This is a genomic window from Corynebacterium sp. HMSC074C05 (genome assembly GCF_001838325.1).
In the GTDB taxonomy this organism is placed as follows: Bacteria; Actinomycetota; Actinomycetes; order Mycobacteriales; family Mycobacteriaceae; genus Corynebacterium; species Corynebacterium amycolatum.
On record NZ_KV836284.1, the window covers coordinates 1 to 44,374 of the forward strand.

Sequence of the window (44,374 nt, forward strand, 5' to 3'; positions counted from 1 at the left end):
CGGGCACGGTGACCGCGCCCCGTGAGGGGGCACCATCGTGGTAACGGGGGAGGGGGTAATTTCAGTGAATTTAGCCTTGCGTAAGGCGATAAGCATTGCCTAACCTAATGCTGTTTTAGGTGGTGTTCCCGATCGGGAACCGGCAACGGAAGCGAGGCGGCGACGATGAACGGAAAACGTGGATCGACCGGAGAGCCCCTCTCCGGAGAGGGAGTCGGGGACGCGGTGGCGTCGCAGACGGATGACGGGCGGTTGGTGCACGTCGCACCGGTCGCAGCGGGTGGCCGACCATCCACCCGCGACATGCTCGTCGCCGCCGCGATCGGCGTTGCGGGGTCTCTCATCATCGTGCCCCTGACCTACCTGCAGGTGTTCGCCGGCATCGCCCACGTTTATCTCGTCGCGGCGACGCTCGGGTTGTGGTTCCTGCAGTGCGTTGTTCCCCTCATCGTCGTCCGCAAGCTTGGCGCGAGCCTCATCGCGTGCCTTGCCATGGGCGTCGTGTCCGCGGCGACCACCCCGTTCGGCGTCGCCGCAATCGGGGCGCTGATTATGGAAGGATTGCTCATCGAGCTTCCGTTCATGGTCACCCTGTACCGGCGGTGGACGCGTCCCCAGTTCGTGGCCTCGGCGATGTTGTTCTCCGCGCTGATGGGAACGATGGCCCCGCGCGCAGTCGGCGTCGACTCGCCGACCACGCCCATGACCCTGATCAGCTTCGCCGTAGCCTTGGCATCGAGCTTGGTGTTTTTGGTCCTGGGCTTTGCCGTCGCAAAGGGGCTTCGCAGCCGCGGGGTCACCCGGTGACCGGCGGAGCACCCGCGTGCGCCGGTGCGACACGCGGGACGGCCCCGGCCCGGTTACGGGTTAGTGGTGCAGGTGTGCGGCACGCCGATGGGCGATGGGCACCCGACATGGTGGATCTCTCCTTCGATTTCGGCACGATCAACGCCATCACGGGACCCGTGGGATGCGGAAAGACGAGCCTGGCCCACCTCATCGCTGGACTGATCCCCTCGCACATCCCCATCGACCATGCCGGATTCGTGCACATCATCGATGCCGACGGCACCGAACGCCCCGTGGACGGGGACCGGGTCACCTTCGTCGGGCAAGACCCGGCGACGCAGGTGCTCACGCTCCGAGTCGTCGATGACGTGGCCATGGCCCTCGAGTTTTCCCTCGTGGAAGCCGGTATCGTCGCCAAGCGATCAGCCGAGGCTCTATCGGAGGTCGGGCTGTCAGAGCTCGCGGAGAAGGATCCGTGGGCTTTGTCGGGCGGGCAACGCCAGCGGATGGCCATCGCCGGTGCGGTGGCCAGGGCGCCGGAGGTCATGATCTTCGACGAGCCCGCGGCCCACGTCGACGAGGACGGTCGCCGGTCGCTGTTCGCCGCCATCCGTGATTTGCGGGCCCCGGGGCGCGTTATCCTGCTCATCGAGCACGACCTCCGCCCGTTCGACGGGTGGGTCGACACGGTGACGGTCCTCGATGCGGACGGGAGCGTCGCCGCCCACGGAGCGCCGGATGGCATCGCGGTGAAGGGCATTGCGACGACGGCCGCGACCGCCGGAACGCCGGACGCCAGTACGCCGGGCGCGGGGGCGCCGGACCGTCCCGATCCGGAATCGGAGGCGGATGCCGTTCCACTGCTGGCCTTGACCGGAACCCACGTGGCCCGAGGCGGGGAGAGGATCCTGAACGGGGCCGATCTGACACTGGAACGGGGCGAGATTCATGCCCTAGTCGGTGCCAACGGAGCCGGTAAGTCCACCTTGCTGGCGGTGCTGTCGGGCCAGATGAAGGCGGGAGCGGACCTCCGGATTGACGGCGCGTCCGCCCGGCGCGTGCCCGACGCCTTCGCGTCGTTGGCGTTCCAGAACCCCGAGCACCAGTTCACCCGCGCGACCGTCGCCGCGGAAATCGACTCCGCGCTGGCCGGCACGGACCCGCACGGACCACTCGGCGCCGATGAGCTGCGGAAACTGCGGGACGCCCTGTGCCCCCGGGCACTTGACCCCGTCTCGCCGTTCGTCCTGTCGGGCGGACAGAAAAGACGGTTGGGCATCTTCCTGGCGGTGGCAGCCAATCGCCGTTTGCTGCTTCTCGACGAGCCGTTGGCGCACCTGGATTCGCCGAGCTCGCGCATCGTACTGGATGCCCTAGCGGAATACGCCGGGGCCGGCGGAACCGTTGTGTTCACGTGCCACGACCGCCGTGCCGCGCGAACGTGGGCGGATCGGGCGAGCATCGTCGCCGAAGGGAAGGTCGCCTGGTCCGGTCCCGCAGCCGACGTGCCGGCTTTCCCGGGGTCGTCCCGGCGGGATCGCGCACTGCCCGCGGCCGGCGCACGGACGTCCTTGGACGAAAGCCCCTGGACCAGTGGATCCGCCGCTCGAAGGCGCGCGGGGTTGAACGCCATCACGATTGTCGCGGCGGTGATGCTCGTCCTCGTCGCCGGGCTGCTCTCCGGCGGAGACGCCGTTCTCGCCCTGACGGTGGTCGCGTTCCTCGCACTCGCTACGATCGCGGAACGCGACGTTCGGGCGACGGCGGGGAAGGTCCTTCTCGTCCTGTTAATCGGGGTGTTCTTCGGCCTGCTCGGGTGGCGCTCCGAGTTCTACGGCGGTGGGGATGCGGCGCAGGCCGTCCGCCACGGCATCCATCACGGACTGCTGCTGACGGCCGTGTTTGCGGGGACGGTCCTGGTCTCCGCGTGCATGCGCGTCGAGGAGCTTTTCGACGCCATGGTGCAACGCCTCCGGGTGCCCTACACATGGTGCACCATAGCGATTTCCGGGGTGAGCATCGCGGCGTTCCTGCGCAGCGAAATCCCCCATCTGACATGGGCGATTAGATTGCGCTCAATGCGACCGGGGCAGTCTTTCCGCTCCGGCTTCATCCGCGCGACGACGCCCGCGCGCATCGCCTTTCCCCTGTTCGTCAGCGCCGTGCGCTGCGCCGAAAAGCTGTCCCTGACCCTGGCGATGCGCAACTTCGGCCGCCATCCGCGGCGCACCTTCCGCACCGATTACCCCTGGCGAGTGCGTGACGGGTTCGTGGCCGCAGCGTCCGCCGCGGCCTTCGTCGCCGCCCTGGTGTCCGCAGTGACTTGACGGGCACCCGGAACCGGCGGGTCCCGGGCCCGCGAGCGTTTCCGAGCTTGTGCGGAGACGCGCCCCACCCAGTTTCGTCACCCTTTCAACCCTTCAGACACATCCGCCGGGTCACGCCATGCGGCCCGGTCCGCCCGGCACCGGCATGGCGCCGACAACCGAAAGAGGTACCAATGAACACGATCCGGACCATCAGCGACGTGCTTCGGGACAAGGCCGATGAGACGAAAAAGGGGATCACCTTCGTCGAGAATCGGCGGGACGTCTTCGTCCCGTATGGCCGGGTCCATGCGGAGGCGGTGGCGGCTGCGACTCGGTTGGCCGAAGCCGGCATCGGCCCCGGCGATCGCGTGATCTTCCAGGTTTCGGAGAACCGCGGGCTCATCCGGGCGTTCTGGGGCTGCGTCTACGCCGGCGCGGTTCCGGCGCTTGCGCCGCCGGTGTCGGGCCCGGTTGACGTCGACAGGGTGCGGACGCTCTCGGACATGATGCCCGGGGCCCCGATCCTGGTCGACGAACGCAGTCACACGCTGCTCACCGGCGCAAACGGTACCGTGGTCGTGGGCGAGGACCGGCTGCTCGACGTGTCCATCGTCAATGACGCTGCCGCGGAACCGGGTGCGGCGATGCCGGGTGATGCTGAATCGGACTTCTCTCAGGCGGGGGACGTGGATTCCGGGGATGGCGCCGGGGCGGTCCCCGCGTTCCCGGTGCGAGGTGGGACGGCCGGCGAAGCCCTTATCCAGTTTTCGTCCGGCTCCACGGGATCGCCAAAGGGCGTCATCGTAACCAACGAGTCCGTGCTGAACGGTCTGCGCGCGACGATCCCACGCCACGCGCACCGGTACGAGAACAAGATGCTCACGTGGCTACCTTTGACCCACAACCTTTCGCTGATTGGCTTCCACGTCTACGCCCTTTTTCGTGGGTACGACCAGGTGTTGCTGCCGGTTTCCGAGGTGGTCGCCGATCCCCCGAGGTGGTTCGAGGCCGTGACCAGGCACCGGCCGACGGTGACAGTGTGCCCGAACTTCGCATTCAAGCATTTCCTGCGCCATCTCGAGCGCCGGCCCCTCGGGGATGACCACGGTTACGACTTCTCCAACGTCCAGAAGCTGATGAGCGGTTCTGAACCCATCGACGCTCCATTGGCCCGGAAGTTCCTCGCGGCGATGTCCGCCATGGGCCTCCGGGAGGATGCCCTGACCTCCGCCTACGGAATGTCCGAAGCTTGCCTGCTGGTCACGACCCGGGACATTTACTCGGGTCTGTCCACGGTGCGACTTGATCGGACGGGCATCGCCACGGGGCAGCGTTTCGAGGACATCGAGAGCGAGTCCGGAGCTGAGTTCGTCGCCTTGGGCAAGGCCGTCCCGGGGATCTCGTTGACCATCCGCGATGACGGGGGCAGGGTCCTCGGCGACGGCACCGTCGGTGAAATCCACATCGCCGGCGCTCCGATGACCCGCGCCGCGATCACAGCAGAGGGGATCGTGGAGCACGAGCTCACCGATGACGGGGCGTTCGCAACGGGAGACATGGGCATTCTCCGCGACGGCGAGTTGTTCGTCCTCGGCCGGAAGAAGGACATCATCTTCGTCAACGGCCGGAATTACTATTCGGCTGATTTGGAAGCCGTGCTGGAGAATGCGCTTGACCGCGATGTTGCCGTTCTCGGCCGGAGCAACCCAGCCACGGGCGAAGAGGAGATCGCCGTGTTCTTGGCCAGGCGGACCCCGACCGATCGTAAGGCCGACGATGCGACCGGTGCCGGGCAATCGGACGGGGATGAACCTCCAATCGATGAACAGGCGGTGACCCGGTCCGCGACGACCGAGCTGATGCGCGTCGCCGGGGTGCCCGTCTCCCGGGTTCTGTGGGTCGACGAACTGCCCGTCGCGTCGAACGGCAAGAAGCTCCGCCGCAAGCTCGAGGCTCTGCTCTGAGGCGATGACGATGACCAATGAAACGATCGCGCCGGCCGTCGCATCTACCGCTGTGGGAGGAGCCCGCACCGGGGCCCGAGTCGCCCCCGAAAGGCTGTCGGAGTCCATCGCCGACGCCATCGGCGTGCACCTGGATTCGGCGGACGTGAAACTCCGCGACCACATCCCGAACTCCCTGACTTTCCTCCAGATGCTGCTGGCGCTGGAGGACGAGTACGGGGTCACCATCGATTACGCGGCGATGGACCCCGGGGTCACGGTCGCTGATTTGGCGGCCGTCATCGACGCCGCCCGGGGTGGCGCTGATGCCGGATCTGCCGCAGGCGCCGCTGCCGGGGCCGACCCCGCTGTAGCGACGGGTGAGTCGGATGACGGCTGTGCCGGCAAAAATGGGGCCGGTCCCGCGGATGCAGTCCCGCTCAATCCAATCCAGACCGCCTACCTGCTCGGCGCGGACGAGGACATCGAGCTTGGCGGCCAAGCGACGTACATCTACGCGGAATCCCGGCACGACTATTCGTTGCCGCAGGTGGAGGAGGCCGTGCGGACGGTCTTCGGGCGTCACGACGTGCTGTTCCATCGGCTCGACGTCGATGCCGGGGTCTTGAGCCCGACCGGCGCGTGCCTCGCCACCGTCGAGGTAGTCGAATCCGGCGACGATGTCGACGCGGCGGTGGGGGAGATCCGTCGGGACATGCGAACCGCGGCGCGATCGTCGAACGAGGACGGTCCCATGGTCGCCGCGAGGCTGCTCGCAGATGCGGGTGGGTGCAGGATGTTCATCTACTTCAACATGATCGTCATGGATGCGGGTTCGGTGTACCTGTTCTTCGACGAGCTCGAATCCCTGCTGGCCGGGGAGCCGCCGGCTCCGGCTTCTAGATATGGGGATGCCCTGGCGGCAATCTCTGCGCGCCGGCGCGACGGGAAACGAGCCGAGGACCTCGCCTATTGGGAGAAGAAGGTCGCAGATCTGCCGCGGCGCCCGGAGTTCCCGACGGCCGTGAGGGGTGACGACGATTGGTCGACCCGGCGCTTGGGCACGGTGCTCGACGCGGAGATCACCGCCAAGCTCGGCGAACGGGCCCGCCGCATTGGAGTTACCCTGTCATCGCTGGTAATGGCCGTCAACGCCGCCGTCGTCTGCAGGTGGCTGCCCGAATCGGCGTTGACGGTCAACGTGACTGTCAGCGAACGCAGCGGCCTCGCCGCGGGTACGAGGGTGATGGGAGATTTCACTTCATCGATGCTCGTCGGCGTCGACGCCGGGAGAGCCGCGACCATCGATGGGTTGGCGGAGGCGATCGACCTGGACATCCGCGAAGGGCTGTCCCACCGCGGCGTTTCCGGTGTGGAGGTGCTACAGCGATTCCTCCGGGACGCGGCCAATCAGACCCAGGCCACTGCTCCAGTGGTGTTCACCAGCTACCTCGGCGGCGAGCGGGGCAGCGGGCGCAGCCCGGTCATCGAACGCATCTACACGCAAACCGCGCAGGTGTGCCTCGACATCCAAGTGATGCCGGCATCGGGCGGGATGACGTTGTCGTGGGACGTGGTCGACGATTACTTCCCTGCGGTAGATGCGATGTTCGGGGCCGTTGCGGAGGCCCTGGACGTGGTGGCGGAGGGGGGAGAGGCTCTGCCCATCCGTCATGCGGAGACGGAGGGGGCCGTCGCCCGCTACAACGACGCTGCAGGCCCGATCCACGATGACACCCTGGTTTCGCTTGTCGAAGCCGCATACGCGGCGGCTCCGGACGCGCCGGCCGTGCGCCTCGCCGCCCGGGGCATCTCGTACACCTACGCAGAGGTCTGGGCCCGGGCCGGACGCATCGCCCGCCATCTCTCAGATTCCGGCGTCGGGACGGGGGACGCGGTGATCGTGCGCTACACCAAGCATCCCGACGACATCGTCAACATGGTCGGCGCATTGCGTGCGGGAGCCGCATTCGTGCCCGTCGACGCGGGCATGCCGACCCAGCGACAGGAATACGTCGTGGAAGCCTCAGGTGCGTCGGGCCCGATTCTGGACACCGGCGTGATCGATGAACTGGACCAAAGCGGAGTGGCGGGCGTCGGCAAGCCCGCAGCCGCGGAAGTCTGCGACCGCGCGGGCAGCGCGGGTGCGCACCCTTCGCTTGGCACTGACCCTGACGACCTTGCCTACGTCATCTTCACCTCGGGGACGACAGGCCGGCCAAAGGGTGTGCGGATCAGTCACCGCAACTGCATCAACACCATCCTCGACGTGAACCGGCGGTATGGGGTCACCTCCGCCGATCGCATCATCGGATTGTCGTCGCTGGGATTCGACCTGTCGGTCTACGACGTGTTCGGGGCGTTTGCGGCAGGCGCGACGGTGACGATGGTCGGAGACGAGCGCGACGCCGATGAAATCCTCGACGTCTTGCGGGAAGAGCGGGTCACGCTGTGGAACTCCGCGCCCGCCCTTTTGGAGCTCGCCCTGGTCCGGGCGGCGGACGACGACGTGTTCCCGGATGTGCGCACCGTATTGCTCAGTGGCGATCGCATCGCAGCGGGGCTTCCGGCGCGCGCCATGGACATGTTCCCGAACGCGTCGATTAATAGCCTCGGCGGTGCGACCGAAGGAAGCATTTGGTCCATCCACTGCCCGCTGCAACGCGACAGCCTGGAAAACCGCATTCCCTACGGGTACCCGCTGGCGAACCAGGGCATCCACGTGCTCGCGCCCGACGGGGTGCATTGCCCCGTCGGCGTGCCGGGGGAAATCCACATCAGCGGTCTCGGCGTCGCGCAGGGGTATGCGGCCGATCCGGAGCGGACCGCTGCCGCCTTCGGGGATGTCCCAGGCATCGGGCGCTGCTACCGGACCGGAGACGTGGGCATCTTCAACGCGGAGGGTTTCGTGGAATTTCTCGGCCGCCGCGATCGTCAGGTGAAAATCGCGGGCTTCCGCGTCGAACTCGGAGAAATCGAATCGGTCCTCGAGCGGTCCGGCCTGGTGACCGCGTCGATGGCGGCGGTCGTCGAATCGGGCGGTCGGGGACTCCTGGCGTGCCTTTACGTTCCGGCGGACGACATGACCGGCTCGCGGGATGCCGTCCGGGCCGAGCTCGCCCGCTGCTTGCCAGCGTACATGGTACCGACGGTCCTGCTGCCCGTGGCGCACCTGCCCGTCACCGTCAACGGGAAACTGGATCAGGAGGAAATTCGTAGGCACGTCGGAGCCGCTGGCGGCGGGGCAACGGCCGATGGCGAGGTCGCCGGGGCGGAGGCTGGAGCCGCGGGCGCGGCTGGTTCCGCCGCCCCCGGGGCGATCGAGTTGGTGTCCGGAGTCTTCGACGAGATCCTCGGGGAAGCCCCGTCGACGAGTGCGGCGGATCCGGCGTGCGGCGCGGGAGAGTCCTTCTTCCGCCGCGGCGGCGATTCCCTGCAATTCCAGGTTATGATGCGCGCGATTCGACAGAAGACGGGCGTCCGGCTCCGTTTCCGCGACGTCATCGCCGACCCGACCATCGCTCACATCGCCGGCCTTGTCTCGGAGGCCATGCGGGAGTCCGGTGCCGAGTCTGAAGCCGTCGCCGAGGCAGTGTCTTCCCTCGATTGTGCCGGCGGTGCCGGTTCAGCCGCAGGAGGCGCCAGGGAATCCTCCGCGAGTGCCCACGGGAAGGATCCGGTGGAACAATTCGGGGACGACCCCCACGCGCCGTTCCCCCTGACCGACATGCAGAAGGCCTACTACGTCGGCCGGAACTCCGGGTTCGAGCTGGGCGGCGTCACCGAGCACTACTACATCGAATCCGTCACCGAACCCGGTACCGACATCGACCGCCTGGAGGACGCCCTCGACAACCTCATCCGCAGGCATCCGATGCTGCGCGTCGTGTTCACCGCACAAGCCACGCAGCGGATCCTGCCGGAGGTTCCGCGCTACCGCATTGCCGTCGCCGACTACCGGGCCGCCGATGAGGCGACCGTGGTCGAGGCGGTGCGGCGCAAGCGCGATGAGCTGAGCCACCAGGTATTCGATCTGGGCAGCTGGCCCTTGTTCCATCTGTCGGCGTTCGCGCTCCCGGACGGGCGGCACCGCCTGTTCTTCAGCGTGGACATGATCATCGGAGACGGGGCGAGCCAACGGATTTTCATCGACGACCTGGACAAGCTGTACCGGGGAACGGAGCTTCCGCCCGTCACCGGCGACTACCGCACGTACGTCTTGGAGATGAAGCGCCGGGAGGCTTCGGCGGTCGGGCGCGGCGATGAGACGTTGACTCGGACGGTGGTCGAGGACTTCCCGCCCGGCAACACCCTTCCATCAATCGGTGCGGCCGCGGACGTGGATGTGCCGCGGATGCGTCGCCTGTCGCACACGTTCACCGCTGAGGAAACCGCACTGTTGCGGGAACGGGCCAGCGCCGCCGACGGCAGCGTGTCCGCACTGCTTCTCGCCTGCTATGCGACGAGCCTGTCGCTGTGGTCGAGGGGGGATTCGGTCGGCATCAACATCACCACGTACAACCGTGATCCCGAAATCGCCGACTTCGCCGGCGTCTTCGGTGATTTCACCGGCGTCATTCTGATGCCGGTGAAAGCGGCCGCCGACTATGACCTCCGTTGGTGGACGGCGGAACTGCGTGACCGGCTGCTCGGGCACATGGCGGCCGGGTACTCCGGGGTGTCGTTGCTCGGCGCCATCGCGCGCCACCGGGGCCTACCCGTCGGACAGGCCATCGCGCCGTTCGTGTACACCTCGTTGCTGTTCGGCGAGGGTTCCGCGGCAGGCGATGGCTCGGGCAGGGGTGCCCACGTCCTGGGTGACGTCGATTACGCCATCTCCCAGACCCCGCAGGTGTTGTTGGACAACCAAGTGATGGAGGTCGGCGGGCGTATCAACGTCGCCTGGGATTTCGTCGAGCAGATCCTGGAACCGGAACTGGTGGAGGACATCTTCGACCACTACATCAGGTCGGTGTCGGGCTTCGCCGGGGGCTGCCCCGAAGCGGCGCCGCTGAGCGTCGGCCAGGTTCGGCGCCTGCGCCTGGCGGTCGGGGGCACTTCTTCCAGCGGTGGGGCGATCGGCGACGGCGTCGCGGGCGCGTCATCGGCGGAGCGCGACAGGTCGGGCGCGATCTCGAGGATCGCATCCGGGGACCTGATGGGCCGAGTTCGCGAATACCTGACGGTCATCACCGGGATAGTCCGGGCCGACCTAGGCGGCGCCGAAGCCGGCGCGGACGACGACCTGTTCCTCCTCGGCTACGACTCCCTGGGATTCGTGAATCTGATGCAGCGGATCCAGGACATGACTGGGGCGTCGGTGCCGCTCGCGGAAGCGCTGGCCAAGCCGACGCCACGTGGCGTGGCCGAGCTCGTCGGCCAGTCGACGGCCACGCCGACCGACCGGCGGGACGCGGATGACCCCGGCGCGTCGGCCGCGGACCGTTCGCTGGTCCTATTGCGCAGCGGCGATGAGGCGCGCCCGATCTTCCTCGTCCACGGCGGATTCGGCACCGTCGACATCTACCGAGACCTGGCCCTCGCGATCCCCGGTGGCGGGCAGGTGTGGGGCGTCGGCTTCGCGGAGTTCGAGAGACCATTCCCCCACGTCATCGGCATCGGCGACATCGCGGTCCACTACTCGGGCCGGGTCCGCGAGGTGCTCGTCGACGGTGCCGCCCCGGCGATCGTCGGATGGAGCCTCGGCGGCACCATCGCGGCCGAGATGGTGCTCCGTTTGGCCGATCTTGATCCCGCGCTGGTGTTTCTCGACAGCCTGGCTCCGGGGATCGCGGTCGACGTCGGGGATTTCGGCGCGGAATCCGAAAAGGGGCTGTTGTCCCGGGTGGCGCCCTCGATCGCCGATCTCCCGCACGGAACGCCGGTTGCCCGCCTCTGGGCGGAGTTCGGCGGGGTCGATGAGACCGACGGGGAACGGGGGGCCCGTCTGCGTGCCCTGGCCGCAGCAGTCGCACCGACGCTCCTGGAGGACCTTGGGCTTTCCGGCGACCGGGTGACGGCGACGGAGTTCAACTCGCTGCGCTCGCTCATCGATGCCCGCACCCGGTACCGGCCCGAGGGTCGGGTGAGGGAGGCGCTGTTCGTTCTCCCCGATGACGGCGAGGCTCACAACCACGACCAGTGGCGGGACCACCTCGTCGATGACCTCTGCGTCGCCGGCGTCGCGGGAAACCACTATTCGTTCGTCCTCGGAGAGGATGCCGCGCTGACCGGGGCCCTCATCGGGGAGTACATCGAACGCCGGCGCCAGGTGCCGGAAACGGACGACAGGGCAGCGGACCCGTCGTCCGAAGGAATCGACCGGTCGCGGGACCGGGGAAACGAGATGGAACATGACTGACCGACGAAACGGCGGGGAAGCACGGGACCGCGACGCGGGCGAACCCGTGAAAGTGCTGGTGGCCGGAGGTACCGGCGTCACCGGACGGCTCGTCCGGGAGATGCTCGGCGTCGTCGACGGGATTGAGCTGGCCTACACTTCCCGGCAGAAACCGGACGATGGCCCGGGGCGGCACTTCCCGCTGAGGATCGCCGCCGGCCATAACGAGATCTGCAGGGTATTCCGCAAACACGATTGGGTGGTCAACTGCACCGGCCCGTTCGAGGTGCACGCAGACTCACTCGCCCGTGCTTGCATTGACTCAGGCACCGGATACATCGACATCAACGATTCGATCGACGCCCGCCGCGCAATCATGGCCCTCGACGGGGATGCCCGGCGGGAGGGGGTTCCGGTGCTCACCGGGTTCGGCCTGTGCCCGGGCTTGTCGACGGCACTGTTGATTCTCGGGGTCCGCGCTGCGGGGGTCGAAGAGGTCCGCGATGTGCGGGTCGATCTGCGAATCGGCGCCGACCAGGAATCCGGGGCCGCGTCGGTCGAGTCGATGTTCCGGACCATCCGCGGCGGATACCGCGCGATGCTCGGCGGCGCCATTGTCGAAGTGCGGCGCAACCCGGTGTCGTCGCAAAGCGGAATCAGCTACGAATGCCCGGACATCGACATCGTACGCGAGGTGTGCCCCTCGATCCGTGGATATTCCTACCACGTCGCCTTCGATGCCCTCCCCGATGAGTCGGTGGAGAAAATCCGCACGTCGAGACTGTACTCGATGCCCGTTGTCTCCGGTCTGCTCGCCCGTCTCGGGGCGGCCGTGACATCGCGGAAGGCACGGGCGAAGGGCACTCCGCAACCCGCCGAGCTGGTCGTCGCACTGTCGTCCGCCGGCGCGGGCGATGCGGGGCCGGCGGCCGAGACGACCGTCGTCCGGGCGACTGGCCCGGGTTCCTACAAAATGACCGCGGCGATTGCTGCCGCCACCGTTGTGGCGGTCGCGGGGAAGCCGGTCGCGCCGGGGTGCCGGGATCTCGTCGGCCACCCCCGGCTCCTCGAACCGGTCCTCGCCTTCGCCCGCGATGCGGGCATTCATATCGAGGTGCCGCATGACAACCCGACCACGGGGCCGCTGCCGACAGCGGCCCACTGCGATACCAAAGAAAAGGGGAAACGATGATGGATCAAGCTGAACGAGGTGCGGCGATCGTCGTCCGCGACCTCACGAAGAGCTACCCGATTGCGGGCAAAGCGGGCACCCCGCCCGAAGGCGGGGCAGGTGCCCCGCCGGACGGCGGGCGCAAGGGAAAGCGCGGTGCCCGGATGCGCAAGCATGTGCTCGACGGCGTGAGTTTCACCGTGCCCGCCGGGGCGATTGTGTCGTTCCTCGGCCACAACGGCGCAGGCAAGACCACCCTCATCCGAATCCTGTCGACGCTCATCACCGCAGACTCCGGCGAGGTGAGCATCTTCTCGCGCGATGTGAAAGAGGATCCGGCGGGCGTGCGCGCTGACATTGCCACCACCGGCCAATTCGCGGCGATCGACGAGAACCTCACCGGCCGGGAGAACCTGGAGTTCTTCGGGCGGCTGCGCGGACTCGACCGCGCCGCCGCGGCCGCCCGCGCGACGGAACTGCTCGCGCAATTCTCGCTCGCAGACAGTGCCTCGACGTTGGCGTCGGCCTATTCGGGTGGCATGCGGCGCCGCCTCGACATCGCCGCGTCGCTGTGCGTCGTGCCCAGGCTGTTGTTCCTCGACGAACCCACGACGGGGCTGGACCCGGTCAGCCGCGAAGAGCTGTGGGGCTTCATCCGGCAGCTGCGGGACGACGGAATGACCCTGGTGCTGACCACCCAGTACCTGGAAGAGGCGGAGGCGCTGGCCGACCACGTCCATCTGCTCAAGGATCGCCGCATCGTCGCCAGCGGAACGCCGGAGGAATTGCGCCGCGACTTCGGGTCGCACGTGCTCCGCGTGTCCTTCGCCACCGCCGCCGAGGCGGAGGTGTTCGCCCGCTGCCTCGGGGGAACGTGCCTGGACGGCGCCCGCGTCGCGGGGAAGTCGGTGTCCCTCGACGTCGACCCCGGACCGCGGGTCCTCGAGGCGGTGGCGCAGGCGATGGAGGCCTCGGAAGCGTCGCCGGATTCGCTGAGCGTGTCGCCGCCCACCCTCAACGAGGTGTTCATATCGATGAACGCGGGGGGTGCGGCGCGATGAGTGCGACGTCGGTCGCGGCGTTCCTCCGCCGGGATCTGCTGCTGTTGCGGCGCAACACCGCGTCGCTGATTTCCATGTTCGTAGTTCCGCCCCTCTTCCTGCTGTGCCTGTACGCGGTGTTTGGGTACTCGGCGGGGCAATCCGGCTTCAGGTACCTGCGTTTCGTGCTCGGCGGCTGCCTGTTCCAGGCGGCGATGTTCACCGCCGCGGCGTCGGCGATGGCAGTGGGACAGGACGTCGAATCCGGGCTCGTTGACCGCGTGCGCGTGTTGCCCGGGGCCACAGGCGGCTATGTCGCCGGCAGGCTCGCCACCGATGTGCTGCGGATGTCCGCGTCGATCGCGGCGCTGCTGGTCGTCGCGTGGTCCTGCGGCCTCGACATGGCTGTCGGTGACGTCGCGTGGACTGTCCTGTGGTCGCTGCTCGCCGCGGCGTTCCTGTCCCTGGTCACGGACGGGGTGATCCTGATGGTGCCCGCCCCGGTGTCGACGGCCTCATCGATTCAGGCGCTGGAAATGCTGCTGCTCATGTTCTCCACCGCGTTCATTCCGGCGACCGCTTTGGACGGCTCCCTTCGCGACGTCGTGCGCCACATGCCTTTTTCGCCGGTGATCGAGGTGATTAGGGCGGCGTCCCCGGACGCCTTCCCGGATCGCGCCGGGGAAGAGGCCGCCCTGTGGCTCGGTGTCGCGGCGGTCGCCGGAATCGTCCTGTTCATTCGCCGGTTCACCTCGAGGAGCGAATCATGATCGGCCCCATCTTCGTGCATCTGCGGCGCATCGCCCACATTTGGCTGCGGCGCCCCGACTTCTGGTTCATGACGTTCATTGCTCCGCTCGTGTACCTGTTCATCGTCAACTGCATGTTCGGTGGCCTGGTCAGGCAGCTCACTGGAGAGTTCGAACTCCGGAACGCGGTCATCCTGGTCGTGACGGCGTGGGCGTTCATCCTGGCCATCACGGGATCGTCCACCGTGTTCGTTGAACGCAGCAATGGCTTCCACGAGCGGTTAATCACCATGCCGTCACCGTACGCGGCCGTGCCGGCCGCACGGATCATTGCCGAGTTCATCCGGATCATGGCGATGACGGCCGTCGTCGCGGCGGTGGCCGCCTTGCTTTCCGACGACCCCCCGGAGGTGTCCTGGTGGTGGAGGATCGCGGTGACCGGCGCGATGGTTGCCGTGGCGGCCGCATGCACCGGCACGTACATCGCGTTCTCCATCACCAGCCCCCAGGGTTCTGTGGCCCTCATCCCGTTAATCATCGTTGCGATGTTCGTCAACACGGTGCTCATGCCTGCCGACCACTTCCGTCCCCTCCTGCGCGGAATCGCCGGGCACACCCCCGTATCCGCGGCCGGCGAGGCCGTCAACGGCACCGGGGCTGCGGGTCTGGTGGTCTGCGCGGCCTGGTTCTTAGGCATCGCCGTGCTCGCGGCGTGGGGCATCGCCGTGAAAACGAGGCCGGGGGAGTCTGCATGACGGGCACGTCCACGGGGGCATCGCCGCCGACGACGGCCCGCGAACCCGAGCACCTAACCCGAAACGGCCGCGCGGACGCGGCCCACACACCCCGGAGACAGAACCAGATGAAGTCGATTGCCCAGATCGTCCAGAACAACCGCAGACTCCTTGCGGCCTACGAGGACAAGGTCCAGCCGAGGTTCCTCAGCCGCTATGCGCGTGAACCGATGGACGCCGCCGCCGTGTATCGGAAGCTCCGTGCGCTGGATCCCGGGCCGGATGCGCCGGCCCGGGTTCTCGACCTCGGTTGTGGAACCGGGTGGCTCGCCCGCATGCTCGCCGCCGAGCCTCGCTATCGCAGGGCGAATATCGTCGGCTACGACCTGTCGCCCAATGCGATCCGCATCGCCCGCGAACGCGCCGCCGTCGAAGGGCTCGGGGCCCGGACGGAATTCCACGTCGCCGACGTCCTCGCGCCACTCGCGGGAGAGCCCGGCAGGACCGATGAAATCTGGGTGTGCGGCGCGCTCCACCAAATGAAGGATGCGGGTGCCGCACTCGGCAGGGTTGCCGGGCTGCTCGCCGACGGCGGCATCGCTTACGTGCAGACGTTCGCCGAGGATCCCGACGTGAACGAGCGGGTCGACATGGCCGTCATGGCGAAGATGGGCCACCGGGTGTTCCGGGGCAGCGAGCTCGAGGACCTCGCCGAAGCCAACGGGCTGAAGCTGGGCGGAGCCTCACACGCCGGCATGGTGTACTTCTGCACTCTCACGAAGAAAAGCGCGATCGGGGAGGCGGGCAAGTGAGCGCTGTGGACGGGACCGTAGGCCCGTGGTCGCTGCTCGCCCCGATCCGGACTCGGATGCGTGCGGTGGTCGCGTTATCCGTCCTGTCGTCGGTGGCTACCGTCGCTTCGCTGGTCGGCATCATCGACATCGCGATGACGTACCCGGAGGCCCCGGAGCATCGGACGTGGTTGGCCGTGGCTGTCATCGTCGTCGCCGCAACGGTGCGCATGGCCGCGGACGGCGCCGCCGGCATGCTCTCGCACCGGGCGGATAACGACCTGCAGCTCCACCTCCGGCGCCGGCTGGTCGCCCAAATCCGGAAGTTGCCGCTGGGCTGGCTAGACGCCCGGCGCTCGTCGGGAATCATCGGGTCGGTTGAGAAGGACGTCGCGGCTGTCCACCAGCTCATGGGCCACACCGTCGGTGAGACCGTGGTGGCGGTGCTGGTTCCCCTGCTTTCCCTCATCGCGCTCGTCGCGGTGGATTGGCGGATCGCGGCGGTGGCGGTCGTCCCGGTGCTGGTCACCTTCGCCCTGATGGGCGTAATGATGTCGCGTGGCGCCGGCCTTCAGCGCGACTACGAGCGAGCCTCCGAAGGAGTGACGGCCGCGGTCATCGAGTTGGTGCGCGGCATCCCGGTGATGAAGTCCTTCGGACGCGCCAACCAGGGCTCGGGCCGCTACGATGCCGCGGCGTCGTCGTTCGTCCGCGCGTGGTCCGCCTGGTCCCGGCAGTCGAACATCTATCTTGGGCTCATCGACGTGGTGACGTCTCCGATCACGGTCCTCGCAGTGGTGTGCGGCGCCGGCCTCGCTCTGAGGGACGCCGCGGGAGGTCTACCGGAAGGTCTCGTCGCCGGGCTGGTTCTCGGCCTTGGACTCTCCGCGGCGATCGTGCGGGTAGCCATGAACTCCGAACCCATCATCGCGGGGATCGCGGCCCTGAAATCCATCGCGGAGGTGCTGGGCACGCCGCCGATCGCCGAGCCCGCCGATCCGGTGCCCGCGCGCGGGGGCGCGCTCGAGGTCCGGAACCTGGTCTTCTCCTACGGGGATGGGCCGCGGGTCCTCGACGGGATGTCCGCGACGTTCGAACCGGGGACCCTCACGGCGTTGGTGGGATCCTCCGGTTCCGGAAAGTCCACCGTCGCCCGGTTGTTGGCGCGTTTCCACGACCCCGTCGAAGGCTCGGTGCTGCTGGGCGGCGTCGATCTCCGCGACATCGCTGTGAGCGACGTGCACCGCTCGGTGTCGGTGGTGTTCCAGGATCCGCAGTTGCTCACGCTGCCGTTGCGGGAGAACATCCGGCTGGCCAGGAGAGACGCCACCGACGGCGAAATCATGGCGGCCGCGAAGCTCGCGAACCTCGATGCGGTCATCGCGGCGCTGCCGAAGGGCCTGGATTCGGTGGTCAACGTCGACGTGACCTTTTCCGGTGGCGAGGCGCAGCGCGTGGCCATCGCGAGGTCGATCGTCACGGACGCGCCGGTGCTCATCTTCGACGAGGCAACCGCTTACGCGGATCCGGCTTCCGAGGCCCTCATCCAGTCCACAATCGAGCGTTTGGCCCGTTCACGGACGGTGATTGTGATCGCGCACAGGTTGAGCACGATCCGAAACGCCGACCGCATCCTCGTTCTCGATGGGGGAGCGGTCGCGGAGGCTGGTACCCACGACGAGTTGCTTGCGCGCGGTGGCCGCTACCGGGATTTGTGGCGCGCGTTCGCGCTCGACGACGAACCATCCGCCCCGCGGGGCACTGAATTAGACGATGCAAAGGCGGGGAACCGATGATTCGGGACTTGTGGTCGATGACGGATCGGCGCTCGAGAATGACGCTGGCGTGGCTCATTGCGTTGGCCGCGCTTGCCGCGCTGGCTCAGGGAGCGGCGTTCGTCGCGCTGCTGCCGCTGCTGTCGGCTCTGGCCGAGGGAGATGATGCGACGGCGTGGCGTTTCACCGGCGTCATCGCCGGCCTCGCGGCCGCCCATGCGGTGCTGTCTCTCGCTGCGGGGACGGTCGGCAGGGCGAATTCCGCAGCGGTGCTGTCGTCCCTGCTGCGTTCCCTGGGCGAACGCGTGCTGACGTTGCCACTCGGGTACGTCACCAAGTCCACGGCCGGCCGCTTTTCGGAGATGGCATCGTCGGGTATCGCGTTCGCGGCGTCCGTGCCGCACGTGATCCTGCGGCCTGTCATCGCCGCGGCGGTTGCGCCGACCGTCATCGCCTTCGGAATTCTGGCGGTGGATTGGCGCGTCGGTTTGGTTCTCGTCGCGTCGGCGCCGGTGATCTTCTTCGCCTACCGGGCCATTGGTCGGGTCGGCGGGGAGTCGGACGAAGCGCATGCTGACGCCGTCGCTGCCGTCTCCGGCAGGCTGATCGAGTTCACCCGCTGCCAGCAGGCGATTCGCGCCGCGGGCGACGGTTCGGCGGCGGACGCGATGGTGGATGAGGCAATCCGGGCCCAACACGATGCGTTCGCGAAGGCGACGTCGACGCAGGGGGCGGCCATCGGACGGCTGGGTTCGGTCGTCCATGCGGTGTTCACGGCGGCGGTGATAGTCGCCGTGGCAGTCGCCGCGACGGGCGGGATGGCGCCGGCGCATTTGGCGCCGATGCTCATCGTGGTCGTCCAGTTCACCGGACCGATCACCACGGCGGGAGCGTTGTCCGGCGGTTTCGGTGCGGGCCGCAACACGTTGGCTGCGTTGCGTGACCTGCGGGCAATCCCCGCCCTTCCCGAACCTGCCGCACCGGAGCTGCCCGACGGGCATGACGTGGAGTTCCGCGACGTGAGCTTCGGGTACGGGGATAAGAAGGTTCTCGACGGCGTCAGCTTCCGTGCCCCTCAGGGAGCGCTGGTTGCCGTAGTAGGACCGTCGGGGGCGGGCAAGACGACGGTCATGCGGCTGCTGTCGCGTTTTCATGATCCGGACTCGGGGGAGATCCTCATCGGCGGGGTGCCCTTGCCTCGGATCGGCACCGACGGCGTGAACTCGCTGGTGACGCCGGTGTTCCAGGAGACGTTCCTTTTCGACGCGTCCGTGCGGGACAACGTGGTCTTCGCCGACCCCGAATTCGGTTCCGGGCCCGGTGACGGGGACCGCTTGCGCGAGGCCGCCCGGCGTTCCGGGGTGGACCGCATCGTGGAGCTGCTGCCTTCCGGGTGGGATACCCCGGTGGGGGAGGAGGGGACGCTGCTGTCGGGAGGCGAGCGGCAGCGCCTCGCCATCGCCCGGGCGCTTCTGAAGGATTCCCCGGTGGTGCTTCTCGACGAGCCGACATCCTCGCTGGATGCGGCCACTGAGCGGGCGATCGTCGGCACGATGGAGGCGTTGCGCGGCGATCACACCGTGATCGTCGTCGCCCATCGCCTGCACACCGTCCGCGATGCCGACCTCATCGTCGTGCTTTCGGAGGACGGGACGGTCGCAGAACGGGGTACGCACGATGAATTGCTGGCGAAGGGCGGTCGCTACGCCGAGTCGTGGGCGTGCCGGACGGGGAGCTCCCCGGGCGCCTGATCCTCATCACCTGGTTGATGCCCTCACGGGCGCCCTGCCGCAGCGTCCCGAATCCCACCGCCAGGCGCTCGGTGGACAGAGCGAAACCGCCGACGAAAACGCCGAGCAGCACGAACACCGACGAGCTCTAAAGACTGAAGCTCCCGGGAACGTGAAATTAGCCCCCTTCCCGCTACTGCTACCGCCCGTGAATCTGGTTCTGCGCAATCTCCAGCCCGTGGCTGGCGATTAGCTCCACCGCCTCCGCAGCAGTGGGCAGAGTGAAAGCGAGCTCCTCGCGTTCCTTAGCATTGAAATTACGCAGCACGTAGTCCGCCGGATCTTGGCGGCCCGGAGGACGGCCAATGCCAATACGTACCCGCATGTAGTCCTTCGTGCCCAACGACTTCGTGGTCGAGCGCAGGCCATTGTGGCCATTCTCGCCCCCGCCGCGCTTGAGGCGCACCACGCCCGGGTCCAGGTCCAGCTCATCGTGGACTACCACGACGTCGGTAGGTGCGACGTTGAAGAACTTTGTCAGCGCCGCGACCGGTCCACCCGACAGGTTCATGTACGTCCGGGGCTTAGCCAGAATCACCTGCCGCTCGCCACCGTCGGAAGTCTTGAACCGAGTCTGGACTATCTCAGCATTCGACTTCTTGTGCACGCTAAACGACGACGGCATCGGAGAAGTGCGGCTGGCTAGTTCATCTAGCACCAGATGCCCGACGTTATGGCGGGTGAGTTCATATTTGGGCCCAGGGTTGCCGAGCCCCACGACAAGCAGAGGTGTGGTGGAGGCGTTCATGAGTTCAATCTTGGCACACAGCGCGCGGACTTCTGACTTCGGGGAGTTTCAGAAAAAAGAAAGGGACGGACAAAAGTCCGTCCCTTTCTTACGCAGCTGTGTTAGCTAAGCATGCGAGAGGTTAACTACTCAGCAGCCTCTTCCTCAGCCGGCTCATCCGGGGTCTCAGCCTCGCCCATGCCCTCGATGTCGGCATCGACGTCACCAGCCGGCTCCTCCTCCGGCTCGACGATGTTGAAGATGAGCAGGTCAGCGTCGTCGGTGAGGACCAGGCCCTCTGGCAGGGTAACGTCGCCGGCGTGAACCATGGTGCCGACCTCTGCACCCTCGACGGAGACCTCGATCTCTTCCGGAATAGCCAGAACCGGTGCATTGACCAGAATGGTCTCGGCATCCTGCATGAGCAGGGCACCCGGAGCGAGCTCGCCAGTCGGAACGACCGGAACCTCAACCTCAACCTTCTCGTCACGGTGAATGGCGAGCAGGTCAGCGTGGTCGATGTCGAGAGTCAGCGGGTTCTGGTCAACAGCCTTAACCATGGACAGCTGGGACTCGCCCTCGATGTTGACGTCCAGAACAGCGTTGACACCGTGGTTACGGATGACAGCGTGGAAATCCAGAGTGTCAACGAGGATGTGCTTCGGAGCATCCAGGTCAGCGCCGTAGATGACAACCGGGATGTCGCCAGCAACGCGGGCACGGCGAGCGGCACCCTTGCCGAACTCGGTGCGGTTACGAGCATCAATCTTGATGATGTTGGGCTTTGCCATGAAAATGGACTCCTAAACGATTCGATACTGAGTCGTCGAGTCGAGCACGTGCCGCATCCATGCCACCGTGGGCGCAAAAGTTGGGCTGCGAGCGTCGCGTCGATAACGGCAACCACCTACTGTGGTCGCCCTCGCCGAGACTTACCGGAAAAATTGTAGTGGACTAACAGGTCAAACAGCAAACCCCGTCACCACCAGCAAAACTAGGTTGCTGGTCGCGGCGGGGTGCCCGTCGGCAAGCGGAAAGAGCTTATGCCTGGCCCTCGAAGAGAGTGGTGACGGAACCGTTTTCGAAGATCTCGTGGATCGTCTTAGCCAGCAGCGGCGCGATTGGCAGGACGGTCAGGTTGTCCCAGCCCTCGGTGGACTGCGGCAGAGTATCGGTGGTGATGACCTCGCGGGCACCGCACTTCGACAGGCGCTCGCGAGCTGGGTCAGAGAAGACGCCGTGCGTGGTAGCGATGATGACATCGGAAGCGCCAGCCTCACGCAACACCTTGACAGCGCCGGCGATGGTGCCGCCGGTGTCAATCATGTCGTCGATGAGTAGACAGGTCTTACCGGAGACCTCGCCGACCACACGGTTGGCGACAACCTGGTTCGCGACATCGACGGAACGGGTCTTGTGAATGAAAGCCAGCGGGGCATCGCCCAGGGTGTTGGCCCACTTCTCGGAAACCTTCACACGGCCGGCGTCAGGGGAGACCACGACGAGGTTGTCCAGGGAGTAGTTCTTCTTGATGTACTCCGACAGAATCGGCATGGCGTGCATGTGATCGACCGGGCCGTCGAAGAAGCCCTGAATCTGATCGGTGTGGAGGTCCACGGAGACGATGCGGTCAGCGCCAGCGGTCTTGAGCAGGTCAGCGACCAGGCGAGCGGAAATCGGCTCACGGCCACGGTGCTTCTTGTCCTGGCGGGCGTATGGGAAGAACGGCAGGATAGCGGTGATGCGCTTGGCCGAACCGCGCTTGAGCGCGTCAATCATAATCAGCTGCTCGATGAGCCACTTATTCAGCGGTGCCGGGTGTGCCTGTAGCACGAAGGCATCGGAACCGCGGACGGATTCCTCGTAGCGCACGAAGATTTCGCCGTTGGCAAAATCACGAGCGGTCATCGGAGTCAGCTCTGTGCCGAGCTCCTTGGCAACTGCCTCGCCCAATTCCGGGTGTGCCCTTCCGGAGAAGAGCATGAGGTTCTTTTGGTTATCGATCCACTGGCCGGTCATCTGCCGTCTAGCCTTCCTGGTCTTCCTTGTTGTTGTCAGCGTTGTCAGCTACCTGCGCCGCCTGCGCTGCCTCAGCAGCAGCGGTACCTGGACGCTTCCGCTCGACCCATCCCTCGATGTTGCGCTGACGGCCACCACTGACCGCCAATGCTCCCGGAGGAACGTCGTCCTTAATAACAGTACCTGCACCTGAGTACGCACCATCACCCACGGTCACCGGAGCGATGAACATGGTGTCGGAGCCGGTGCGAACATGCGAGCCGATAACGGTGCGGTGCTTGTTGACACCGTCGTAGTTCACGAACACGCTGGAGGCACCAATGTTGGAGTGCTCGCCAATCTCCGCATCGCCGACGTAGGTCAGGTGCGGAACCTTCGAACCGGTTCCAATCTGCGCGTTCTTCGCCTCTACGAAGCCACCGAGCTTCGCGCCGACACCGAGTTTGGTGTTCGGGCGAATGTAGGTGAACGGTCCGACCGTCGCATCCTCGCCGATCTCCGAATCGGAACCGTGTGTACGCACGACGCTGGCGCGCTTGCCGACGACCATGTTGGTCAGTGTCGTGTCCGGTCCCACGGTGGCCCCGTCGCCAATCACAGTCTTGCCGTGCAGCTGGGTGCCCGGCAGAATCGTGACATCGCGTCCGATCTCCACCTCAACATCAATCCACGTGGTGTCCGGATCGACGATAGTGGCACCCGCGCGCATAGCTTCCTCGCAGGTGCGGCGGTTGAGCTCGCGGCCAAGGGTAGCCAGCTGTACGCGGTCATTGACACCGGCGACGACGGTGGCGTCGGCGAGGCGGTGGCCGCGCACTGAGCGGTCAGCCTCACGGGCGATGCCAATGACATCGGTGAGGTAGAGCTCGCCCTGGGCATTGTTGGTGTCCAACTGCTTGAGGGCGTTTGCCAGGGTCTCGGCATCGAATGCGTAGACACCGGAGTTGACCTCGGTGATCTCACGTTCCTCGTCGGAGGCGTCCTTTTCCTCCACGATGCGCAGAACTTCGCCGTCGGCGTTACGAACGATGCGGCCGTAACCATGCGGGTTTTCAGCAGTGGAGGTCAGCACGGTCACGGCAGCGCGTGGCTTGCGGTTGTGCTCTTCGAGCAGCGCCTGGAGCGCTTCGGAATCCAGCAGCGGAACATCGGAAGTGGTTACCAAGATGGTGCCATCGAAATTCTGCAGCTCAGGGTGTTCCAGTGCGCACTGAACAGCGTGGCCGGTACCGTTTTGTTCTTCCTGCGGGGCAATGACGACGTCGTTGGAGTGCTCGGCCTTCTCTGTCCAGGTGCCGATGGCGTCGATTACCTTTTCGCGCTGGTGGCCAACGACAACAGCAATCTCTTCCGGATTAATGCCCTTGGCGGCATAGAGCGCGTGCTCCAACATGGTACGACCGCCGATAGCGTGCAGCATTTTCGGCGTATCGGATTTCATTCGGGTGCCTTGACCCGCGGCGAGAATGACCACAGCGGTGGCCGAACCGTTTGACATGAAACTTGCTACTCCTCGGTCAGGGTGCATCACGGTCACGGCGGGGCGAAAAGTCACTTCTTAATTAAGGGGCCGGCCCCCCGCTTGCTCTCCCACCAGGACTCGAACCTAGAATGCCGGTACCAAAAACCGGAGTGTTGCCATTACACCATGGGAGAATGGGGCGAACGCGAAAAAATTGCATGGCTGAGTCGACTCAGCCGGCTCGCTTGCGCCTGCGATATACGATAGCAAGACTTTAGCCACTAATCTAAAAGCATGGCCTCTAATTCTCCGAGACGACGTATGACCGGTCCACAGCGCAAAGCTCAGCTGACAGAAGTCAGCCGTGGAATCTTTGCCGCCAAGGGGCTTGATGCCGCCTCAATGGAGGAGATCGCTGCCGCAGCCGGGGTGTCAAAGCCGGTTGTCTACGAGCATTTTGGTACCAAAGAGCGGCTCTACCAGGCAGTCGTCGACCAGGAGATGAAGACCCTGGAGGCCACGATTAGGGAAGCGTTGTCCCTGGGGCGCTCGCGTTACCGCATCGAACAGGCGGTGTTGGCACTGCTGACTTATGTCGAGGAAAACCCGGAGGGATTCTCCATTATTTCTCGCGACCCCGGTGTGGCGGGTGGCTATGAGACGCTGCTGAATAATGCCACTGAGTCGGTTACGCCTATCCTCGCCGAGGCTTTCAAACGCGCTGGCTTCGACCCGGCCATGTCGGTGCTCTACGGAAACTGCATGGTCGGTATGGTTTCGCAGACCGCTCGCTGGTGGATGGAGAAGCGCAGTCCGGATAAGGAGACGGTGGCGGCGCACATCGTGAACCTGTGCTGGAACGGGCTGGCCGGCATGGAGGGGGCCCCGACTCTGCATGGCTCCGCTGATGTGCCAGCGGCCGCTGAGGGCGCGAAGTTCGGAGCAGGTGCTGCGGCAGACCCGATGCAGGTGGCGGAGAACGGCTAACCAGCACGCAGGGTGAATCCGGGGTGCATGGTTATATTGGGGCTATGCCAACTTCTGCGTCTTCCTCGGCGAAAGCCACACCCAGCATTCTGCCGAACCCGCTATCGGGGCTGGAAAGCCTCGTTGTCACGGATCCTCAATTTGTCGGCGTGCTCGGGCGCATCGGCGAAGACGAGCTGGCGCTCACGGGTGCGGACGCGGTGCGTTCGCACCTTATTTACGCCATGTCCACGAAGGTGCCGGTGCTGGTCGTCACGGCTACTGGCCGAGAGGCGGAGGACCTGACTGCCGAGGTCAAGTCGATGATCGGCGACCGTGTAGCTATGTTCCCCTCGTGGGAGACGCTCCCGCATGAGAAGCTTTCGCCGGCCGTGGATACTGTGGCGCAGCGTCGTAAGGCGCTTTACGACGTTCGCCGGGGCAAAGTCGACGTTCTGATTGCGGCGGTGCGCTCGTTGGTGCAGCCGATTGTGGACGACCTCGAGGCTGAAGCCAGCGCGCCCATCCACATCCAGCTGGACCAGGACTGCGAGAACCTGGTTGAGCGGCTGGTGCATCACGGCTATTCGCATGTGGACATGGTCGGCAGGCGTGGTCAGTTTGCCGTGCGTGGCGGCATCGTCGATGTCTTCCCGGCGACCGAAGAGCTGCCGGTTCGTATCGAGCTCTGGGGCGACGAGGTTACCGACCTGCGCGCCTTTTCCGTCGCTGACCAGCGCACAATCTCTGAGATAGAGGTCGACCAGCTGGATATCTTCCCGTGTCGTGCACTGCTTATCGACGACGACGTGAAGGCCGCCGCGGAGAAACTCGCCACCACGCGTTCTGGACAGGTCCAAGAAATGCTCACCCGCATCGGTGATGGCCAGTGGGTGGAGGGCATGGAGTCGCTGATTCCACTGATTAGTCAGCATCCGATGAAGATGCTCACCGAGGTCATGCCGGAGAAAACGCATGTGCTCATGTGCGGGCCGGAGCGCATTCGCTCTCGCGCGCAGGACCTGATTAGTGCGGGCGAGGAGTTTATGGCCGCAGCGTGGGAAACGGCCGCGATGGGTGGCTCGGCGCCAATCGCCACCGATGGTCTGGAGCCCAGCGCTTACCGCAGCTTGGCCTCTATCCCGATGCCCACCTCGTGGCATATTTCCCCGCCCGGCATGTTGGAGGCGGGGGTCACCGAAGATGATGTGCTGCCGCTAACCTTTGAGCCTGGGCCCGCGCCACGCGGTGACTTAAAGGAAATTGGTCACCTGATGAAGCAGCTGCGCGATGCCACGGTCGCGGGGGAACGAGTGGCGTACGTGGCGGCGACGCCCGCGGGAGCGCGTCGGCAAGCGGAAAGGTTTAGGGAAGCCGGAATTGCGACGCGCATGGCGGCGGGCCCGGAGTATCCCGAGTCCGGAAGAATTACCGTCTACCAGGGTGTTTTGCACGGCGGCCTGGTGTTCCCGCGTATTCCCGGTGGCGCGCTGACTCTGATTACTGAGCAGGACATCACGGGTAACCGCATCGCGGAAGGTGCCCTTGGTGGTCGCCGTAAACCGGCGAAGCGCCGTGGTCGCGTGGATCCGCTGGCACTGAAGGCCGGCGACTACGTCGTACACGACACTCATGGCATCGGTCGATTTGTGAAGCTCACTGAGCGCACCATCGGCACGGGCGAGGATCAGGCTCGCCGCGAGTACGTGGTGCTCGAGTACGCACCGAGCAAGCGCGGAGGCCCCTCGGACCAGCTCTACGTGCCGATGGAGAGCCTGGATCTGCTGTCGCGCTATGTCGGCGGCGAAAAGCCCGCGCTGTCGAAGATGGGCGGCTCGGACTGGAAGTCCACCAAGCGCAAGGCCCGTGGTGCTGTCCGCGAGATTGCGGAAGAGCTGGTCAAGCTCTACGCCGAGCGTCAAGCCGCGCCGGGCCACGCGTTCGCGCCGGATACGCCGTGGCAGCAGGAGATGGAGGATAACTTCCCCTTCACCGAGACTGAGGACCAGCTGCAGGCCATCGACGAAATCAAGTCCGACATGGAAAAGCCGGTACCGATGGACCGCGTGCTCATCGGCGATGTCGGCTACGGCAAGACCGAGGTGGCACTGCGTGCTGCTTTCAAAGCGGTTCAAGATGGCCGTCAGGTAGCAGTGTTGGTGCCGACCACGCTGTTGGCACAGCAGCATTTGACTACTTTCACTCAGCGTATGGAGGGCTTCCCAGTCACCATCCGCGGGCTGTCCCGCTTCACCTCGCCGAAGGACTCCAAAGAGGTTCTCGAAGGGTTGAAGAATGGGACGGTTGATATTGTTATCGGCACGCATCGTCTCTTGCAGACCGGCGTGCAGTGGAAAGAACTCGGTCTGGTCATCGTTGACGAGGAGCAGCGTTTCGGCGTCGAGCACAAGGAACACATCAAGGCGCTGCGTCACCACGTCGACGTGCTCACCATGTCCGCAACGCCAATTCCGCGCACGCTCGAAATGTCGATTGCCGGCATCCGCGAGATGAGCCAGATTCTCACCCCACCGCAGGACCGCCACCCGGTGCTGACATACGTCGGCGCGCAGTCTGACAAGCAGGTCGCCGCTGCTATCAGGCGCGAGCTGCTTCGCGACGGCCAGGTGTTCTACCTGCACAATAAGGTGGAAACCATTGACAAGGTCGCACAGAATATCCGCAATTTGGTGCCCGAGGCCCGTGTGGTGGTGGCCCACGGTCAGATGGGGGAGGAGCAGCTGGAGCGCACGGTCGATGGCTTCTGGCAGCGCGAGTACGACGTGCTGGTGTGTACCACCATCGTGGAGACCGGCCTGGATATTGCCAACGCCAATACGTTGATTGTGGAAAACGCCCACCATATGGGTCTTTCCCAGCTACACCAGCTGCGTGGTCGCGTGGGCCGTTCCCGTGAGCGCGCCTATGCCTACTTCCTCTACCCGGAGAATCAGACGCTGACGGAGACTTCCTACGACCGTCTGTCCACGATCGCGCAGAACAATGACTTGGGTGCCGGTATGGCCGTGGCCATGAAGGACCTGGAAATGCGCGGAGCCGGAAATATCCTCGGTGCGGAGCAGTCCGGTCACATTGCCGGCGTCGGCTTCGACATGTACGTCCGACTGGTTGGCGAGGCCGTGGCTGCACTGAAGGCAGTGGCCGATGGTGAAACGCCGGATGCTTCCGATAACGAACCGAAGGAAGTTCGGATTGATTTGCCGGTGGATGCGAATATTCCGGCCGAATATGTGTCGTCGGAACGCCTACGTCTAGAGGCGTACCGCAAATTTGCTGCCGCCAGTGCGCTGGACGATATCGACGTAGTGCTCGAAGAACTCATCGACCGTTACGGAACCCCACCCATTGAGGTGGAAAGACTGGCGGTTATTTCACGACTTCGAATTATTTGCCGGGAATTCGGCGTGCATGAAGTTCAAGCCATGGGTGCGCACATTAGAATAACCCCTATGGAGCTTGCTGACTCCAAGCAGGTGCGTCTCAAGCGCCTGTATCCACAGGCGACCTATCGTGCGGCAACGCGCACGGTTTCCGTCGGAATGCCGAAGGAAGGGCGAGGGTTGCGGGCAAAATCTGTCCGCGATATTGCATTGGTGCAGTGGGTAGCAGACTTCTTGACATCGATGGCGGGAATTCCACGTATGGATATCTCGCACATGGGAAAGGACTAGAAACCGTATGACTATCATCAAGCTCGATAGCCGCTTTCCAACTGCAATTCCGCTGGAAGCCGCTAGCCTGCTGACCGGTGAAGTCAGCTACACCGAAGAAGTCCCGATCCGTGTGCGCTGGGCAATCGCCGACGCCGGTGGGCACTCGGTGTCCCAGGCGGAGATTCTAGTCACCACCGATATGGAAAATGACGAGGTACTCGATCGCCTCGATGCGGGCGAGAAAGTCTACTCCGTCGAACTGGATGATGCACCGGACCCAGCAGCTCAGGTTGCGGCGGCACCCCAGCAGGACTCGGTGCAGGAACCTGAGCCAGAACCGGTTGCAGAGCCAGTGGCAGAGCCTGTTGCAGAACCGCTGACTCCGCAGGAACAGCTTGCCGCAGCTCGTCTGCCCCACGTCGTGGAGGCCGTGGGCATCATGGCGGCCGCACGGCGCACGGGGCAGTGGGAAGCTCGCCAGACGCACAAGAGCCTGCTGCCGTACCTCATTGAAGAGACCTACGAGTTTGTCGATGCAGTCAACGAGGGCGGTGACATTCGTAGCGAGCTGTCAGATCTGCTGCTGCAAGTCCTCTTCCACGCTGAAATCGCTGAGGACTTCGACTTCGACGACGTGGCGACCGACTTTATTTTGAAGATGCGTGCTCGTCAGCCGTACCTCTTCGACGGCAGTGTGGCCGAAGGAGAGATGGTCTCGGAGGAAGAGCAGGAGCGACTGTGGACTTACGGCCGCGGACGTCCGCGCTCGAACCCGGCCACACAGCTGCCGGCGCTGACTTTGGCTGAGGAAGCCATCCGCCGCGCACGTGCGCTGGGACTTTCCGATGCAGACATTCCAGTGGAGATTCTGGTCCCGACCCCGGGGCTGGAGACTGAGTCCGGTGCTGAAGAGAGGACCCGACAGGCTTCACGCGCATTCCTGGCTGAGCTGGCTCAGATGGAGAATCAGCAGGCCGGCAGTGCTGAGCAGTGGGCAGCGGGCAGCGAAGATAACGAAGAGGCTGAGGACCTCGGCCCGTCGGAAAGCGACAGCTAGTTTCCAACAAAAGTGATTTCTGTCCTCGAGTTTGAGTGATTTTTACGGTTTACCCCGTAGAGTAATTCCCCATGCCTTCTAATTCTCCCTTTGATGAATACGCGCACCCCGCACCCCGCGGGGCGAAGTCGCGTGGCCGCAGTAGGGGGAAAAAGAAGTCCTCGCGAGGCTGTGGCTGCCTCGGTCTAACCTCCCTGGCGGTGCTGATTATCATTGGCACGGTTGGGGCGTTGGCGATGTTCACTGGACCCGTTATCCCGTCGTTGACCAAGAAGCCGATTCCGGACAATGTGCCGCCTGCCGCGGCTGAGCCACCGCCGATGATTGATGTCAACGCGCCCGGCCGCACCTCTGAACAGCTCCGACAGTGGGCGCAGCAGATTTCCCCGAAGACGGGGATTTCTGAGGACGCCCTCCGCGCCTACGGCAACGCATATGTGATTGCGGCAGAACAGTTCCCGAGCTGTCACCTGGAGTGGAACACGCTTGCGGGACTGGGCAAGGTGGAGACTAATCACGGCACGTACTCGGGCAATTGGCTCAAGCCGGCGCATATCGGTGCCGATGGGGTAGTGCGTCCGACGATTATCGGTCCGCCGCTGGACGGCACGAATGGCTTCGCTGAGGTTCTCGATACTGACAATGGCGAACTCGACGGTGACACAGAGTATGACCGCGCTGTGGGGCCGATGCAGTTTATTCCCGAGACATGGCATCGCTTTGCGATGGATGCTTCGGGTGATGGTGTCGCGGACCCCAATAACATCGACGACGCGACTGCGACGACCGCGCGGATGCTCTGCAGCGACGAACGCGACCTCGCCACCCCGGAAGGGTGGGCATCTGCAACTCGCTCATATAACCAATCTGAGCAGTATCTTCGCGATGTTCGGGACGCTGCGGCGAACTATGCGCTGAATCAGCCCGCATAGGGTGAAAAGGATTTAAGGCGAAGGTTGGCAAACCGTGCCACAATTGGAGTCATGTGCCGGAACGGTTCCGGCGGAAAGGTGACCTATGGCTGCAATCATCGAGTTGAACGCACGCGAAATTCTGGACTCCCGTGGTAACCCGACCGTTGAGGTTGAGGTGCTGTTGGAAGACGGCGCTGTGGGCCGCGCTGCGGTTCCGTCCGGTGCCTCTACCGGTGTACACGAGGCTCACGAGCTCCGCGATGGTGAGGATCGTTACCTGGGCAAGGGTGTCCAGAAGGCTGTCCGCGCGGTGCTCGAGGAGATTGAGGACGCGATTATTGGCCTCGAGGCTGAGGATCAGCGTCTCGTTGACAAGACCATGATTGAGCTGGACGGCACCGACAACAAGTCCCGCCTGGGTGCCAACGCCATTCTCGGTGTGTCCATGGCCGTTGCCAAGGCTGCTGCTGAGTCCGCTGGCCTGGACCTGTTCCGCTACGTCGGTGGCCCGAACGGCCACGTTCTACCGGTCCCGATGATGAATATCCTCAACGGTGGTGCACATGCGGACTCCGGCGTTGACGTCCAGGAGTTCATGATTGCTCCGATTGGCGCCCCGACCTTCAAGGAGGCACTGCGTGTCGGCGCTGAGGTCTACCACGCACTGAAGAAGGTCATCAAGGACAAGGGTCTGTCCACTGGTCTCGGCGATGAGGGCGGCTTCGCTCCGTCGGTTGACTCCACCAAGGCTGCACTGGACCTGATTGTTGAAGCAATTGAGGCCGCTGGCTACAAGCTGGGCGACGATGTCGCTCTGGCTCTCGACGTGGCTTCTTCCGAGTTCTTCAAGGACGGCAAGTACCACTTCGAGGGCGGCGAGCACACCGCTGAGGAGATGGCCGCTGTCTACGCCGACCTCGTTGAGAACTACGCCATCGTCTCCATCGAGGATCCGCTGCAAGAGGATGACTGGGAGGGCTACACTACCCTGACCGCTCAGCTTGGTGACAAGGTCCAGATTGTCGGCGATGACTTCTTCGTTACCAACCCGAAGCGTCTGGCTGAGGGCATTGAGAAGAAGGCCGCTAACGCTCTGCTGGTCAAGGTCAACCAGATCGGTTCGCTGTCTGAGACCTTCGAGGCCGTCGCAATGGCCCACAACGCCGGTTACAAGACCATGATGTCGCACCGCTCCGGTGAGACTGAGGACACCACCATCGCTGACCTGGCTGTCGGTCTCAACTGTGGCCAGATCAAGACCGGTGCTCCGGCTCGCTCCGAGCGCGTTGCTAAGTACAACCAGCTGCTGCGCATCGAAGAGTACCTCGGCGACGCCGCAGTCTACGCTGGCCGCAGCGCTTTCCCGCGTTTTAAGTAAGTAGTTGATACGCTGCGAAAGCTGCGTATAGCACTGCCCGCCCGCACCACGCATGTGGTTGTGGGCGGGTTTTTGTTATTTCATCGGCTGGCGGTCGGGTAGAGTGTGGGGCATGAGTGCATCGGACCGATCTCGCCGCGGAACACAGTCGCGCCCTGCAGGGGCGGGGCAGCGTTCGGCAGCGGCAATCGCATCGGGAATGCGCTCGCTGAGCACGGCACAGAAGATTGGTATTGGTCTGCTGGTGCTTTTCTTAGTATCTGTTCTCGCAATCCCGCTGCGGACTTTTGCACAACAGCAGGCGGATGTGGCTGCAACGCAGGACAGTATTGCGCGCATGGAACAGCGAATTGAGCAGCTAGAGGATGAAAAGGAGCTTTACTCCAACCCCGCCTATATCAAGGAGCAGGCACGTCTGCGCCTGGGACTGGTAGAGCCGGGGGAGACCCCATTCCGTATCCTCGATCCGGCAGTGGGCGAACAGCCCGGGACGCAGCCGGAGGAAGTTCCGCAGCACCAGGCCAAGAAGTGGTACGAGACTCTGTGGGATTCCATTTCCATCCCGCCCGAACCTGAAGAGACTCGCCCTAATCCGGGGCGCGATCAGGCAACGAGGCCCGAGAGTTTGCCGACGGTACCGGAGTCCTAAAACTCCGTAGGGCTCTCGGTGAGGTTGCATGCGCGGCGGAGTGTGCCGTCGTAAAGCGAAACAACGCGCTTGTAAGGCGACTGTGAGATTATGTGTCAGTAAAACGGAAGCAAAAGGAGTGTGACCGATGTCTGTGGATACCGCAGATTTGGAAGTGATAGCGGAGCAGCTCGGGCGTGAACCACGGGGTGTAGTGGACATCTCTTACCGCAGTCCCGACGGCACTCCTGGTGTGGTCAAGACGAAGCCTCGTTTGGACGATGGCACTCCGTTTCCCACGCTCTTTTACCTGACTGATCCGCGACTCACCGCGGAGGCCTCCCGGTTGGAGACGACCGGCGTGATGAAGGAAATGACCGCGCGTCTGGAAAGCGACGACGAGCTTGCCGCTGATTACCAGCGTGCACACGAGGCGTTTCTGGCGGAGCGCAATGAGATGGAAGACCTGGGCACGGACTTCTCCGGTGGCGGCATGCCGACGCGTGTGAAGTGCCTGCACGTCCTTATTGCCTACGCGCTGGCCAAGGGGCCGGATCACTTCCGACTGGGTACTGAGTCGGTGGCGCTGGCGGCGGAGAACGAGAAGCTGCGCGGCACCGCGATTCCCGCGGACTGGCCGACGATTTCCGAGCTCGGTATTGCGTATCCGGGGGTGGAGGGATAAATGACGACTCTCGCTGCCGTCGACTGCGGCACTAACTCGCTTCGCCTGCTTATCAGCCGGGTCGAGGTCGTCGATGGGGTTCTCGAAATCACAGAACTGCACCGACTGATGGAAATCGTCCGCCTTGGCCAGGGCGTGGATGCCACTGGCATGCTGGCTCCAGAGGCGCTGGAGCGCGTGCGGGAGGCTCTGACGAAGTATGCAGAGCTTATGCAAGTCGAAAAAGTGCAAGCTGTCCGAATGGTGGCGACATCGGCGACGCGCGACGCAAGCAACCGCGACGATTTCTTCGCCATGACCCGCGAGATTCTCGCTCCGTGGGGTGCAGAGGCCGAGGTTATTTCCGGCGACGAGGAAGCCGCGCTGTCCTTCCGCGGGGCAGTCGATGACTTGGAGCCCGAGCTGGGTCCGTATTGCGTCATCGACGTCGGCGGCGGCTCCACCGAGGTTATTGTCGGTGACCACGATGGTACGGTAGCCGGCTCTGATTCCGTGGCTATGGGCAGTGTGCGCTTGACCGAACGGTTCCTGCAGGCCTCGCCGCCGACGGCGGAGCAGGTCCAGGAGGCGCGTTCGTATGTTGCGGAACTGGCCGACGAGATTATTGCGAAGGTGCCTGTCGACAAGGCTCGCACCATCGTCGGCTGCGCCGGGACCTTCACCACCCTGTCGGCGCTGGCACAGGGCCTAGAAACCTACGACCCCGAGGCAATCCACCTGTCGCAGCTGCGCTTTGGGGCGTTGCGTGCGTTGACAGCATCCGTCGTCGAGACCGATGCGGAATCCCTTGCTGCGAATCCGGTCATGCACCCGAAACGCGCGGATGTCTTCGCCGGTGGTTCCATCATTGTTGACGGTCTGATGGACATGTTTGAGGCGCTGCCACTTTCCGAGGCAGCCAAGGAAGAGCAGCGCTTTTTCTACATCAGCGAGAAGGATATCCTCGACGGAATTGTGGCGAGTTTGGTAGACACCCATATCGCCCATTAATCTTTCTTAGGGGCCCCTATAGCCCAATTGGCAGAGGCAGAGGACTTAAAATCCTTTCAGTGTGGGTTCGAGTCCCACTGGGGGCACCAAAAGGCCAGGTAGAAGCGATTTTCTACCTGGTTTTTTCATGCTTAGACTTAAAACTGTCCAAAAAATGTCCAAATAATAACCGGACTTGCTAGAGAAGTAGCAAGGTGTAACGCTGCTCGGCAGGTCGGAATCACGACCTAAAGATGTTGTCGGCACTCCTGGGGGTTATCTATCCGCTTCAACCGTTACGAGGTTCGTAACAGATGACTTCTTTCTGCACGGTCATCTTTGACCGGGAAGGTTCCCGGAGCCGGGAATATCTCCCGTGTGCGTGTGGGGCTTACAGTCGTGGGCAACTGTGTCGATAATCAACACGGATAGTTTCCGTGCGCATGTGGGGCTTACTCTCGTTGACCTGCACAAAACCCCTGTTCACAAATCGATTCTAAGCGGTTAAACGCGGGGAGCACGTATCCTAGCACCCTCCAAACGTTCACAGAGCCTCCTAGCGCAACACCCCGTAAAACACGCCAGAACCAACACACACGCCACAAGCCCCAAAACAGCACCCAACCACCAAACAAAACCCACAACCCGCCAAACACGCCCACGGGCACCAAAAACAGCCGGAGAGAGAAGCCCGATGCGGACGGGATGCGAGGGTAGGAAAAACCCGACCGCCTTAAGATTTTCGGGGGTCGGGTCTGGGCGTCACCAAATGAATGGTTCTGTTCGGTGGAGGGCGGGGCGGGTGTTGTCTCTGGTGCCGTCGCCTCGTTGTTGGTTGCAGGTTGCGTGCAAGAGTCTGTCTGCGAGGTTGTTGTGTGCGCCGTATTGACCAAGCGCTCGTGAATGGTCTGCATGCAAGGCTCTTTGGTCCCAGTTGAGTTTCGCGTCTCGATACATCGGCTTGCCGCACCACCAACAAAGAGCGCCGTCGTGGTGTAGATGCATGAGGCGTTTCCGGTTCTTCTTGTGGATACTGCCGCGGCCTTTTTGGTTCTCGGTCTGCCGCGGTTGCCTATTCATTGAAAGTATTCCTCTTGTTGATAGCGGAAAGACCCTCCGGGAAAAGGGTTCCTAGAGGGTCTTGCCTGGTTGGTTTGGGCTAGCGCACCCAACTGTTTCGCTCGATCGCGTCTAGCTGCTCGATTGACAGTGAATGCCCAATCTCAACGCGCGGAATTTCCTTCGCTGCATTCAGCGCTCTCATAGTCTTTTCCTTGTCAGCGTTGTATGCGTCAATCCAGTGTTCTCGCTGAACTGGTGAAGCCTTGCCGCGTCGGATTGCTTGGTCAACAACTTGTTCGGCTGCGAGTCGATGCTGTTGACGTTCTGCCTTGATACCGACGTCCATTGCCTTCTTCATGTCAGTCCACGCGTTGCGGTCGATGATGACAGCATCGTTGGTGTTGACGCTTGCGAGAACTTCCTTCGCTGCTGATGCTGCAATGCGCTGTACTTCGTCTTCGTTGAGTGAAGCTGCAACATTGTTTTCAGTAGCCTTGGCGACTACCTCGTCGGCGGACTCGACGAGGGCGAGGAACTTGGCGACGAACTCGTCGGCGGTGACGTCCGGATCTAGGTTGAGGGCGGCGCACATGGTGGCCGTCTGCTCTTCGGTGAAGGTCAGCGGGGCGGGGGTCTTTTCTCCCGTGTCCGCTTCGGAGGGGGTGGGGGTGCTGAAAAACAGGCGCTTAAAGTCAGGCATGGGGGTCTCCTTAGTGAGCGAGGCTAATCAGCGCGTCGGTGTCAGCGTCGGCATCGTCAACGCACCAACCAACGATGTGGCTGTTGTCGGTGGCGGTAGTTGCCTTGCCAGCGTCACCAACGGTTACCGGGTCTCCTGCCTTCAGGCCGGTGGCGGCGGTGATGGTGACGATGCGGCCGGAGCCACGCGCAACACCAACGTGCTCGCCGGTGTCGGCGTCGTACTTAGCGACTCCGGCAACTGCCTTGCCTGGGGTGGCGGTGGCGACGCTGATAAGGCCGCTGGTGAGCCCCTTCGAGTAGGTGACGAGGGTCTTGCCTGTCACCTGGTCGGTGGCAACGGCGGTGAGGTCGGTGCCGGGGTTGAAGCGCTCTTGCATCTGATTGTGGAAGAACATTGGTTTACTCCTTAGAAAATTCGATTACCCCGATAGCGGACGGGGTAGTAATTCCCATGACCGGCATTGCGTATGCCTGTGTCCAGGTCTGTCGGTGTGCCTCATCTCGCCATGTGGTGACGGTCAGCGGCTCTTCGTACTTGACGAAACCGGCCTTTCCGGGGTCAACGAAGTAAGCCAGATCGTCGGCCACAAAGTTGGTGGAGATCAGGTCGAGGCCGAAGTCTTCGAGCATGGTGCCGAGGTCGGAGCCGTAGACCATTCGCAGGGTTGCCTTCATTGCCGGGGAGACCAGCATCTTGGTGTACTCGATGCCGAGCTCTTGCTGTTCGGCGACTGCGAACAGGTTGGCGATATGGGAGTGAGGGCGGTCAGCTGGTGCTGTGATGGTGGTTGGGTTGCCGTCGAGGACAACGTCCTTCCAGCCGGTGCCGGGGATTGCGAGGGTGTTGGTCTTGTGGGCATCACGGGCGGCTTCGATAGTTTCGATTGCTCGCTGGTTGAGCTTGCGCACAAGAGTGTTGGACAGGACGCGGACGTCGTTGTCGAAGTCGATTGCCTGGTTGCGGCGGCGTGCCTCGTCGCTGGTGGCGAACTTGCCGCCGTAGTCTTCGACGCGGGCGAGCTTCGCTTCTGGGCGCTCGCGGTAGACGATGGTGTACTCGTCTCCTGGCATGCGCTGTGCAACATCATTGTCGGTGTAGAAGTTCTTCTCCGTGGTCTCGGAGTAGATCACGGCGCCACCCTGTACGGGCGAGTTGTCCTGTGAGAAGACGGTCTCGACAATCAGGTTCGGGGTTGCCAGTTCTGCGATTCGGTGCTCAATGATGGTTGGGTCATTGAGGACGGAATCAACGGTGATAGTGCGGTCGTTGAGGTCTGCCGCTCCGGGGTAAAACATTTACTTATCCTCCAAGCAAGGGTAGTGAGCAAGGTCGAACTCGATCGTGTTGACGGTTGCGTTCTCGTAGGTGTCTTCAGCTGCGAGACCAGCGAGGTATCCCTGTACCCATGCACCAACAAGTTCCGGGGTGCGGTAGGACGGCGGGTTGGGGGCGAGAGCCGGGGTCACGACATAACCTCGGGTGCTGCCGGTCTCGAATAGGTTTTCTGGGGCGTTTTCCATCGCCTCACGGAAAGTAATGACGTTGGCGATTTGCGGCTTAGATGTGAACATGACTATTTCTCCAGTAGATCTCGAATGTCTTGAAGACTGGTTACTGCTGGCCATTCCGCTCCGAGAAGAGCGAGACCAGTAAGGCAAAAACGGAATGTTCTGCCTTCGTGTTGGAAGTCGAGGGCGGCTTCGATACTGCGCTGTGGATAGGCTTTTGAGACGTTGTCGTACAACCAACGAGGAAGGTCTACGAGGTCTCCGAGCAGTACGTCGCCAGCCTCGCCGGTGCGTAAATTGACCACACGCCCCAGGGAAGGAGAGCCGGAGAAGCGTGGGTCAAAGTGTCCGAGGCGGACGGGGATAGCGGGTAGATGTGGTGCTGCTGCGACGGCGGAAGCAAGGTCAGCGCGGGTTATGGCGCATTGTCCTGTTTCTGCGTTCCAGGTGCCGACGCGGGCGAGCTCCACATCTGCAATTGAGCAATCACTCGCGGTAGTCGCGGAAGGCCACGACATCACTCCTGTTGAAGATCCAGAAGCCTTGAGGTTTGGCGCCGGGGAGCCTGCCTGTTCTGGCGAGTGCTCGGACGTTGGGCTCGCCACAACCCAAAATTTTGGCGGCTTCGGCGGAAGTGATTTGCTCATACTCCACAGTCTCGCCGGTGTCCTCAATTGGCTTTTGCGTCTTTACGTTGTCGTAAACGGTATTGGCGAAGGCAATCATGCTCGCCGGAATCTTGGCGCCTTGACGGGCGAGAGCTGCGTTCGCTTCAAGTAGAGTTCTGGCGATTTTAGTTGCTTCTTCCGGGCTCAAGATGAAACACGACTCCTTGTAATGATGCATTCCTTATCGGCTCCTTCTAGTAGTCCAGACACACCGCGATGAGCTCCGGCTTCGTCAGACCGGCGGCGGGGATACCGAGGGCGGTGGCGTAGTCCTCCCAAACTTTTTTCGGCGCGGCCTTGCGAGGCGGTGCCGGTCGCTGCTCCTGTGGTGTCGGCTCGTCTGGTTCCTTGACAGCGGGAACTTGGTTTCGTGGTGTCGCTTGCTTAGTGGACTGCTCGGCGGGGTGGGCTGATCCACTGCGGATAAGACGCTCGCCGGTGGTTGCCGTGGTGGTGAAGACGGCGCCCTTCTTAACGAGAGTGCCGTCGATGAAAATTGAAGTTAGTGCCGTGAGTTTCACTTAGTTCTCCTTGTTGTCGTCGAGCAGCGATCCTGCCCAAAGTCCTTGCTTGTGGTCATTCTTGAGTTGGCCTGCAACCGTGGTGCATTGAGTGAAAACAGGGCACCTCCGGCACAGGTTGCGGGCTTGGTGGTGGCGGGCTTCGCGCTGCTCCGAGGTCTCGCCATGAACAGTGAGGTCGAATAAGGGAGCGTGGCCTTTGCAAGCGGCTCCGTCGAGTGAGGCATCGGTGATGGGGCGGAGGCTTGCCGGCAGGCGCCTAACCTTCGGGAACGGTGGTGTCTTCACTCGTCGGCCTCCAAGAGGTCGGCAACAGCGTTGGCTAGCTGGATCATCTGGTCTTCGTCGAGCAACATTGCACCGTGTGGAGTGCCGAGGAACCACTTGGTTTTATCGCGTGAATCGGGGCGAAGAACGATGCTTAGCCTCTTCTTTGAATTGACTGTCCGGCACCTAATGTGACGCTTCACGACTACTTGGCTCCTTGTGCTAGTAGGTAGTTGCCCTTGAAGTCCTGGACGATGAGACCGTCTTCTTCGAGATGCTTCAAGGCGGGGTCGAGGTTGTTCTCAGGGTCGAGCTTGGTGGGGATTGAGCCGGTGAGCGCTCGCTTGGAGAGCCCTACTTCTGGGCTAAGAGAAGAGAGAATGGCCGAATACACGTCAGGATTGACCGACCTCTTAACACGCATGTCCCTACTGTCCCTACTAGGGTTCGGGGCGCTTTTTACAAGATGTTCTTGCTGGTCAGAGGTAGTTTTTGTAGTAGGGACACTATGATTTCCACTATTTGTAGTGGGGACACTGCATTTATGCAGGTCAGAGACAGTAGGGACAGCAGGGACACCTCTATACGCATTGGGAGACACAGTGTCCCGGCTAGGCAGTGACCACAGCGCGGTTCGAGGTTTGGTCTGCGTGTAATCAGAGACGCCACCGAGCCGCTTAAAAGCGCGCTGGACAGTCTTAGCAACCTTGAAGCCAGCCTTGGCCGCTTCCTCTAGGACAAGCTGGCGAGGTACCCCGTTCTTGCCTTCGAGGAAGTCTTCGAGCCAGACCTCACAATCGGTACGATCCATCTTGTCAACGTCGGAGTCTTCAGGTGCGAGAAGGTCACTGATGCTTCGATTAGAGACACCGTCGAAAACGGCCTTGCCGACGGGAACGGTTTCACCTTCGATGAGAACGTCAGCGGGCTCGATATGCGCGTCGAGAGTGACGGCATGCGGGGCTAAATTGTGCTTCGTCGTAGAAACAAGCAATTTGCCATCTTCGTCCTTGGCAACTGCGATAACAGAACGTGCCACCTGGCTCCAGGCAATCGAGCCGGTAATCAACTTTCCTGTGTCTGCGGACTCTCGCTTACCGAAATGAACTAATCCAAGGAAGACACACCCTAGTTCGTCGGCAATCCGGTTCATTGGGTCGAGCATGCGTCGGACGGACTCATCACGGTTGCCGTCGATGCTGGAGGCCATTGCCGACTTCGCGGCGTCGAGGACAATCATGCCAATGTTGTTGTCTTCGATTACTTGGCGAAGGTGTGGAAAGTGAGCGGGGAGGACGAGGCCGGATTCGATTGGGTCTTCGCCGTCGTACTGGAGTTCGATATCAAGGAAGTAGATGCGCTCAAGGTCTGCGTCGGCAGCTCGGAGGCGGGGAACAATCGTTGCTTCGCGGCTGTCCTCGGTGTGCAAATAGATGACGTTTAGCGGTTCCTTGTTATCGAGGTTGCCCAGGGTAGCGGCTGCAACCCACGCGCATGCAATCGTTGATTTACCGACGCCTTCACGACCTCCGAGAAGGGTAAGGCCATTCCACGGGATCATGTGCTCGACGAGCCACTTGGTTTGCTTTGACTTCACTGTCGATGCCTGCACGAGGTTGAAGACAGTCTTCGGTGCACGATCTGGGGCGGTCATTCTAGGCCACCTTCTTCAGGCGACGGTGCGGGTGCTCGATACGCACAAACAAGTCAATCTCTGGTTGATAAACCTCCTGGAGTGAAGTCTGAATAGTCTCCAGCGGCGCGGTCTTCGTCTCCTTGATTAAGCGACTGAAGATTGCGCAAGTCTCGGCGCGGAACCTGTCTTCTCGAAGGCTCTTAGCGAGCGGAAACGCCATGTCTCCAGTGGACTGGTCAGTAGCGATATCTAGGATTGCAAGCTGGACTCCACGGCCAAATTCGCCGTTCATCGAACCATTAGCGACCGATTGATCGCGAAGAGCTAGACCAAGTGCTTCGCGCCCGTCGATAGTGTCCAGGCCGGGAATCTCCAGTAAGGTCTTGTAGACGATTCGGAAAGGTTCTGTGGTGAAGTCTTCCGCTTCGACGCTTTCCAGTGCCTGCCGGCGAAGGCCGGGGGCAAGGTCAAGGACTGCCGAGAGGAACTGTGTGCCTCGGTAGCTGGTCTTCTGTGAGGGTGAACTCACCAATCCTCCTAAAAGCTCGGAGTCTGCATCTGATTTGAAGAGGGACTGCGGAAGCTCAATCCCTGCTCCCGGTCGGAGAATCGAACTCCGTCAAACGAACCATTCCGGGAAACCCTGCTTATCGTTGTGTCACAGCAGCGTTTAAGCGCTTTCTGTTTTTACGGCGGCGTAAAGCAGACTGGTGACGTCGAGGTGTGCGAGCAGGGTGGCCGCGTCCTCGACAAGTGCTGTGTCGGCCTCGTCGAGAAGCTCGGTGCAAACAATGGCGGTCATTCGTTGGCCTCCCAACGGTCGGCCAGATCCAGCGCCATATCTGCCGGGATGAGGAACTTTGGCCAATGGTTGGCCATGCTCTTTTCGAGTCGCTTCATGTCCCGGCAGACCGGGCATGGGTAGTACGCGACGGACAGCGGCACGCCGTTGCTATCAACCTTCACGGGGGTTGAGTCTTGCCGGGCGATGAACTTTCCACACGCGGTGTGGTCGCCTGCCTCCGTCTGGCGGACGATGATGTGTGCCGCAATCCTGCGACGTCGCCTTTTCGATTTCGTCCCCGTCTTCTTATCGGAGATATGTTCGAAATCTGTGTTATTCTTGTTGTGCATCTTTCGAGATGTTCCTTCCGTCTCCTGGTTCGGGATTGGGTAGAGGATTAGCGTCTTGCCGTGTCGGCGGTGAGGCGCTTTTTCTTATTTCGGGGTGGCCAGCATTGCCATGACTGCCTTTTCTCCCTGTTCTGTCAGGTACTTCATGGCAGTGCCGAAGGAGTCTTTCGCAATAAGCTTGAGGAGCGTTTCCTTGCCGAAGTGGGCAATCATGCCGTCGAGCATTTCTTCCTTATCGATGTTGGGTGCGAAGTCGTAGGACTCGCCCTTAATGACGCCGATGTAGTCGGCGAGTACTCGACGAAATACGGGCTTGATGCGCTCGACGAGGATCTCCTGTACTTCGAACTCCCACGCGGCGCCTTCCGGCGAGCGGTCTGGCATGTGCTCCAGAATGAGCGGGAGCGTTTCGACGGTGGTCAGGAGAATGTAGGAGTTGGCGTAGTTGGACATTGGTTCTTCCTTCCTGGGGGTTAGTTGTCTTCGTCGCGGGTGGCGGCTTCGTAGTCGGCGTTAGCGATTCGGAAGTCGATGAGAGCACCGGCGACAGCTTCGTCGGCATTGACGTTCTCTCCGTTCTCGACTGCTCGGAGGACGGCGAGGGCGAGGGTTATGGCGGCGTCGGCGCGGAAGAGGGTGAGTTCTTCGGTGGTGTACTGGTTCGGCATTGTGGTTCTCCTTTTTGGGTTAGGCGGCGTCGGCGGGGAGTTCGTCGAGGCCGAGTAGGTCGAGCAGTGGCTTCGCTGGTACTGCGTAGCGGCCACCAATTCGAATGATCGGGACGGGGAAGTCTCCATCTCGGATAGCTGCGTATGCGGTGGACTCGCCGATTCGTAAAGCGCGTGCAGCCTCTCGGACGGTGAAGACGGTTGGTTGAGTTCTCATGTAATACCTCCAGTTCAACAAAAGCGGGAGAATTCAACAACATGTTTAACTTAACACGATAGCGGGAATTCTTGCAACACTTTGTTGAAAATTCCCGAAAATGGCTGATAGGTTTGGTTCATGTCTTTTGCCGATGAAGAGTCCAGGCTTATCAGGAGAATGACCGAAAAACGCCTTGAAAAAGGCTGGTCACAGAACGAATTTGCTCGCAAACTTCAGGAAGTCGGACTTAACTGGAAACAGCCGACAGTAGATCGAGTGGAAAAGGGAGCTCGACCGCTGCGCTTCACAGAAGCTCTAGCGATAGCGAAGTTCTTCGGCGAGACGGTCGAGTCAATGAGCGCACCGGAAGAATTCACGCGGTGGCAACTCTTAGTTCGAGAAGCGGCCGTAGCGATACTTGCCGAGCGGCTCGTTCACTATCAATGGGAAAATGAGCGCATGGAAGAGAGGGTCATCGAAATCTATGGCCGCTCTGTTTATGAAGACCTACCTAAGCCGTTGGCTAAGTGGGTTGATTGGATTAGCCACAAATCGCCAACAACGCAAGCATCACTTGCGCTTTACGACCATGACTTTGACTTGTACGAGGCGGCGGCGCAGGAATCGGGGAGAATCTTTGTATCGTCTATGCATTCAGTTCCGAAGTAGAGACACCATCAGCGAGACAGCTCCTTTAGCAGGCCTTGCGCAATCATCAGCGTTGTTTCTACAGGGTGTGCCGAAAGTGTAGAAAAGGGAACCACCACAATGGCACGAGGCAGACCAGCACTCACACCAGGAACCTGGGGCGAGATAAACATAAAACCAGTCACAACCGATGAAGAAGGCAAACCAACCCGCTGGGAAGCAGACACGCGGCTACGACTCACCACAGGCGAAACCGTCAGAGTCCGAGCACGTGGACAATCGGCAAACAAAGCCAAGACCGCGCTGAAGCAACGATGCGCGCAAAGACTCGAAGAGCACACCGACCACGCGGAATTATCGTCGACAAGCACCTTCTCGAAACTGCTCGATGAATACCTAGCCGTCAAAAAGACCGACGGCACCAAACCGCAATCCGTCGACAGATACACCGACGTCATAGAAAAGCATCTGAAACCCACCCTCGGAGCGCTAAGGCTCAACGAGATAACGCCTCTCGTTATGGATCAGTGGCTTCACTCGTCTAAGCGTCGCAACGTCCAGCAGTGCAGAACAGTCCTCAACGGAGCGTTCGGGCTCGCTGCTCGTTACCGGCTCATTGGCCATAATCCAATGAAAGATGTTCGACCACTGAAGACGGCCAAGAAAGAGGTCAATCGACTTACATCTGAAGAAGTAACAGAGTTCCTTAAAGACCTGCGAAAAAGCGATTACGAATACGTTTACGACGTGTGCGTCTTAGCGCTGCTCACAGGGTTCAGAGCAGGGGAGTTGTTAGCGCTCAACTTCAGCGACATTGACGAGGAAAAAGACCCGCCAGTCCTTACCCTCAATGCAACGATTAGTTACTCGAAGGCAACGGGGAACATTCGCCAGGAGCACGGCAAGACCGATGCGGCCACACGCTCAATCTCATTAGCGCCGAAGGCAATGGAGATTATTCGGAAGAACAAAGAGCGCCACGGCGAATATCTCCCGATGGTGTTTCCGTCGGCTACGGGAACGTACAGGTGGGAGAATAATTTCAACGAAGATTTTCGGACGGCGCGCGGCGAGCGGTGGAAGAACGTCACGATCCACACGCTTCGACGGACGTTTAGCAGCGTCGGCAAAGGCAACCTCGACCCGTGGTCTCTTGCTGTTGCGATGGGTCATGCCGACAGTTCGATTACCGAGAAGTTCTACATCGCACGTGACGCGGTGGACGTCGCAGCATTCGCAGACCAGCTAATCCCGGATAAGGACGAGGAAGTGTAACGCGGCGGGAACTGTCCAAAAAATGTCCAAATAATAACCGGAATTACCGAATACCAGCGAAACTAGGCGGGTTAACTAGACCGTTGACCAGTAATAATAGGAATCTCGGTCAGTGGCAGGAACCAACATTATCGCCCTTTAACACCCTTTCAGTGTGGGTTCGAGTCCCACTGGG

At 62.7% G+C, this 44,374-nt stretch carries 41 protein-coding genes and 2 tRNA genes; 22 read left to right on the forward strand and 21 right to left on the reverse strand.

Annotated features, from left to right (window positions below; translation table 11 throughout):
• The first annotated feature begins 225 nt into the window (after nt 1-225).
• From HMPREF3042_RS02585 to HMPREF3042_RS02635, 11 genes are all read left to right on the forward strand, one after another.
• Nucleotides 226-807, forward strand: coding sequence for an ECF transporter S component (locus HMPREF3042_RS02585; RefSeq protein WP_224783742.1), 582 nt, complete (start codon nt 226-228; stop codon nt 805-807).
• Between the two features lie 107 nt (nt 808-914).
• Complete coding sequence (locus tag HMPREF3042_RS02590) at nt 915-3,116, forward strand: ATP-binding cassette domain-containing protein (RefSeq protein WP_246822293.1); 2,202 nt, start codon at nt 915-917, stop codon at nt 3,114-3,116.
• A gap of 173 nt (nt 3,117-3,289) precedes the next feature.
• Complete coding sequence (locus HMPREF3042_RS02595; RefSeq protein ID WP_070855983.1) at nt 3,290-5,062, forward strand: AMP-binding protein; 1,773 nt, start codon at nt 3,290-3,292, stop codon at nt 5,060-5,062.
• A 10-nt stretch (nt 5,063-5,072) separates the two neighbouring features.
• Nucleotides 5,073-11,402 carry a non-ribosomal peptide synthetase gene (locus HMPREF3042_RS02600; RefSeq protein WP_070856059.1) on the forward strand — a complete coding sequence of 2,110 codons (6,330 nt, stop codon included), beginning with the start codon at nt 5,073-5,075 and terminating at the stop codon, nt 11,400-11,402.
• A complete protein-coding gene (locus tag HMPREF3042_RS02605) occupies nt 11,395-12,573 on the forward strand; it encodes a saccharopine dehydrogenase family protein (RefSeq protein WP_070855984.1) in 1,179 nt (392 codons plus the stop codon). The genes HMPREF3042_RS02600 and HMPREF3042_RS02605 overlap by 8 nt, the downstream gene beginning before the upstream one ends.
• Nucleotides 12,570-13,613 (forward strand): ABC transporter ATP-binding protein, encoded by a 1,044-nt coding sequence (locus tag HMPREF3042_RS02610; protein WP_070855985.1) that lies wholly within the window; start codon nt 12,570-12,572, stop codon nt 13,611-13,613. The genes HMPREF3042_RS02605 and HMPREF3042_RS02610 overlap by 4 nt, the downstream gene beginning before the upstream one ends.
• Nucleotides 13,610-14,362 carry an ABC transporter permease gene (locus HMPREF3042_RS02615; RefSeq protein ID WP_070855986.1) on the forward strand — a complete coding sequence of 251 codons (753 nt, stop codon included), beginning with the start codon at nt 13,610-13,612 and terminating at the stop codon, nt 14,360-14,362. Before HMPREF3042_RS02610 ends, HMPREF3042_RS02615 begins: the two co-directional genes overlap by 4 nt.
• Nucleotides 14,359-15,096 (forward strand): ABC transporter permease, encoded by a 738-nt coding sequence (locus HMPREF3042_RS02620; protein ID WP_070855987.1) that lies wholly within the window; start codon nt 14,359-14,361, stop codon nt 15,094-15,096. The genes HMPREF3042_RS02615 and HMPREF3042_RS02620 overlap by 4 nt, the downstream gene beginning before the upstream one ends.
• Nucleotides 15,097-15,203: 107 nt before the next feature.
• On the forward strand, nt 15,204-15,887 hold the full coding sequence (locus HMPREF3042_RS02625) for an SAM-dependent methyltransferase (RefSeq protein ID WP_038629122.1): 684 nt from the start codon (nt 15,204-15,206) through the stop codon (nt 15,885-15,887).
• Nucleotides 15,884-17,662, forward strand: a complete 1,779-nt coding sequence (locus tag HMPREF3042_RS02630) for an ABC transporter ATP-binding protein (RefSeq protein ID WP_070855988.1) — start codon at nt 15,884-15,886, stop codon at nt 17,660-17,662. Before HMPREF3042_RS02625 ends, HMPREF3042_RS02630 begins: the two co-directional genes overlap by 4 nt.
• Entirely contained in the window at nt 17,659-19,392 is a 1,734-nt protein-coding gene (locus HMPREF3042_RS02635) for an ABC transporter ATP-binding protein (protein ID WP_070855989.1), read from the forward strand. The genes HMPREF3042_RS02630 and HMPREF3042_RS02635 overlap by 4 nt, the downstream gene beginning before the upstream one ends.
• A gap of 178 nt (nt 19,393-19,570) precedes the next feature.
• On the opposite strand, the gene pth is transcribed toward HMPREF3042_RS02635, so the two are convergent.
• From pth to HMPREF3042_RS02660, 5 genes are all read right to left on the reverse strand, one after another.
• Nucleotides 19,571-20,179 (reverse strand): aminoacyl-tRNA hydrolase, encoded by a 609-nt coding sequence (gene pth / locus HMPREF3042_RS02640; RefSeq protein ID WP_049172234.1) that lies wholly within the window; start codon nt 20,177-20,179, stop codon nt 19,571-19,573.
• A gap of 125 nt (nt 20,180-20,304) precedes the next feature.
• Nucleotides 20,305-20,949 (reverse strand): 50S ribosomal protein L25/general stress protein Ctc, encoded by a 645-nt coding sequence (locus HMPREF3042_RS02645; protein ID WP_049172236.1) that lies wholly within the window; start codon nt 20,947-20,949, stop codon nt 20,305-20,307.
• A 250-nt stretch (nt 20,950-21,199) separates the two neighbouring features.
• The gene (locus HMPREF3042_RS02650; protein ID WP_070653330.1) at nt 21,200-22,177 is read right to left on the reverse strand and encodes a ribose-phosphate diphosphokinase; all 978 of its coding nucleotides are present in this window, start codon (nt 22,175-22,177) and stop codon (nt 21,200-21,202) included.
• Nucleotides 22,178-22,184: 7 nt separating this feature from the next.
• A complete protein-coding gene (glmU, locus tag HMPREF3042_RS02655) occupies nt 22,185-23,675 on the reverse strand; it encodes a bifunctional UDP-N-acetylglucosamine diphosphorylase/glucosamine-1-phosphate N-acetyltransferase GlmU (protein WP_070855990.1) in 1,491 nt (496 codons plus the stop codon).
• A gap of 87 nt (nt 23,676-23,762) precedes the next feature.
• Nucleotides 23,763-23,833, reverse strand: a tRNA-Gln gene (locus tag HMPREF3042_RS02660).
• A 100-nt stretch (nt 23,834-23,933) separates the two neighbouring features.
• On the opposite strand from HMPREF3042_RS02660, the gene HMPREF3042_RS02665 reads away from it, so the two are divergent.
• From HMPREF3042_RS02665 to HMPREF3042_RS02705, 9 genes are all read left to right on the forward strand, one after another.
• Nucleotides 23,934-24,626, forward strand: a complete 693-nt coding sequence (locus HMPREF3042_RS02665; protein WP_141750501.1) for a TetR/AcrR family transcriptional regulator — start codon at nt 23,934-23,936, stop codon at nt 24,624-24,626.
• 44 nt (nt 24,627-24,670) lie between these two features.
• Nucleotides 24,671-28,297: a transcription-repair coupling factor gene (mfd, locus tag HMPREF3042_RS02670; RefSeq protein ID WP_070855991.1), complete on the forward strand. Its 3,627-nt coding sequence runs from the start codon at nt 24,671-24,673 to the stop codon at nt 28,295-28,297.
• Between the two features lie 7 nt (nt 28,298-28,304).
• Entirely contained in the window at nt 28,305-29,336 is a 1,032-nt protein-coding gene (locus HMPREF3042_RS02675) for a MazG nucleotide pyrophosphohydrolase domain-containing protein (protein ID WP_070855992.1), read from the forward strand.
• Between the two features lie 71 nt (nt 29,337-29,407).
• Nucleotides 29,408-30,268: a lytic transglycosylase domain-containing protein gene (locus HMPREF3042_RS02680; protein ID WP_070855993.1), complete on the forward strand. Its 861-nt coding sequence runs from the start codon at nt 29,408-29,410 to the stop codon at nt 30,266-30,268.
• Nucleotides 30,269-30,353: 85 nt separating this feature from the next.
• Nucleotides 30,354-31,628 carry a phosphopyruvate hydratase gene (gene eno, locus HMPREF3042_RS02685; RefSeq protein ID WP_070834092.1) on the forward strand — a complete coding sequence of 425 codons (1,275 nt, stop codon included), beginning with the start codon at nt 30,354-30,356 and terminating at the stop codon, nt 31,626-31,628.
• Between the two features lie 112 nt (nt 31,629-31,740).
• The gene (locus HMPREF3042_RS02690; protein WP_070855994.1) at nt 31,741-32,277 is read left to right on the forward strand and encodes an FtsB family cell division protein; all 537 of its coding nucleotides are present in this window, start codon (nt 31,741-31,743) and stop codon (nt 32,275-32,277) included.
• A gap of 127 nt (nt 32,278-32,404) precedes the next feature.
• Nucleotides 32,405-32,941 carry a DUF501 domain-containing protein gene (locus HMPREF3042_RS02695; protein WP_070855995.1) on the forward strand — a complete coding sequence of 179 codons (537 nt, stop codon included), beginning with the start codon at nt 32,405-32,407 and terminating at the stop codon, nt 32,939-32,941.
• Nucleotides 32,942-33,931 carry a Ppx/GppA phosphatase family protein gene (locus tag HMPREF3042_RS02700; RefSeq protein ID WP_070855996.1) on the forward strand — a complete coding sequence of 330 codons (990 nt, stop codon included), beginning with the start codon at nt 32,942-32,944 and terminating at the stop codon, nt 33,929-33,931.
• 12 nt (nt 33,932-33,943) lie between these two features.
• A tRNA-Leu gene (locus tag HMPREF3042_RS02705) sits at nt 33,944-34,020 on the forward strand.
• 1,049 nt (nt 34,021-35,069) lie between these two features.
• Here HMPREF3042_RS02705 and HMPREF3042_RS02715 read toward each other — a convergent pair.
• The 16 genes from HMPREF3042_RS02715 to HMPREF3042_RS02780 all read right to left on the reverse strand — a co-directional run bounded on the left by HMPREF3042_RS02715 (nt 35,070) and on the right by HMPREF3042_RS02780 (nt 42,294).
• A complete protein-coding gene (locus HMPREF3042_RS02715) occupies nt 35,070-35,672 on the reverse strand; it encodes a hypothetical protein (RefSeq protein WP_070855998.1) in 603 nt (200 codons plus the stop codon).
• Between the two features lie 10 nt (nt 35,673-35,682).
• A complete protein-coding gene (locus HMPREF3042_RS02720) occupies nt 35,683-36,069 on the reverse strand; it encodes a capsid cement protein (RefSeq protein ID WP_083327408.1) in 387 nt (128 codons plus the stop codon).
• Between the two features lie 4 nt (nt 36,070-36,073).
• On the reverse strand, nt 36,074-36,970 hold the full coding sequence (locus HMPREF3042_RS02725; protein WP_070855999.1) for a major capsid protein: 897 nt from the start codon (nt 36,968-36,970) through the stop codon (nt 36,074-36,076).
• Complete coding sequence (locus tag HMPREF3042_RS02730; RefSeq protein ID WP_070856000.1) at nt 36,971-37,246, reverse strand: hypothetical protein; 276 nt, start codon at nt 37,244-37,246, stop codon at nt 36,971-36,973.
• Nucleotides 37,247-37,248: 2 nt separating this feature from the next.
• A complete protein-coding gene (locus HMPREF3042_RS10750) occupies nt 37,249-37,701 on the reverse strand; it encodes a hypothetical protein (RefSeq protein ID WP_141764775.1) in 453 nt (150 codons plus the stop codon).
• Complete coding sequence (locus HMPREF3042_RS02735; RefSeq protein WP_210403428.1) at nt 37,670-37,999, reverse strand: helix-turn-helix domain-containing protein; 330 nt, start codon at nt 37,997-37,999, stop codon at nt 37,670-37,672. Before HMPREF3042_RS02735 ends, HMPREF3042_RS10750 begins: the two co-directional genes overlap by 32 nt.
• A gap of 46 nt (nt 38,000-38,045) precedes the next feature.
• Nucleotides 38,046-38,372 carry a hypothetical protein gene (locus HMPREF3042_RS02740; RefSeq protein ID WP_070856002.1) on the reverse strand — a complete coding sequence of 109 codons (327 nt, stop codon included), beginning with the start codon at nt 38,370-38,372 and terminating at the stop codon, nt 38,046-38,048.
• Entirely contained in the window at nt 38,373-38,660 is a 288-nt protein-coding gene (locus tag HMPREF3042_RS11105) for a WhiB family transcriptional regulator (RefSeq protein ID WP_070856003.1), read from the reverse strand.
• Nucleotides 38,657-38,842, reverse strand: coding sequence for a hypothetical protein (locus tag HMPREF3042_RS10825; RefSeq protein WP_070856004.1), 186 nt, complete (start codon nt 38,840-38,842; stop codon nt 38,657-38,659). The genes HMPREF3042_RS11105 and HMPREF3042_RS10825 overlap by 4 nt, the downstream gene beginning before the upstream one ends.
• Nucleotides 38,843-38,844: 2 nt before the next feature.
• The gene (locus HMPREF3042_RS02755) at nt 38,845-40,293 is read right to left on the reverse strand and encodes an AAA family ATPase (RefSeq protein WP_070856005.1); all 1,449 of its coding nucleotides are present in this window, start codon (nt 40,291-40,293) and stop codon (nt 38,845-38,847) included.
• A gap of 1 nt (nt 40,294) precedes the next feature.
• On the reverse strand, nt 40,295-40,804 hold the full coding sequence (locus HMPREF3042_RS02760; protein ID WP_070856006.1) for a hypothetical protein: 510 nt from the start codon (nt 40,802-40,804) through the stop codon (nt 40,295-40,297).
• 141 nt (nt 40,805-40,945) lie between these two features.
• The gene (locus HMPREF3042_RS11050) at nt 40,946-41,077 is read right to left on the reverse strand and encodes a hypothetical protein (protein WP_255467742.1); all 132 of its coding nucleotides are present in this window, start codon (nt 41,075-41,077) and stop codon (nt 40,946-40,948) included.
• The gene (locus tag HMPREF3042_RS02765; protein ID WP_070856007.1) at nt 41,074-41,409 is read right to left on the reverse strand and encodes a hypothetical protein; all 336 of its coding nucleotides are present in this window, start codon (nt 41,407-41,409) and stop codon (nt 41,074-41,076) included. The genes HMPREF3042_RS11050 and HMPREF3042_RS02765 overlap by 4 nt, the downstream gene beginning before the upstream one ends.
• An 84-nt stretch (nt 41,410-41,493) precedes the next feature.
• The gene (locus HMPREF3042_RS02770) at nt 41,494-41,862 is read right to left on the reverse strand and encodes a hypothetical protein (RefSeq protein ID WP_070856008.1); all 369 of its coding nucleotides are present in this window, start codon (nt 41,860-41,862) and stop codon (nt 41,494-41,496) included.
• A gap of 20 nt (nt 41,863-41,882) precedes the next feature.
• Nucleotides 41,883-42,077, reverse strand: a complete 195-nt coding sequence (locus tag HMPREF3042_RS02775; RefSeq protein WP_070856009.1) for a hypothetical protein — start codon at nt 42,075-42,077, stop codon at nt 41,883-41,885.
• Nucleotides 42,078-42,096: 19 nt separating this feature from the next.
• The gene (locus HMPREF3042_RS02780) at nt 42,097-42,294 is read right to left on the reverse strand and encodes a helix-turn-helix transcriptional regulator (protein ID WP_070856010.1); all 198 of its coding nucleotides are present in this window, start codon (nt 42,292-42,294) and stop codon (nt 42,097-42,099) included.
• A 120-nt stretch (nt 42,295-42,414) separates the two neighbouring features.
• Between HMPREF3042_RS02780 and HMPREF3042_RS02785 the strand changes: the two genes are divergently transcribed.
• Both HMPREF3042_RS02785 and HMPREF3042_RS02790 read left to right on the forward strand, forming a co-directional pair.
• Entirely contained in the window at nt 42,415-42,945 is a 531-nt protein-coding gene (locus tag HMPREF3042_RS02785; RefSeq protein ID WP_070856011.1) for a helix-turn-helix domain-containing protein, read from the forward strand.
• Between the two features lie 99 nt (nt 42,946-43,044).
• The gene (locus HMPREF3042_RS02790; protein ID WP_070856012.1) at nt 43,045-44,199 is read left to right on the forward strand and encodes a tyrosine-type recombinase/integrase; all 1,155 of its coding nucleotides are present in this window, start codon (nt 43,045-43,047) and stop codon (nt 44,197-44,199) included.
• The last annotated feature ends 175 nt before the right edge of the window (nt 44,200-44,374 follow it).

Bases quoted from the DNA above. Each gene is read 5' to 3' on its own strand.
- mfd (WP_070855991.1), top strand. From the start codon at position 24,671: ATGCCAACTTCTGCGTCTTCCTCGGCGAAAGCCACACCCAGCATTCTG.
- HMPREF3042_RS02720 (WP_083327408.1), bottom strand. From the start codon at position 36,069: ATGTTCTTCCACAATCAGATGCAAGAGCGCTTCAACCCCGGCACCGAC.
- HMPREF3042_RS02625 (WP_038629122.1), top strand. From the start codon at position 15,204: ATGAAGTCGATTGCCCAGATCGTCCAGAACAACCGCAGACTCCTTGCG.
- HMPREF3042_RS02780 (WP_070856010.1), bottom strand. From the start codon at position 42,294: ATGAGAACTCAACCAACCGTCTTCACCGTCCGAGAGGCTGCACGCGCT.
- HMPREF3042_RS02730 (WP_070856000.1), bottom strand. From the start codon at position 37,246: ATGTTCACATCTAAGCCGCAAATCGCCAACGTCATTACTTTCCGTGAG.
- HMPREF3042_RS02715 (WP_070855998.1), bottom strand. From the start codon at position 35,672: ATGCCTGACTTTAAGCGCCTGTTTTTCAGCACCCCCACCCCCTCCGAA.
- HMPREF3042_RS02790 (WP_070856012.1), top strand. From the start codon at position 43,045: ATGGCACGAGGCAGACCAGCACTCACACCAGGAACCTGGGGCGAGATA.
- HMPREF3042_RS02595 (WP_070855983.1), top strand. From the start codon at position 3,290: ATGAACACGATCCGGACCATCAGCGACGTGCTTCGGGACAAGGCCGAT.
- HMPREF3042_RS02775 (WP_070856009.1), bottom strand. From the start codon at position 42,077: ATGCCGAACCAGTACACCACCGAAGAACTCACCCTCTTCCGCGCCGAC.
- glmU (WP_070855990.1), bottom strand. From the start codon at position 23,675: ATGTCAAACGGTTCGGCCACCGCTGTGGTCATTCTCGCCGCGGGTCAA.
- HMPREF3042_RS02765 (WP_070856007.1), bottom strand. From the start codon at position 41,409: ATGCACAACAAGAATAACACAGATTTCGAACATATCTCCGATAAGAAG.
- HMPREF3042_RS02645 (WP_049172236.1), bottom strand. From the start codon at position 20,949: ATGGCAAAGCCCAACATCATCAAGATTGATGCTCGTAACCGCACCGAG.
- pth (WP_049172234.1), bottom strand. From the start codon at position 20,179: ATGAACGCCTCCACCACACCTCTGCTTGTCGTGGGGCTCGGCAACCCT.
- HMPREF3042_RS02635 (WP_070855989.1), top strand. From the start codon at position 17,659: ATGATTCGGGACTTGTGGTCGATGACGGATCGGCGCTCGAGAATGACG.
- HMPREF3042_RS11050 (WP_255467742.1), bottom strand. From the start codon at position 41,077: ATGACCGCCATTGTTTGCACCGAGCTTCTCGACGAGGCCGACACAGCA.
- HMPREF3042_RS02785 (WP_070856011.1), top strand. From the start codon at position 42,415: ATGTCTTTTGCCGATGAAGAGTCCAGGCTTATCAGGAGAATGACCGAA.
- HMPREF3042_RS02695 (WP_070855995.1), top strand. From the start codon at position 32,405: ATGTCTGTGGATACCGCAGATTTGGAAGTGATAGCGGAGCAGCTCGGG.
- HMPREF3042_RS10750 (WP_141764775.1), bottom strand. From the start codon at position 37,701: ATGTCGTGGCCTTCCGCGACTACCGCGAGTGATTGCTCAATTGCAGAT.
- HMPREF3042_RS02725 (WP_070855999.1), bottom strand. From the start codon at position 36,970: ATGTTTTACCCCGGAGCGGCAGACCTCAACGACCGCACTATCACCGTT.
- HMPREF3042_RS02605 (WP_070855984.1), top strand. From the start codon at position 11,395: ATGACTGACCGACGAAACGGCGGGGAAGCACGGGACCGCGACGCGGGC.
- HMPREF3042_RS02770 (WP_070856008.1), bottom strand. From the start codon at position 41,862: ATGTCCAACTACGCCAACTCCTACATTCTCCTGACCACCGTCGAAACG.
- HMPREF3042_RS02650 (WP_070653330.1), bottom strand. From the start codon at position 22,177: ATGACCGGCCAGTGGATCGATAACCAAAAGAACCTCATGCTCTTCTCC.
- eno (WP_070834092.1), top strand. From the start codon at position 30,354: ATGGCTGCAATCATCGAGTTGAACGCACGCGAAATTCTGGACTCCCGT.
- HMPREF3042_RS02675 (WP_070855992.1), top strand. From the start codon at position 28,305: ATGACTATCATCAAGCTCGATAGCCGCTTTCCAACTGCAATTCCGCTG.
- HMPREF3042_RS02615 (WP_070855986.1), top strand. From the start codon at position 13,610: ATGAGTGCGACGTCGGTCGCGGCGTTCCTCCGCCGGGATCTGCTGCTG.
- HMPREF3042_RS02665 (WP_141750501.1), top strand. From the start codon at position 23,934: ATGGCCTCTAATTCTCCGAGACGACGTATGACCGGTCCACAGCGCAAA.
- HMPREF3042_RS02755 (WP_070856005.1), bottom strand. From the start codon at position 40,293: ATGACCGCCCCAGATCGTGCACCGAAGACTGTCTTCAACCTCGTGCAG.
- HMPREF3042_RS02610 (WP_070855985.1), top strand. From the start codon at position 12,570: ATGATGGATCAAGCTGAACGAGGTGCGGCGATCGTCGTCCGCGACCTC.
- HMPREF3042_RS02700 (WP_070855996.1), top strand. From the start codon at position 32,942: ATGACGACTCTCGCTGCCGTCGACTGCGGCACTAACTCGCTTCGCCTG.
- HMPREF3042_RS02600 (WP_070856059.1), top strand. From the start codon at position 5,073: ATGACCAATGAAACGATCGCGCCGGCCGTCGCATCTACCGCTGTGGGA.
- HMPREF3042_RS02590 (WP_246822293.1), top strand. From the start codon at position 915: ATGGTGGATCTCTCCTTCGATTTCGGCACGATCAACGCCATCACGGGA.
- HMPREF3042_RS02620 (WP_070855987.1), top strand. From the start codon at position 14,359: ATGATCGGCCCCATCTTCGTGCATCTGCGGCGCATCGCCCACATTTGG.
- HMPREF3042_RS02690 (WP_070855994.1), top strand. From the start codon at position 31,741: ATGAGTGCATCGGACCGATCTCGCCGCGGAACACAGTCGCGCCCTGCA.
- HMPREF3042_RS02680 (WP_070855993.1), top strand. From the start codon at position 29,408: ATGCCTTCTAATTCTCCCTTTGATGAATACGCGCACCCCGCACCCCGC.